Raw genomic sequence first — 52,991 nt, 5'->3', positions numbered from 1 at the left:
TGCTCGCGAAGGCGTCGGGTCAGTCGCCATTGATGTGGCTGACACACCGCTTTCGCGAGCAAGCCCGCTCCCACAGTTGTTTTTGGGGTGGTCTCAGGATTTGCTTACGCCACAGATCCCCTTGTGGGAGCGAGCTTGCTCGCGATGGCGGAGTGTCAGTTAATGATAATGTCGACTGACCCGACGCCTTCGCGAGCAGGCTCGTCCCCACAAAATCGCTTTCCTTTCAGGCATCAAGGAGATTCAGTTTGTCCTCTCCCATCCCGGTCACCATCCTCAGCGGCTTCCTCGGCGCCGGCAAGACCACGCTGTTGCGCCATCTGCTCAAGGCCGAGCACGGCCTGAAAATCGCCGTGATCGAGAACGAATTCAGCGATGCCGGTATCGACACCCAACTGTTGGGCGACGAGCCGGTGCAAGTCATGACCCTGGCCAACGGCTGCGTGTGCTGCACCATTCATACCGACCTGACCAAAGCCCTGTACCTGTTGCTCGAGCGGCTGGACAGCGGCGAGATTGCCTTCGACCGCCTGGTGATCGAGTGCACCGGCCTGGCCGACCCGGCCCCGGTGGCACAGACTTTCTTCATCGACGAGGACCTGCGCGAGCGCTACATCCTCGACGGGATCCTGACCCTGGTGGACGCGGCTCACGCCGACATCCACCTGACCCAGGCCATCGCCCAGGCCCAGGTCGGGTTTGCCGACCGCCTGCTCCTGAGCAAGACCGACCTGGTGGACGCCGCCCAGGTCCAGGCCCTTGGCGAGCGCCTGACGCGCATCAACCGACGGGCACCGATCAGGGTGGTTGAACACGGCCAGATCGACCTGGCCGAGTTGCTCGACATTCGCGGCTTCAATCTCAATGCGGACCTGGGCGCAGGGTTCAGCCTGCGCCCGGTGGGTAAGGCAACCCCGGGCGATCGCATCAGCAGCCTGGTGCTGCGCACCGACAAGGCCCTGGATATCGACAAACTCAGCGAGTTCATGAACCAGTTGCTGGAAGAGCACGGCAAGCAATTGCTGCGCTACAAAGGCGTGCTGAACATCGCCGGCGAACCCCGCCGGCTGGTGTTCCAAGGCGTGCTCAAGCTGTACGGTTTCGATTGGGACACTGAATGGGCCCCCGGCGAAGCCCGGGAAAGCGTGATCGTGTTCATCGCCGACGAACTGCCCGAAGAGAAGATCCGCGCTGGCTTCGAAGCCGCGCTACTTTGACGATCCCGCGCCGGCGACCAGCAGCAGTTTTTGCTCCAGATGGTCCAGGTGCTCGTCCATCAGCCGCACCGCTTCATTGACGTTGCGGCCTTCCACCGCGTCGACGATCGCCAGGTGTTCCTGCCAGGCGCAATGCCTGCGGGACTTGACCTCGTGGCGTGCCAGGGCCAACGAGGTCAAGGGCACCAGGCTACCGAGGAATTGCATCAACGGCGCGTTGCCGGCCATGGCGGCCAGGTGCAGGTGAAACTCGCCGGACAGGCGTATCGCCGGGCCACGCTCGCCGCGGTCCAGGCACTGGCGCTCGTGCTCCACCAGATCGCGCAGGTGTTGCACGTCCTTGGCCAGCGGTGCCTTGCAGGCCAGGCGCACCAGGGTCTGCTCGGCCAGGCGGCGAGCATGGAGGATCTGCCGCGTCTGCTCCAGGTCCGGCGCGGCGACTTGTGGCCGGTGGTTGGGCCGCAATATCACCACTTGCTGATGGGACAGGCGCGCCAGGACACGGCGAATGATGCTGCGGCTGACACCGAACACGTCCCCCAGGCTTTCCTCGGTGAAACGGCTGGCCGGGGCAATGCGTTGCTCGAGGATGGCGTCGAAGATCCGCGGGTAGATATCGTCCACCGACGGTTTGCCGATCTGGCCGGGCAGGGGCAGGGTGGCGAGTACATTGCGGTTGTGTCGATGGGAAACGAGAGTGTTCATGGCGGTCTCCGCAGGCCCAGGTTCAAGTGCCGAGGTTGTCGTCCGGAATATTCAATTCGATGCCCATGCGCTGGCCTTCCCGGAGAATATGCCGACGCATTTCGGCGCTGGCCTGGGCGCTGTTCTTGCCACGAATGGCGCGGACCACGGCTTCGTTCTCTTCCAGGCGTTCGGCCAGGTGCTCGGGCGAGTTGCGCAACACATCGGCGCTTTGCTTGAGGGCGTTGCTGGTCTGCTGGACCACGTTCTGGAAGATCGGGTTGGACGTCAGGGCAAACAGTTCTTCATGGAAAGCGATGTAGGCGTTGGCGCAGGCGTCGCTGTCGTTGGCTTCCAGGGCTTCGCGCATGTCCATGAGGGTCAGGCGCAACTGGCCGACATCCTTGCTGCTGATGGACTGGGCCACCAGGCCGACGATGAAGGGTTCCAGGGTGTAGCGCAGTTGCAGCAGGTCTTCCAGGCTCGCGCCGGCCATGGCACTGCCTTCGCTGACGGCATCGCCGGGATTGGCCTCCAGCACCACGACGCCTTTGCCGGGCATCGAGCGCACCAGGCCCAGGGTTTCCAGGACAATCACCGCTTCACGCAGGCTTGGCCGGCTGATGCCCAGTTGCTCGGCCAACTCGCGCTGGCCGGGCAGCATGTCGCCCGAGCGCCACTGGCCTCGGGCGAGGGCGGCGCGGAGTTTCTCCACCACGGAATTGACGACGGTCGATGAGCTGATCACATGTGACTCCTTGGAAATCAATCAGGCGATACCGGCCCTCGGGCCTGCATCGCCGTCTTTCAGAATTGCTGGTGATGGGCACTGCCCACCGGTTTTCTGGGTTGGAAGGTATAGCCTTGTTGGCCGGAGAGCACCTTGCGCGCCCGGGGGACGTCGATGTCTTTTTCCCAGCGGGCAATCGCCACGGTCGCCACACAGTTGCCGATCAGATTGGTCAGGGCCCGGCCAATGCCCATGAACCAGTCCACGGCCAACACCAGGACCAGGCCGACCACCGGGATCGCCGGGATCGCGGTCAGCGTCGCCGCCAGGATCACCAGTGCCGAGCCGGGAATTCCGTGGGCGCCCTTGGACGTGATCAGGGATACCAGCAGAATGGTCAACAGATCGCTCAGGGCCAAGGGCGTACCGGTGGCGTTGGCAATAAAGACAATCGCCAGGGTCAGGTAGATGGAAAACCCGTCCAGGTTGAATGAGTAACCGGTTGGAATCACCAGGCCCACGGTGGAACTGCCGATCCCCAGGTGTTCGAGCTTGCGCATGATCTGGGGCAGCACGGCATCGGACGAAGCGGTGCCGAGTACGATCAGCAGCTCTTCGCGCAGGTACTTGAGAAACGGCAGCATCGGCAGGCCCGACGCACGCATCACCAGACCAAGGATCAGCGTGACGAAGGCGATGCAGGTCAGGTAGAACAGGCCGACGAGGCTGCCCAGGTGTTGCAGCGAGTCCAGGCCATATTTGCTGGTGGTGAAGGCAATGGCCCCGAACACACCGATAGGGGCCAGGCGCACGATCATGCCCATGATGCGGAAGATCACATGGCTGAGTTCGTTGATCAGCCGCGAGATGCCGGAAGCCGCATCGCCCACCAGGTTCAGCGCGCTGCCGAACAGCACTGAAAACAGCAGGACTTGCAGAATGTTGTTTTCAGCGAAGGCACCGATCACCGAGGTTGGGATCAGGTTCATCAGGAACTGGGGGGTGGTGACCATGTGCTGGCCGCGTTGGGCGATGTCGTTCACATCCGCGCTGGAGAGCTGCTCCAGGTGGATGTTCGCGCCGCTGCCAATGCCTGTGCTGAAAGCGAGGACCAGGCCGATGACCAGGGCGATGGTGGTGAGGACTTCGAAGTAGATGACCGACTTGAGGCCGATACGCCCGACCTTCTTGAGATCACCGGCGCCGGAGATGCCGCTGACCACCACGCAGAAAACGATCAGGCCGATGAGCATCTTGATCAGCTTGATGAAGCCGTCGCCGAGGGGTTTGAGCTGTGCGGAGTATTCGGGAAGGGTAAGCCCGCAGACGATGCCGAGCACCAGTCCGAGGACAACTTGTAGAAAGATCGACCGCGAGCACCATTTGAGCATGGGAGGGATTCCTGGTTCGGTGTCCTTGTTCGCCAGGGTGGCTGGCGTCGGGACTTCATTATTGTGGTCTTACCGGTTTGTCCAGTGCAGGCGCAGTCTAGGCGCTGTTTTCGCGGGTATGCAAGTCCGATAATGAGGATTTGGCTTTACCGGTCTTACCAGTTGCGGTGAAAGCCCTGAGCTTGAGCCTTTTCTCGGCCGGAAAAAAATATCGCCAGATGCCTAAGCGAGTCCGCTAAGGAGAGAGCCCAGGACTGTGGCGAGGGAGCACGCTCCCTCGCCACAGGGGGATAGATGGGGTGTTCCTGCCTTGCATTAAATGTTCTACGGGTATTTTTCTCCGAGGATGCTCAGAATGAACGTCACCTTTGACTGTTCTTCCGTCTCGGCAAGATAGAGATAAGGCGAGCCCCGTAGCCTCAATCCCCCCACATGTTTTCTATTGGCTGTCATGAGCGAAATACGGCTGTGACCGGGTTTGATGGTTTTCGGCGTGAGGACATTCTGTTGGAAGTCGATAAGAGTAAAAAGTGTCGGCTTTTTAGTATTGGGATCCTGTGCGCCAAGTACTTCAAACCAACTTTTACTGAGCAGTTTGTTGTAGTGCTCGCCGGCGTTTTTCATGGTCAGCAGATAGCCACCCGCCGTATGCCGGAAATGCAGTCGCAAGGGCTCGCCACGCGTCCTCGGATCTTCGGCGCGCATGCCAAGCAGGTGTGAGTGGTCCTGGGTTTGGGGTTTGCCGGTATAAAACCCACCGCTGAAAGAACTGACGGTCGCCATCGCGGGTTTGCCATGCAGCCTTTCCAGTAGGTTGACGTGAGCGCTAAACATATCAAGTGTTGCATGAAAGGAATGTTCACTGTCCATGTGAATATTGACTCCTGTAAGGGTTAATCAAGTTTGGGGTGGGGCGAGCTGGATCTTATTGAGTTATTAGTCGCTTGTGGGATTGCCTGTATTGCAGGACGTTAAATGTTGGCTGGCGTTAGTTGTCTGGTCATATGTTTTGCATGCCAATAAAAAAGGCCCGCATCTTTCGATGCGGGCCTTCTTGGCTACGTGTGGGCGAGCTGATTAAGCGCCGTATACCGGCAGCTTCTTGCAGATAGCCTTGACCTTCTCACGCACGGCGTCGATGACCGCTTCGTTGTTCAGGTCCGCCAGGATGTCGCAGATCCAGCCGGCCAGTTCCTTGCACTCGGCTTCCTTGAAGCCGCGAGTGGTCACGGCCGGGGTGCCGAAGCGCAGGCCCGAAGTGACGAACGGGGAGCGTGGGTCGTTGGGTACCGAGTTCTTGTTCACGGTGATGAACGCCTTGCCCAGCGCCGCGTCAGCGTCTTTGCCGGAGATGTCCTGCTTGATCAGCGAGAGCAGGAACAGGTGGTTTTCAGTACCGCCGGACACCACGTCGAAGCCGCGTTCGATGAACACGCCGGCCATGGCCTTGGCGTTTTTCACCACTTGTTGCTGGTAAGCCTTGAACTCAGGTTGCAGCGCTTCCTTGAAGCAGATCGCCTTGGCTGCGATCACGTGCTCCAGCGGGCCACCCTGGGCGCCCGGGAAGACGGCGGAGTTCAGCTTCTTCTCGATGTCGGCATTGGCGCGCGCCAGGATCAGGCCGCCACGTGGACCGCGCAGGGTCTTGTGGGTGGTGGTGGTGACCACGTCGGCGAACGGCACCGGGTTCGGGTACACGCCTGCGGCGACCAGGCCGGCCACGTGGGCCATGTCGACGAACAGGTAGGCACCGACCTTGTCGGCGATTGCGCGGAAACGCGGGAAGTCGAGGATCTGCGAGTAGGCGGAGAAACCGGCCACGATCATTTTCGGCTTGTGCTCGAGGGCCAGGCGCTCGACTTCGTCGTAGTCGATCAGGCCATTGCCGTCGATGCCGTACTGGATGGCGTTGTACAGCTTGCCGGAGGAGGAAACGCTGGCGCCGTGGGTCAGGTGACCGCCGTGGGCCAGGCTCATGCCCAGGATGGTGTCACCGGCCGACAGCAGCGCCAGGTACACGGCGGCGTTGGCTTGGGAACCTGCGTGCGGCTGGACGTTGGCGTAATCGGCGCCGAACAGTTCCTTGGCGCGGTCGATAGCCAGTTGCTCGACCACGTCGACGTACTCGCAACCACCGTAGTAGCGCTTGCCCGGGTAACCTTCGGCGTACTTGTTGGTCAGTACCGAGCCTTGAGCTTCCATCACCGCGGGGCTGGTGTAGTTTTCCGAAGCGATCAGCTCAATGTGCTCTTCCTGGCGCTGAGCTTCTTGCTCCATGGCGGCAAAGAGATCGGCGTCGTACTTGGCAATAGTCAAATCACGGCTGAACATGGCGGTCCTCAAGGATCGGGGCAGAAAAGGGGGGCATTCTACCTCAACCGGTTTTGGAAGGCATATGAAAGGGCGTCATGTCGCGGACGAATGGGATTCACGCAAGAGGGGCGTTGCCTGTACTGGCCTCATCGCGGGCAAGCCTTGCTCCCACAGAAACCCACATTCCCCTGTGGGAGCAAGGCTTGCCCGCGAGAGGCCGGCCCAGATAGTACAAGGCCTCAATCGAGCATGAACAACGCATCATTGCTGAACTGCGCTTCGAACCGATTGGCCGGCATCGGCCGGCCGAACAGGTAGCCCTGGACTTCGTCGCAGCCGTGCTCGCGCAGGAAATCCAACTGCTCGTGGGTCTCGACGCCCTCGGCGATCACCGCCAGGTTGAGGCTGTGGGCCATGGCGATGATTGCCCGGGCGATCTGCGCATCCTGTTCGCCGGACGGCAGGCCGTCGACGAAGGTGCGGTCGATCTTCAGTACGTCGATGGGGAATTGCTTGAGGTAGTTGAGCGATGAATAACCGGTGCCGAAGTCATCGACGGCGATACTCAGGCCCAGGTTTTTCAGCCCGGCGAGGATCTGCATCGCCTCGCTGACTTCGCGCATCAGGATACTTTCCGTCAGTTCCAGCTCCAGGCAGGCCGGTGGCAGGCCGGTGCTGCGCAGGATATTGGCGATGCGCGTGCCCAACTGGCCGTCGGAGAACTGCCGGGCCGAAATGTTGACCGAGACCTTCGGCACCCGGACCTTGGCCTGGTGCCAGGTCCTGAGTTGCCGGCAGGCTTCGGTGATGACCCAGTCGCCGACGTCCACCACCAGCCCGAGCTCTTCGAGTACCGGGATGAAATCCCCCGGCGGCACCAACCCACGTCGCGGATGGCGCCAGCGCAGCAGGGCCTCGGCGCCGGTCAATCGTTTGCCATCGCCGCTGAACTGCGGCTGGTAATACAGCACGAACTCGTTCTGCTCCAAGGCGTGGCGCAGGTCGCTTTCCAGTTCCAGGCGCTCCAGGGCGCTGGCGTTCATGTCGGCCTGGTAGAACTGGAAGTTGTTCTTGCCACGCTCCTTGGCGTGATACATGGCTGTGTCGGCGTTCTTCATCAACTGGCTCAGTTCGTTGCCGTCCTGGGGGCTCAGGGCGATACCGATACTGGCGGTGACGAAAAACTCGCGGCCTTCGAGCACGAATGGCCGGACCAGGCTGGCGAGGATCTGCTCGGCCACAGTGATGGCCCGGTTCAGCGCCATTTCACGGCTGGCGCGTGGTTGCAGCAGCAGGGTGAACTCGTCGCCGCCCATGCGCGCCACGGTGTCGTCGTCGGCGACGCAGCCGAGCAGGCGCGTGGCCATCTCCTTGAGCATCCGGTCGCCGGCGGCGTGGCCCAGGGAGTCGTTGATCGGCTTGAAGCGGTCGAGGTCGAGGAACATGAGCACGACCCAGGTCTTCTGCCGCTCGGCCGATTGCAGCGCAGTGTGCAGGCGATCCTGGAACAGCGTGCGGTTGGGCAGGTGGGTCAGGGCGTCGTAATAGGCCAGGCGATGGATGCGCTGCTCGCTGGCCTTGCGTTCGCTGATGTCGCTGAAGAAGCACACATAGCTGGCCAAGTCGCCTTCGTCGTCCAGCACGGCGGTAATGCCGACCCAGGCCGGGTAGTGTTCGCCATTGCGGCGCTTGAGCCAGACTTCGCCTTCCCAGGTGCTGTGCTGTTGCAACTGCTTGAGCACGTAGCGCAAGTGGGCTTCCTGTTGCTCGTCCACGGTCAGCATGTTGGGCAACTGGTCCAGCACTTGCGACACGGCATAACCGCTGACGCGACTGAAGGCTTCGTTGGCCTGGACAATGTAGCCGGCCGGGTCGGTGATCAGGATCGCCGAGGTCGAGTGCTCGAAGACCGTGGCGGCCATGCGCAGGTCTTTTTCGGCGCGACGCTGCTGGCTAATGTCGCGGCCAACGCCGAGTACGCCTTCGAACGCGCCGTGTTCATCCCACACCAACACCAGTCGCAGCTCGATGGGGATCTTGCGTCCATCGGCGCGCAGGCAGTCGAACAGGAACAGCTGGGTCTGCATCTGGTTGCGCAGCTCGGCCAGTTGATCGGGCTTGTCGAGGGCCTTGCTGACGCGGTCCATCAGGCTGTAGATGCCAGTCAGTTGTTGCGGATTGGCGATGATCGATTGCCAGCCGTTCTGGAAAATCCAGTCGGCGGTGTAGCCCAGCACCGCTTGCACCGACGGGCTGACATAGTTGAGCGAAAGCTTGTTGTCGGTGGAGAAAATCACGTCGCTGATGCTTTCGGCGAGCATCCGGTAGCGTTGCTCGCTGTCGCGCAGCGATTCGCTGGCCGCGATCTGCTCTGTGACGTCCTTGGCCACGCCGATGATCCGAGTCACCTGGTTATGCCGGTCCCGGGCCAATGCCTGTTCGCGAATGTCGAAACAGCGCCATTTGCCATTGCGATGGCGAAAGCGCAATTGGCATTGCAACAGTTGCGTGTACCCGCCCCGCCGTTGTTCCTGGCGCAGGTTGTGGTAGTGATCGGCGTCGTCGCTGTGCAGCAGGATTTCCCAGAAGTACTCGCCCATCTGGTGCAGTTCGGTGCGATCGTAGCCCAGGGTCTGGCCCAGGTGATGGTTGCTGAAGATCATCCGCTGGCTGATGACATCCTGCACGTAGAGATGATCCGGAACGGTGCGCACCACATCGGACCAGAAACCTTCGCGTTCGAGCAGCGATAGCTCGATCAGCTTGCGGCTGGTGATATCGCTGATGCTCAGGATGACCGCGCTATAGTCGGGCTGTTTTTCCGGCAGGCGCAGCACCAGCCACAGGTGCTGGTCGCGGCCATGGGCGTCCTGGAGCTTGATCTCCAGTTCCAGTTGCTTGTGTTGGTCGAGCAGCGCTTCGAGCAGTTTCGAGCCGATGGGGTTGTTGTCTGGCGTGCCCTTGCCGACCAGCAACTGCCACGCCTGAGCACAGGAGTCGACGTTGAGCAGTTTCAACGCCATCTGGTTGACTTCGGTGACGTGAACTTCCTGGCGCAATTGCTCGAGTTGGTGAGCGGTTCGTAGCCAGGCGCGCAGTTGATCGCCATTGTGCAGGCCGACCCGCTCAAAAAAGGCCTTGAGCCCCGACAGGTCCAGCACGCACAGGGCCACGCCGGTGCCTTCGAAAATATCCTGGTAACGCCGCCGACCTTCGTGCAACTGTCGCTGGCGCCGGCGCATGTTCAAGAGCGCGATCACCGGCAACAACGAAAACGCCAGGCCCAGCAGGCACTTGCCGATGAAGGCCGGCAGCAGTTGCTCGATCACCTGGCGACGGTCGAACAGCCCCCGCAGTTGCCAGTCGCTGCTGCTCAGTGGCACGGTCAGTACCGTATTTTCCAGGTCATCCGGCGACAGGTGGGTAGGGGTGCTCGAGGGCAGGCTCTCGTCGCGGCTGACGATCTGCTGGTTGAGGCGGTTTTCCACCAGCCACAGCGGGCGCAGCCCCACATCGGCCTGTTTGGTCAAGGTAGCGAAAAAGTTCGGGGTCAGGCGCAGGGCCCAGTAGCCACGGCTGCTGCCGCTGGCCTGGTGCAACAACAGATGCACCACGGAGCCGTCTTCGGCATTGCTGAAATAATGGGCCTGGGCCCGGCTGCGTCGCACCAGTTCACCCAGGTAGTCGGCGTCATGGCTGTCGGCGTCGCTGTCACTGAGCACCCGGCCGGAAGGGCTCAGCAGTGCCAGGCTGCGCAATTCGGGTAACGATTGCTGGAGTTTACGAACCAGGGCCTGCTGTTCGTCGGCACTTTGTGGCTGTTCGACGATCGGTAGCAGGTTGAGGGCGATTTGCGCGTTCAGGGCCATGTTCAGGCTGACTTGCGCGGCAAGATCGGCGGTGTAGTCGATGGTGTACTGGCGCTGTTGCTGTTGGGTTTCACGCAGTTGGTCGAGCAGTTGCCAGAACAGCAAGCCGAGCAACAGCAGCACCAGGGTGGCCAGCGCGCCCTTCAGTGTCCCGCGCAGGGGCGAGCCGGGCACGACAGCGGGTGCGCGAGGGGACAGGGGCGGAGTGACGTTGGACAAGCTGTAATCCTGCGGTTTGCTGGACTGGCGCGACGTGCACTATAAGCCGGACGCCCAAAGGGCGGCTAGCATGCCTTGACTTGTGGCAAAGTGCCAGCCCCTGGCGGCTGGACCTTGACCGACGGTTGAGGTAGCTTTGCCGGTCAAACAAGAGCGTTCCAGCTCCAGATTCCCAGGCTCTATCCGCCCGCAGGCATTGATGACCGTCAAGTGCCGGCGCCGCGCATGGCCTGGCTCGTTCTTTTCACCTGTCACTGACGCTAGGTTCACCATGGCTCAATACGTCTTCACCATGCATCGGCTGAGCAAAGTTGTTCCGCCGAAGCGGGAAATCCTGAAAAACATTTCATTGTCGTTCTTCCCCGGGGCCAAGATCGGCGTACTGGGTCTCAACGGCTCGGGTAAGTCCACGCTGCTGAAAATCATGGCCGGCGTCGATAACGAATTCGACGGTGAAGCCCGTCCGATGCCGGACCTGAACATCGGCTACCTGCCCCAGGAACCGCAGCTGGACCCGAGCAAGACCGTGCGTGAAGTGGTCGAGGAAGCGGTCAGCGTGATCAAGGACGCCCAGGCGCGCCTCGACGAGGTCTATGCCGCCTACGCCGACCCGGATGCCGACTTCGACAAGCTGGCCGCCGAACAGGCCAAGCTCGAAGCGATCCTGCAGGCCAGCGACGGCCACAACCTGGATCGCCAACTGGAAGTTGCCGCCGATGCACTGCGCCTGCCGGCCTGGGACGCGAAGGTCGAACACCTCTCCGGTGGTGAAAAGCGCCGCGTGGCCTTGTGCCGCCTGCTGCTGTCGGCCCCGGACATGCTGCTGCTCGACGAACCGACCAACCACTTGGACGCCGATTCCGTCGCCTGGCTCGAACACTTCCTGCATGACTTCCCAGGCACCGTGGTTGCGATCACGCACGACCGTTACTTCCTGGACAACGTCGCCGGCTGGATCCTGGAACTCGACCGCGGCGCAGGCATTCCGTACGAGGGCAACTATTCGGGCTGGCTGGAAGCCAAGTCCGACCGTCTGGCCCAGGAATCCAAGCAGCAGTCGGCCCATGAAAAAGCCATGAAGGAAGAACTGGAGTGGGTGCGCAAAGGCGCCAAGGCCCGCCAGTCCAAATCCAAGGCACGTCTGCAACGCTTCGAGGAAATGCAGTCCCAGGAATTCCAGAAGCGCAGCGAAACCAACGAGATCTACATCCCGGCCGGTCCGCGCCTGGGCGACAAGGTCATCGAGTTCAAGAACGTCACCAAGGGTTATGGCGATCGCGTGCTGATCGACAACCTGTCGTTCTCCATGCCAAAAGGCGCCATCGTCGGTGTGATCGGTGGTAACGGCGCGGGTAAATCCACGCTGTTCCGCATGTTGATGGGCAAGGAAACGCCGGATTCGGGCAGCATCGAAATCGGTGAAACCGTGCAACTGGCTTGCGTCGACCAGAGCCGCGAGGACCTGGACGGCAGCAAGACCGTGTTCCAGCAGATCTCCGACGGTTCCGACCAGATCCGCATCGGCAGCTATGAAATCCCGTCGCGCACTTACGTCGGTCGCTTCAACTTCAAGGGTGGCGACCAGCAGAAGTTCGTCAAGGATCTGTCCGGCGGTGAGCGCGGTCGCTTGCACCTGGCGTTGACCTTGAAAGAGGGCGGCAACGTCCTGCTGCTCGACGAACCGTCCAACGACCTCGACGTCGAAACCCTGCGTTCCCTGGAAGAAGCCTTGCTGGACTTCCCGGGCGCCGCCATTGTGATCTCCCACGATCGGTGGTTCCTCGACCGCGTGGCGACCCACATCCTGGCGTACGAAGACGACTCCCAAGCGGTATTCTTCGAAGGCAACTACACCGAGTACGAAGCCGATCGCAAGAAACGCCTCGGCGAGGCGGCCGCCCAGCCGCATCGTGTACGGCACAAGAAACTGGCCTGATAGGGATCGGAAATGTGGGAGCGAGCTTGCTCGCGATGGCGGCGGGGCAGCGACATTGACGTTGACTGATCCACCGCTATCGCGAGCGAGCTCGCTCCCACAGTTTTAGCCTACGTCTGCAGCGCGAAATCGAGCGAGAGTACGTTGGGGATCGTTGGATCGATCTCATACAGCAAGGCATAACCTGCCCCGGTAATGCCAGTCAGCAGGCTGACGTCGGGAACCCGATCGCTGTCGAGAAAGGGGCCTTCGAAAAACTGCCGGGCGACCTCGCCAAGCGCCTGTTTGACCCTGCTGATGCCCTCGGGATTATCGGCGTGACGATACCAGTCATACAGGCAGATCAGATTGCCGAAATCGCCATGGCACAGGTTATAGCCATCGCCCAAGCCGTGCTGCCAGAGATTGTTCTCGCAGCGCTGGATGTCGTCGAGCACCGTCTGCCGGGTGGTTTCGTCCAAGGCCTCGCCCATCGACTTCAAGAGTTGTCGCCTGGCGATGAGGATGCCGCCGTCTCCGTGACACCACTTGGTTGCATGGTCGACAGGGCCCAGGTCTCTCAGGTCCAGCCAGAAACCCTCCCGACTCAAGCGATTTTCACCCTCCAGTATCTGGATGGCCAAGGGCACCAACGCCACATCGCCGGTCACATCATAGGCTTTGCACAAGGCCTGGATGACGCCGGAGAGACCATGGGACAGGCCCGTTAAAATGACGGAGCGATCATCGCGTCGCAGAAGTTGGCCTTCTTCGATCAGTATCTGGTCCTTTATGTAACCCACCATGCGCCGAATGGCCGGCAGCACATCCGCTTGCGCGGATAACCCATGGATATTGGCCAACAGCGTCACCGCGCCGCAACAGCCGCCCAGGAAGTCGAAATCGTAGTCTTCAGGGGGTACATCAATCAGTTGGGTCAGCAGGCTGGCAATTTTCTCATCGTGTTTCGGATCGCCGGTGATTTGGCGACGATTGATGAGCAGATAGAGATAAGAGCCCAGGCCATGATAGGCACTGACGGTCAGGTCGGCTTTGAAAAAGCCAAAATGCTGCTCCAGTGAGGCCAGTACCTGATCCATGAGCGACAGCAAGTGTGGTTTGCCGCTTACCTTGAACAGGCTCAGATAAAACAACCCAATCCCGGCGATACCGGAGTACAGCCCGTGATCCATGGGTGAAGGGTATTTTCCATGAGTCGTTGGGTGCGTATGAAAAGCCAACCAACTGACGTCCGTTGCCGTTCCCGTGATCGCAAGCGCTTCGAGGCGGGAACTGATGCCGAGTATTGTGTCGAGTCGATCCGCTTGGGGCGCTTTTTTTAGGGGGGTACGTGATGACGGCTGTCCATTTGACTCTGGATACAAACACATTTCGAGCAGTGTGAGTTGTAATGCCCTGTCGGCTGCGGACAGATTGGCTATTTTCTGTAAGCAGCTTTTTATCGGGGGTTGTACTTTCGTCATGTCTATTGTTTCACCTTGTGCGCTCATCAAAGCGTTGGAGTTGAGCGGCATGGTGAAACACGGAATGCTGGATCTTTGCAGGTCGGCTATTTCATAACGCGGGATGCCCTTTGCTCGATAGGGCTCTTTCAAGTCTTTCCACAGGGTTGCAAGCAGAAGCTCCCGGTCCAACATGTTTTTCATGAAGCGAGGATGGCGGCTCAGTCCGATAAAGTCCGCATAACGTTGAGAGTTTTTGAGCAAAACACGGGTTGATAATTCGCCTGCGGATTGCTCAAGCATCTGCATGATCGTGTGCCGATGCGTCATCAACTCGCCATAAGCATATTCAAAGCCGTGGACAAGTTCGGCTTTATGAGTTTCATGCCCCTTGCGTTCACCTTGCAAAAGCGGCAAATGCTTTTGCTGCAGAAGGTGTTCGAACTCGACTTTACGTAAATGGTAAAAGCCATCTTCGAAAACCAGGGAGTGGCGGGTGGAAATGAACAGCGCTTGCCGAGTCAGCCCGCTCTGGTCGTTATTGGACTTTTGTGAAAAGGGTACGAAGCCGCTGGAGCACACCGACTGCTGGATCAATTTGAAGGTGTTGGACAGTGCGCTATCGAGAGGCAGTTCGAGTAGCAGGTCGCTGGTGGACGCAGTGAACAAGCACTCAAGATCGATCATGACAGGGCTGCTGCCACACGCAATGATGTTCTCGTAATGGAAGTCGATGCCGTTGAGTGCATGAATGACAGCGATCTGTGCGCCCATCTTTTTATAGAACAGCGCCACGTCCGCTGCGCTGTCACAAGGCGTGTTGTCGATTTTTTCTACCCAGCTATGCCGTTCGCGGCTGAGAATCCTTGGCGCGCGGATAGAAAAACAATCCGCGCCTGTCCACTCACGTAATTGTCCCAGCAGGCGATTGAAAAAAACTGCTTCACGGCTTGCCCGTGGTTTGTAGACCAAGGAGGTTGTGCGGAATTTAACCTGGCAGACCGTTTCACCGCGACCGTGAGGGTCACCCAGACCGAACTCGATAGCGTCGATTTTTCGGGATGGAATTGAGAATGCCATCTCCAGCGCGTCAACATCGCCAGCGAAGTCCAGTATGACCGCATAAAGATAGTTGAGGGTGTCTTCCAGTAAATCAAAAAGCAGTGTTGCCAGCACAGGATAGGAATCGAAAAATTCAAACAGCGGCAACGTGCGCAACTGTTCGCTGAACCCGTCCAGGTCAATCTCGTCGCCGTCCGCAATTCGCGTATTCAGATAGTGGACCAGGCTTTGTTCCGATGTGCGTCCGACACGGGCCAAGACATAGTGCTCAAGGCTTGCCAGCAGGGCGGCTTCATCAATGTGCAGTGACGCTTTGGCGTAGCGCCCATCCGCCTTGAACGTATCGATGAAATAAAGAAAAAAGCGGTAGCCAAACCAATAAAAATTGTCTTTGCCGCTCGCGGTCTTTTTCCTGCCGACGTGAAGGCTGTCAAGGCGAGCAAGCTTTTCCTTCAAGGCCCTCAAGACGGTTTCGCCGTCGTCAGGCTGGCGCTGTGGGTTACCGGGTGCCTTGGCATACGACGCCAGTTGTTCCCGGTTCAACCCGAAATGATCCAGCAAGGCCTGATCATCAGCATGCAGGCGGGTCAGGTTGTTTAAAAAAAGGGCGATGTCGCCGTCGGAAGTGAATCTGTACTGACCTCGCTGATTCAACTTCAAAGCGTTAACAAGCATGCCGTCGATCCTGAAATGGATAGAGCAGGCGTTGCCTGCTCTATGGTTATGGGTGTTGCCTGTTTGGACGATCAGTGGAAGGGCTTAGCAGCCGAGTGTCGAGCATTCGAGATTGGTGCACGTGCCAAAGGTGTTGCATTCCATTGTCGTTGCCAGTATCGAGCCCATGTTTTTGGTCGGCGCTTGATAAGCGTCGAAGTCGCTATAGAAGTCACCGGACATGTTCAGGATCTGTTCGCTCATGGTGTTTTCCTCATCAGTTATCAAACATCAAGTACAGTCAGTTGGGTGCGAGCAAGCGCATCCGAACGGTAGGATGTTGATGATGTTGTTTTATAGGTGGGGTTAGGGAGTATCAAAGACCTGTTGTGCAGGCCTGTTTTGATGGAAAAGGATTTAGCATAAAAGAGCGCTGCAGTTTATGGTGCCGCATTCGACAATAGTCAGTGCTGCTGACTCGGAGCCGAGATCAGTGATCTGTTGGTAGAACTTGAAGTCGCTGTCGAAGTCACCTGACATTGCCAGTATCTGCTCGCTCATTAGTGCATCTCCTTTCTGTTTTTACAGTGCGCCGATTACGGCGCGGGAAAAACAGTAGCATGGTCCTTATTTGACGCAAACTTGTTGTTATGACCTCATGTTGCAGTTACATATGGCTACAGGCAAGTAACAGATTGTTGTCGGGTCTTGATGTTAGGGGTTTTAATCATGATTAAAGAAACCGGCAACATCATGGGAGGTCTATCGTCACGACCTCGATGGCGAGATCTCCCAGCGGTCGCTTCCATGTCACTTCATCCCCAACCTTCGCCCCCAGCAACGCCCGACCCAGCGGCGAACCCCAGTTGATCAAGCCACTGGCCGCATCGGCCTGGTCTTCACCGACTAACTGCACCCGTTGCTCATGATCCTGTTCATCGACAAAGGTCACCCAATGCCCGATCCGCACTTGATCGGACGACATCGGTGCAACGACCTGGGCGCTTTGCAGGCGCTGCTTGAAATAGCGCAGATCCCGTTCAAGGTCGGCGATCCGTTGTTTGTCCGCCAGCTCTCCTCGGGTCGCCTGCTGGCTGTGCAGGGCCTGCAACTCGGCGAACCGCGCCTGGAGCAGGGCAAGCCCGGTGGGCGTGACGTAATTGGGTTGCCCACTGACCTGACGTTCGACCGGCTGGTCGGCCTGGGCAGCGGCGTTGTCTTCGTTGACGAAAGCGCGGCTCATGGTGTTCTCCTCTATTGGAGTTTGGTCCATGGTCGCAGGCTTTTGGTTTCGACGAATGTCCATGCGCGACTCACGGCGAGCGATAAGCCCGGGCGGCGTCCCGGTCCTTTTCTTGTTGCCAGGCACGTTCGTGGTCATCCCAATGACGATCGCGGTAGGCATTGCGCTCCTCGCTTTCGCGCATCGCCTGGCACTGCCGGAAACCATCGCTCCAGCCTTCGGCGTAGCGCGGATCCTTGAGGTACCGTGGCACGTCTTTCCTGAACTGGCCGGTAATCACCCCCGCCGCTTGCCGACCACTGCTGCAACCGTCGTCGTAGCCGTCGGCGAACGCCGGTGGATAACCCCGGGCGATCAGGTCTTCATGAGTGGTTTCACAGCCACTGAGCAACATCAACATACCCAGTACCACTGCCGCGCGCCTCATTTGAGCCTTCCTGCCGTATCCACTTATACGAGAAGTTTAGAAGCGAATTCGTCAGGCCGATGTGAAAGCCCTGTGATTAATCCGTTCGTCTCTGTGCGCGTGCAGAGCGGTCCCGGTCAATAGTGATACCACTTCACCTCGAGCATCACCTCGTTCTCCGGCGAAGCCAGGTGGCTGAACTCCCGCTGGGCACTCAAGCGCAGGCCGAGGTTGCGGGACAGTTCCCACTGCTGGTTGAGGCTCAGGCTACGACGCACTTCGCCGTTGACGAAATAGTCGCCCTTGGCTTCCAGGCTCAAGTTGCCCAGCGGGTTTTTCCACAGCACGCCACTGTTGAAGCCGGCGGCCGGGGCGATGAGCTGGGCGAAATCGTTGTTGTGCTCGACCCGCACCGTGCCCAGGGCAAAGCCCAACACATCTTCGCCCAGCGCCCAGGTGCCACCGGCCCCGCCGTTGACGTGGCTGACCAAGGTTTCATCGTCGTGTTTGCCCGGCACCCGCTCCAGGCCGCCGGTCACCTGCCAGGACAGCGGTTGCAGCAGCTCGTTGCGTGGGGTCAAGGAGCGAATGGTCGCCAGATCCAGTTGCTGCACCTGCCAGTCATTGCCTTCGTACTGGCGCAGTTTCAATTGCAGGATTTCGATCTGTGCCCCCAGCGGGAAACTTTCGGCATTGTCGTTGAGGTCGTGATAGGCCATGCGCAAGCCGTATTCACCGAACGCCCGGTCGCCCCGCGTGCCGAGGCCGGCCTGCCAGGTGCGGGATTCATGGCCATCCTCGGGCAGGCCCGGTTGCGGGATGTCGAGTTCCGGTGCGGGGTTCTGGTTGATCGCCCGCAACAGCTCGAAGCTGCGCTGGGCCCGTTGCGGATCGCGTTCCTGGCCGTTGGCGCGATAGCGTTCCAGGCGATACGCCGCGTCGATGATCAGTGCCTGGCGTTCGCGGGGCAGCGCCTTGAATGCCGGTGCTTGCAGTTGCTGCTGATCGGCGCTGACGTTCAGCACCCACTGTTGTTCGTCATCGCTGAGCGGTTCGGCGCGGCTGAGCAGTTCCCGTTCGCGGGACGGCCGATACTGGATGCTTTCCACCAGGCCGGCTTCTTTCACCGCCTTGACGGTGTCGGTGGGAATCGCCGTCAGCGGGAATTGTTCGGTCAGGCGCAGGCTGGGACGGGCCACTTGCAGTAATTCGAGCAGGCGATAGGAACAGTTTTCGTCGAAAAAGAAATAGTCGAACTGGATCTGCTTGAGTTCCCAGACGTGCTCGACCATGCGCTCGGTTTCCGCCTGGCTCAGGTTGAGGCGGTATTCCCATAGGTCGCGGTTCTCCAGGCTACGGTACTCGGAGAGTTTTTCCTGGTACGGCACCAGGGCGAACAGGCCGGGATAGCCCCCCATCAGGCCCTTCCAGGCATAGAGGATGCTGTTGTCCGAGCCTTCGATGTAGGCGCCAAAGTTGATCGCGTAGCTGAGCAGGGCGGTCTTGTCGCTTTGCACATCGGCCTGGTCGATGCGCAACAGGGTGTGGCCGAACATCGAGGACGGACTGTTGAGGTACGCGGCGGGGAAAATCATCACCGCACTGTGGGGCGACACGTCCTTGAACCACTGGGTGAAGTCGCTGCAGTTGACCGCCGGCAGGTCTGTCAGGCTGAGCTGCGCCTTCAGCCAGCGGGTGCGCGCCGGGTACACGCACTGGGCATGTTGCTGGCCGGCGCTGGCCGGGCCATACAGGGCTTGCAGCGTGGCGGTCAGTTCACGGTCAGGGTGTTCGTTGCCATCGGGGGCGAGGAAGAATTTTTTGTCGCTGATATAGCTGCGCCAGCCACCCAATTTGGCGGTTTCGTAGTGGCCCAGGGAGATCCAGAAGAGGTCATTAGCCAGTTGCTGCAAACGTTGAGGGTCGATATGAGGCGCGGCGGACAGCGGGGCGCACACACAGAGCGCCAGCCAGGCAAGGCGTTTGAGCATAGTTGGCTACTTGGAAAGTCGAAAAAATAAAGACCGATGGGGCCCCAAAAAGAAAACCCGCTCCCCGAGAGGAGCGAGTGCTGCCGAGCTTAAGCTTGAGTGGCGTACTTGGCCAGGCGAGGGTCGCTTTTCAGTACGGCCAGGGTGTTGGTATGCACATCTTCTGCGGTCACGTCAGCCTTGCTGAAGATCTGCTGGAAGTGCTCGTGGGTAACGGCGGAGAAGTGTGCGCGATCTTCCGGCGCCACGCCCAGTACCACGGCATAGGTGGTCAGCGCTTCGCCCTGACCCTTGGCCATGTCTTCGGACAGCTCGTTCATCATGCCATTCATGGCCAGCCAGGACTTGCCACCGTAGGTCAGTGCCGCGTTGGTCGAGCAGCCGTTGGTGCCGGAGGTCATGCCGAAGGTGGCGTTACCGGAAGTGCCGTTGGTGGTGGATGCCAGGAAGTGTGCCGGAGTGCCACGCTGACCTTCGAACAGCATGTTGCCCCAGCCGCAATCCGGGCCGCCCGGCGCCTGAGCCATGGCGTTGAGGGATACAGCGGTGAAGAGAGTACCGAGAAGAATCCGTTTCATAGCTATGTTCTCTTTATGTGCATACCAATGGACAGGGTCTGGCCCCTACAGCTGCCAGTGGGCCGGTTATTGTTCCAGCCGCGCACTTTGGAGTTTAGGCACGATCCCAGGGTTCCGTGACATTTTGCAAAAACATTACTGGGGATCCTCTGTTTACGGGGCCCCGCCCGGGGTTTTCCCATTGACTATGCTTTGGTCTGAGGCGCTCCTTGCCAGTCAGGTGCAGGCAGCGCCAGAATGCCGCTATCTGCCCCGCCTGATGTAAGGAAGCCCGATGCCTGATCCTGTTGCTGCCAGCTTGCGTCTAGCGCCCGAAGCGCTGACCCGTCCGTTTTCCGCTGAACAGTTCAGCTTCTCTACCACCAATGATCTGGAGCCCTTTCGCGGTGTGCTTGGCCAGGAACGTGCGGTCGAAGCCTTGCAGTTCGGCGTGGCCATGCCGCGCCCCGGTTACAACGTATTTGTCATGGGCGAGCCCGGCACCGGCCGGTTTTCCTTCGTCAAACGCTACCTCAAGGCCGAAGGCAAGCGCCTGCAGACCCCGGCGGACTGGGTCTACGTCAATAATTTCGATGAGCCCCGCGAACCCCGTGCCCTGGAGCTGCCGTCCGGCACGGCCGGTGCGTTCATCGGTGACATCAACGGCTTGATCGACAACCTGCTGGCGACCTTTCCGGCGGTGTTCGAGCATCCGTCCTACCAGCAGAAAAAAAGCGCCATCGACCGCGCTTTCAACCAGCGCTACGACCGGGCCCTGGATGTGATCGAGCGCCTGGCGCTGGAGAAGGATGTCGCGCTGTACCGTGACAGCAGCAACATCGCCTTCACGCCGATGAGCGAAGGCAAGGCCCTGGACGAGGCGGAATTCGCCCAGTTGCCGGAGGCCGAGCGCGAGCGTTTCCACGAGGACATCTCCGGCCTGGAAGAGCGCTTGAACGAAGAGCTCGCCAGCCTGCCGCAATGGAAGCGCGAGTCCAGCAACCAGTTGCGCCAGCTCAACGAAGAAACCATCACCCTGGCCCTGCAACCGCTGCTGGCGCCGCTGTCGGAAAAGTACGCGGAGAACGCCGCGGTCTGTGGCTACCTGCAAGCGATGCAGGTCTATCTGCTCAAGACCGTGGTCGAGCAACTGGTGGACGACAGCAAGAGCGACGCCATCGCCCGCAAGCTGCTGGAAGAGCAGTACGCGCCAAGCCTGGTGGTCGGGCATCCGTCCAGCGGTGGCGCGCCGGTGGTGTTCGAGCCGCACCCGACCTACGACAACCTGTTCGGCCGGATTGAATACAGCACCGACCAGGGCGCGCTCTACACCACGTACCGACAGCTGCGTCCGGGTGCCTTGCACCGGGCCAATGGCGGTTTCCTGATCCTTGAAGCGGAAAAAATGCTTGGCGAGCCGTTCGTATGGGATGCGCTCAAGCGCGCCCTGCAATCGCGCAAGCTGAAGATGGAGTCACCCCTGGGGGAGCTGGGACGGTTGGCCACGGTGACCCTGACGCCGCAGCACATCCCGTTGCAGGTCAAGGTCGTGATCATCGGCGCCCGTCAGCTCTATTACGCCTTGCAGGACCTGGATCCGGACTTCCAGGAAATGTTTCGCGTGTTGGTGGATTTCGACGAAGACATCCCGATGGGCGACGAGAGCCTGGAGCAGTTCGCCCAGTTGCTCAAGACCCGCACTTCGGAAGAAGGCATGGCGCCGCTGACCGCCGATGCGGTGGCGCGCCTGGCGACCTACAGTGCCCGGCTGGCCGAGCACCAGGGGCGCTTGTCGGCGCGCATCGGCGACCTGTTCCAACTGGTCAGCGAGGCGGACTTCATCCGCCAGCTGGCCGGTGACGAGATGACCGATGCCGGCCATATCGAACGTGCCCTCAAGGCCAAGGCCACCCGTACCGGACGCGTCTCGGCGCGGATCCTCGACGACATGTTGGCGGGGATCATCCTGATCGACACCGCGGGCGCGGCCGTGGGCAAATGCAACGGGCTGACGGTGCTGGAGGTCGGCGATTCGGCGTTTGGCGTGCCGGCGCGGATTTCCGCCACGGTGTACCCGGGCGGTAGCGGCATCGTCGACATCGAGCGGGAGGTCAACCTTGGCCAACCGATCCACTCCAAGGGCGTGATGATCCTCACCGGTTACCTGGGCAGCCGTTATGCCCAGGAATTCCCGCTGGCGATCTCGGCCAGCATCGCCCTGGAGCAATCCTACGGTTACGTGGACGGCGACAGCGCGTCCCTGGGCGAGGCGTGTACGCTGATCTCGGCCCTGTCGAAGACGCCGCTGAAGCAGTGCTTCGCCATCACCGGCTCGATCAACCAGTTCGGTGAAGTGCAGGCGGTGGGTGGGGTCAACGAGAAGATCGAAGGCTTCTTCCGCCTCTGCGAAGCCCGAGGGTTGACCGGTGAGCAGGGGGCGATCATTCCCCAGGCCAACGTCGCGACGCTGATGCTCGACGAGAAAGTGCTGGCCGCCGTGCGCGCCGGGCAGTTCCACGTCTATGCGGTGCGTCAGGCCGACGAAGCCTTGAGCCTGCTGGTGGGCGAGCCTGCCGGTGAGCCGGATGAAAACGGCGAGTTCCCGGAGGGCAGCGTCAACGCCAGGGTGGTGGAGCGGCTGCGGGTGATCGCGGAAATGATCAGCGAAGACGACATCAAGGAAGCGGAAAAGGAACTGGCGCAGCAGGCCTTGGCGGAGGCCAAGCCGGCTTGATGTTCTCTTGATCGCCGATAAGCCCTGTGGGAGCGGGCTTGTGGGAGCAAAGCTTGCTCGCGATAGCATTTGTCCAGTCAGCAGAAGTGTTGCATGTGGCAACCTCATCGCGAGCAAGCTTTGCTCCCACAGGCTTGCTCTCACAATCAATGTTTTGTGGATTAAGTTTCAAAAGTGACGCCACTTTGGCGTCAATATTCACACTATGACCGCTCGGCGTATTCCGGTCTCGAAAACCCGTGGGGCCGGAACTTTTCTTCTATCCTCAGCTCAAGGATAACGAGAGTCATCATTGGATCGAAACAGCCTCTTCCCGAGACTGAATACCGGATCTACCGAGGGGCGCCGCCATGTCGCGCAACCTTTGCCTCACTCGTCAATGCCTGGGCCTTGTCACCCGTATCGAATGCGCCATCCGCCCCCTGGCGGGAGATACCGGTATGTGGACCTTGCTCTTCGCCGCCGGAATGGCTGGCGAACAACCCTCCGCCATCAAGGCCCAGGGGCCATTTCCCGGCCCGACTGCCGCCGAATCCATCCTCGATACCATTGTGCAGAGCCTGACCTTGCACGGCTATGAGCTGGCCGACGACCCGCAGATCTGGTCCTTGCACATGCAGGCCCAACTGCGTGAAATCAATGGAGGCCGTTGTCGCAATGTCGGCGGCTTCGAGTTTCGTCCGCTGCATTGAAGGCCATCGCCGCACGGGCACTCGCAGAAAAATTTTGACACAAGAGCAGGGACCAGGGATGGCCCCGGCATTTGTGGGGCAGGTCGTGGCTGATATACTCGCCGCGATTTTTCAGCCCAGGTGTGAGACTCAATGGAACGCTTTATCGAAAATGCAATGTACGCCTCCCGTTGGCTGCTGGCGCCGATCTATTTCGGGCTGTCCCTGGGCTTGCTGGCCTTGGCGCTGAAATTCTTCCAGGAAGTCTTTCACATCATCCCCAATGTGTTCGCCATGGCCGAGTCCGAGCTGATCCTGGTGCTGCTGTCGCTGATCGACATGGCGCTGGTGGGCGGCCTGCTGGTGATGGTGATGATTTCCGGCTACGAGAACTTCGTTTCACAATTGGACATCGACTCCGACAAGGAAAAGCTCAACTGGCTGGGCACCATGGACTCTTCATCGCTGAAGATGAAAGTCGCTGCCTCGATCGTGGCCATTTCCTCCATCCACCTGCTGCGCATTTTCATGGACGCCAAGAACGTCGATCCCGAGCACCTGATGTGGTACGTGATCATCCACATGACCTTCGTGGTCTCGGCCTTTGCCATGGGGTACCTGGACAAACTGACCAAGCACTGAGGCCCGTTCCTCGCGCTGGCGCAACGCCCGCCTGGCGAACTGCAGGCGGGCGTTGTCGTTTCTGGCGGATTGCTTTGACGTGAGGGCTCGTCACCCGCCGTGGCATCTGTGCTAGTCTGCTCGCCCTTTTGGTTCCGGGCGCTCCGGGAGGCGCTGTGTCACGCACGGCAACTCTCGAGCCGTCCGCACAGCGGAGCAGCATCATGTCCGAAGTTAACCTGTCCACCGACGAAACCCGCGTCAGCTACGGCATTGGCCGTCAGTTGGGCGACCAACTGCGCGACAACCCGCCACCGGGTGTCAGCCTGGATGCCATCCTGGCCGGCCTGACCGACGCGTTCGCCGGCAAGCCAAGCCGCGTGGGCCAGGACGAGATGTCCGCCAGCTTCAAGGTCATTCGTGAAATCATGCAAGCCGAAGCAGCCGCCAAGGCTGAAGCCGCTGCGGGTGAAGGCCGTGCGTTCCTGGCGGAAAACGCCAAGCGTGAAGGCATCACCACCCTGGCTTCCGGCCTGCAGTTCGAAGTGCTGACCCAGGGTGAAGGCGCCAAGCCGACCCGTGAAGACCAGGTGCGTACCCACTACCACGGCACCCTGATCGACGGCACTGTGTTCGACAGCTCCTACGATCGTGGCCAGCCAGCCGAATTCCCGGTAGGCGGCGTGATCCCAGGCTGGACCGAAGCGCTGCAACTGATGAATGCCGGCAGCAAATGGCGCCTGTACGTGCCGAGCGAACTGGCTTACGGCGCTCAAGGCGTTGGCAGCATCCCGCCGCACAGCGTGCTGGTGTTCGACGTCGAGTTGCTGGACGTGCTGTAAGACCCTGTCCGGTTTTACCGCCGGACAAAAAACTGTGGGAGCGAGCTTGCTCGCGAAAGCGGACAGTCAGTCGACATGCTCGTTGCTGACACACCGCCATCGCGAGCAAGCTCGCTCCCACAGGTTATTTTTGCTCATCCGTGAAACCTGCCGCTGAAATCACCCGTAGGGCGCAACGCCCGGGCATAGCAGAACAGGAACAGATTGCGCACCAGCTCCTTGAGCACCAGCGGCTCACTGGAATTGAGGCTGTTGAGGTCCAGGTCTCCTTGGTCCTGCAGCTCGTTCAAGGCTTCTTCTTCAAGCACCGCACAGACTTCCCCGGTTTCCCGATGCAGGATCCTGAGGTAGGGGTGTGGGCGGTCCAGCCAGGCATCGATCAAATAAGTCATGGTTCTCATCTCCTTGATGGGTTCGATGAGAATAATTCTTATTCGCTAAATAGCAAGTCTCTATTGGCGTTGCGATTGTTTTTCTGACGATGGGTTGTGCCAGCTCAAGGCGGTTGGCACTTGGCTAAGGCCCGAGAAATGGGGCTGAAGCGGGGAGGGTGCAGCTCCATCCCACACGCGGGGCATGGGATGGAATACAGCCGAATCAGACTTTTCTGACGAACTCGGATTTGAGTTTCATCGGGCCGATGCCGTCGATCTTGCAATCGATATCGTGGTCGCCTTCGCACAGGCGGATGTTCTTGACCTTGGTGCCGACCTTGACCACCAGCGAGGTGCCCTTGACCTTGAGGTCCTTGATCACGGTGATGGTGTCGCCGTCCTGCAAGACATTGCCGACCGAATCTTTCTTCACGGTGTCGTCGGACGCCGCTTCAGCTTCGCCGCTGGCGGACCATTCGTGGGCACACTCCGGGCAGACCAGCTGGGTGCCGTCTTCGTAGGTGTATTCGGAATTGCATTTCGGGCAGGGAGGCAACGTGCTCACTAAGGTTCCTTGGGTATCAGGAGGGCAAAAGGGCGCACATTATATAGGGTTTTAGGCCGCAAAGGGCAGGGCGGTGAAATCCCCCTGTGGGAGCGAGCTTGCTCGCTCCCACAGGTTTTCATGCAATCAGTGGGTACGAGCCACCGCAAATTCGCTCAGTTCCACCAGGGCATCGCGGTATTCGCTGGGCGGCAGGGCGTCGAGGCATTTGATCGCGCGGGCGACGTAGTCCCGGGCCAGTTTCGCGGTGTACTCCAGCGAGCCGGAGGCTTCGACCGCGATACGGATGCTTTCCAGGTCTTCGATCCCGCCTTTCTGGATCGCCTGGCGTACCAGCGCCGCCTGCTCTGGCGTGCCTTCGCGCATGGTGTAGATCAGCGGCAGGGTCGGCTTGCCTTCGGCCAGGTCGTCACCGACGTTCTTGCCCAGGGTCTCGGCGTCGCCCTTGTAGTCGAGCAGGTCGTCCACCAACTGGAAGGCCACGCCCAGGTGGTCGCCAAAGGTGCGCAACGCTTCGCTCTGCTCGGTACTGGCACCGGCCAGGGCAGCGGCGCTGTGGGTCGAGGCTTCGAAGAGCATCGCGGTCTTGCCGCGGATGACTTCCATGTAGGTCTCTTCCGTGGTGCTGGCATCGCGTACCTTGGACAACTGCAGCACTTCGCCTTCGGCGATGATGCGCGTGGCCTGGGACAGGATCTTCATCACCGGCATCGAGCCCAGCTCGACCATCATTTCGAACGAGCGCGAATACAGGAAGTCGCCCACCAGCACGCTCGGGGCGTTGCCCCACATGGCGTTGGCGGTCGAACGGCCACGGCGCATGCCCGACATGTCGACCACGTCGTCGTGCAGCAGGGTCGCGGTGTGCAGGAATTCGATGGTAGCGGCCAGCAGGCGCATGTCGTCGCCTTCGCGACCCAGGGCCTTGCCGCACAGCAGCACCAATAAAGGACGCAGGCGTTTACCACCCGCCGAAGTGATGTAGTCGCCGATTTTCGATACCAGAGGCACGCGGGAAGTCAGCTGCTTCTTGATGATGCCGTCGACGGCGCTAAAATCGTCCGCCACCGCGCGGTAGAAAGCTTGGGGTTGCATCAGCGACAGGTGCTCCAGAAGGGTTGCGCGGCATGCTAGGACCCACGTCCGCAGGTGTCAAGGCGCGATAGACGGCTACTTGCAAGGCTCTCGTGGCTTGCGTACAATCGCGCACCCTGAACTTCCTGGGCAGCACCTGCCTTACGCAATTGCATCCGGGCCTTCCAGCCCATGCAGCCATGCCAGCCAATACCTCTTCTTATAAAGCGCTGGGTGAGCAGGATTATCGGAGAAATACCATGTCGTACGCAGTAATTGTTACTGGTGGCAAGCAATACAAGGTCGCCCCAGGTGAATACCTGAAGATCGAAAAACTGGAAATCGCTACCGGCGAATCCGTGACTTTTGATCGCGTTCTGTTGGTCGCCAATGGCGATGACGTGAATATCGGCGCTCCAGTCGTTGCTGGCGCTACCGTTGTGGCTGAAGTGATCTCCCAAGGTCGTCACGATAAAGTCCGCATCATCAAGTTCCGTCGTCGTAAGCACCACATGAAGCGCATGGGCCACCGCCAGTGGTACACCGAGATCAAAATCACCGGTATTCAGGCTTAATTTCAGCCTAATTCCTCACTAGGAGAATTGAACTCATGGCACACAAAAAAGCTGGTGGTAGTACCCGTAACGGTCGCGACTCAGAAGCCAAACGCCTTGGCGTGAAGATGTATGGCGGCCAGGCTATCAAAGCAGGCAACATCATCGTGCGTCAGCGCGGCACCCAATTCCACGCTGGCTACGGCGTGGGCATGGGTAAAGATCACACCCTCTTCGCTAAAGTCGAAGGTGTGATCAAGTTCGAAGTAAAAGGCGCCTTCGGTCGTCGTTACGTAAGCGTTATCGCAGCTTAATTGCGAGACCGCTGGAAAAGCCCTGTCTTGCGACGGGGCTTTTTCGTTTGTGGGGTGAGTCTCTTGCAAAACTGTTTGTATGGGCTGTCGGCGCTGCGGTTGGGGCGTGTCATCAGGTCGCTGCGCTCATTTTTGCAAGAGTCTTATGTCTTGTTTTTTTGGCTCGTCCGTATGGCGAGAGGCGTGTGTCATGAAGTTTGTTGATGAAGTATCGATTCGAGTGAAGGCCGGCGACGGCGGCAATGGTTGCATGAGTTTCCGTCGGGAAAAATTCATTGAAAACGGTGGCCCGAACGGCGGTGATGGGGGGGACGGCGGCTCGATCTACATGCTCGCCGACGAAAACCTCAACACCCTGGTGGACTACCGTTACACCCGGCACTTCGATGCCGAGCGTGGCTCCAACGGCGGCAGCACCGACTGCACCGGCAAGAAGGGCGAAGACCTGATCCTGCGCGTGCCAGTCGGCACCACGGTGATCGATTCGGCCACCCAGGAAGTGATTGGCGACCTGACCAAGGCTGGCCAGCGTCTGCTGGTCGCCCATGGCGGCTGGCACGGCCTGGGCAACACCCGTTTCAAGTCCAGCACCAACCGTGCGCCGCGCCAGACCACGCCAGGCAAGCCCGGCGAGCAGCGTGATCTGAAGCTGGAAATGAAAGTGTTGGCCGACGTGGGCCTGCTGGGCCTGCCGAACGCCGGTAAAAGTACTTTCATTCGCTCGGTGTCGGCGGCCAAGCCGAAAGTGGCCGATTACCCGTTCACCACCCTGGTGCCGAACCTGGGCGTGGTCAGCGTCGACCGTTGGAAGAGTTTCGTGATCGCCGACATTCCAGGGCTGATCGAAGGGGCTTCCGAGGGCGCGGGCCTGGGGATTCGTTTCCTCAAGCACTTGTCCCGTACCCGTCTGTTGCTGCACCTCGTCGACATGGCGCCGCTGGATGAAACCGATGCCGCCGATGCTGCCGAAGTCATCGTCAACGAGCTGACCAAGTTCAGTCCGGCCCTGGCCGAGCGTGATCGTTGGCTGGTGCTGAACAAGTGCGACCAGATCCTCGAAGAAGAGCACGAAGAGCGGGTCAAGGAAATCGTCGACCGCCTGGAGTGGGAAGGTCCGGTCTATGTGATCTCGGCCATCGCCAAAGAAGGCACCGAGCGCCTGTGCCACGACATCATGCGTTACCTGGAAGATCGCGCCGACCGCCTGGCCAACGATCCGGCCTACAAGGAAGAACTGGCCGAGCTCGACCAGCGTATCGAAGACGAGGCCCGTGCCCAGTTGCAGGCGCTGGACGACCAGCGCGCCCTGCGTCGCAGTGGCGTCAAGTCGGTTCATGACATCGGTGACGACGATTGGGACGAAGAAGATGTGGATGACGAAGACGGTCCGGAAATCATCTACGTTCGCGACTGATCTTGTGGTGATACCACTCAGTTGAGCCAGAACCTGTGGGAGCGAGCTTGCTCGCGAAAGCGGTCTGTCAGTTGGCATAGTTGTTAGCTGGCACGCCGCTATCGCGAGCAAGCTCGCTCCCACTGGTTCAAGTGTTTCAGCGCAGTGTTATCATCGCCGGCAAGCCGGTTCCCAAGGCGCCGCTCATTCGAGCGGCGTTTTGGTATCTGTAAAACGCAAATACGAATAATCCCATGGGCGGCGCTGGGTCGCGCCGTTCGCTGGCAAAGGTTGAAGATGATGCGGAGCAAGGTGACGGGTGCGCGGCGCTGGGTCGTGAAGATCGGTAGCGCACTGCTGACGGCGGATGGCAAGGGGCTGGATCGCCAGGCAATGGCGGTGTGGGTCGAGCAGATGGTGGCCCTGCATGAGGCTGGCGTCGAGTTGGTGTTGGTCTCTTCGGGGGCTGTGGCAGCCGGTATGAGCCGTTTGGGCTGGACGTCGCGACCCAGCGCGATGCATGAACTGCAGGCGGCCGCCGCCATTGGCCAGATGGGCCTGGTGCAGGCTTGGGAGTCGAGCTTTGCCGAGCACGGTCGCCATACGGCGCAGATTCTGCTGACCCATGACGACCTGTCCGACCGCAAGCGCTACCTCAATGCCCGCAGTACCTTGCGGGCGCTGGTGGAGCTGAAGGTCATCCCGGTGATCAACGAGAACGACACGGTGGTCACCGACGAGATCCGTTTCGGCGATAACGACACCCTGGCCGCGCTGGTGGCGAACCTGGTGGAGGCGGACCTGTTGGTGATCCTCACGGATCGCGACGGCATGTTCGACGCCGATCCGCGCAATAACCCCGATGCCAAGCTGATCTACGAAGCCCGTGCCGACGACCCGGCGCTGGACGCGGTGGCGGGCGGCACGGGCGGTGCGCTGGGGCGCGGCGGCATGCAGACCAAGCTGCGTGCGGCGCGTCTGGCGGCGCGCTCCGGGGCTCACACTATCATTGTCGGCGGTCGGCTGGAGCGGGTGCTGGATCGTCTGAAGGCGGGCGAGCGCATCGGCACTTTGCTGTCCCCTGAGCGCGGCATGCTGGCGGCGCGCAAGCAATGGCTGGCCGGGCACCTGCAAACCCGTGGCACCCTGGTGCTGGATGCGGGCGCCGTGACGGCGTTGTCCCAGGGCAACAAAAGCCTGCTGCCGGTGGGTGTGAAGCTGGTCCAGGGCAGTTTCCGTCGCGGCGAAATGGTCGTGTGCGTGGCGCCGGACGGTCGCGAGATCGCCCGTGGCCTGGCCAACTACAGCGCCCTGGAAGCGCAGAAAATCATCGGTCAATCGTCTGATGCGATTGTCGGTCTGTTGGGTTACATGGCGGAGCCTGAGCTGGTCCACCGTGACAACCTGATCCTCGTCTAAGGAAAAATCATGGGTTTGGCAAAAGGATTGATCGGCTTGCTGCTGGCGGTGCCGCTGTTGGCGTCGGCCGAGGAAATTGGCCAGGTGTCGACGGTGTTCAAGTTTGTCGGGCCGAACGACCGGATTGTGGTCGAGGCATTCGATGATCCCAAGGTGGATGGCGTGACCTGTTACCTGTCGCGGGCCAAGACCGGCGGTGTGAAGGGTGGCCTGGGCCTTGCCGAGGATCGCGCCGAAGCGTCCATCGCCTGTCGCCAGGTCGGGCCCATCAACTTCAAGGGTGAGCTCAAGGATGGCGAGGAAGTGTTCAAGGAGCGTACTTCCCTGGTGTTCAAGACCATGCAAGTGGTGCGCTTTCTCGACAAGAAGCGCAATACGCTGGTGTACCTGGTCTACAGCGACCGCGTGATCGAGGGCAGCCCGCAGAATGCGGTGACGGCTATCCCGATCTTGCCGTGGGCTCGTACTCAATAGTTCGGGCACGCTCATTGTGAGTTGTGTGGGAGCAAGGCTTGCCCGCGATGCAGGCGCCTCGGTCTATCTTAATGCTGAGGCGATGCTGTCGCGGGCAAGCCTTGCTCCCACAGGGGGCTGCCCCCACATTGTTTGTGCGGTGCCTGTTAAATCCCGGGCAATAAAAAACCGACCCTGAGGTCGGTTTTTTAATGAGCGTGTCGCTTAGGCAGCAGCGGCAACGTTCAGGGCCTTTACGTGGCCATTCAGGCGGCTCTTATGGCGAGCAGCCTTGTTCTTGTGGATGATGCCTTTATCGGCCATACGGTCGATAACTGGCACAGCCAGAACGTAAGCAGCTTGAGCTTTTTCAGCGTCTTTTGCGTCGATGGCCTTGACTACGTTCTTGATGTAGGTACGGACCATGGAACGCAGGCTGGCGTTGTGGCTGCGACGCTTCTCAGCCTGTTTTGCACGTTTTTTGGCGGAAGGTGTGTTGGCCACCGTCGAGCTCCTCGAAAGACTTTTTGGGAAATAGCAAACAAAATAGGCCGCGAATCATGCCGATGAGTTGAAGTCTTGTCAAGGGCGGGTGACGCGTTCCGCTGAATGGCAGGTGCTGCGCACCGAAGGATTTCTTTCCGGCGTGCGACCTGTAAACTCGCGGGCTTTGGCTCTGCACTGTTTAGCGGCGCGGAGTATCGCACAAGTGGGCGCGTTGTTCGCCTGCTGTTTATCGACAGGCAAAAACTCTTTTCATGAATCTGCTCAAATCGTTGGCCGCTGTCAGCTCTATCACGATGCTTTCCCGCATCCTGGGGTTCGTTCGCGATACGCTGATCGCACGGATATTCGGCGCCGGGATGGCGACGGACGCCTTCTTCATCGCCTTCAAGCTGCCCAACCTGCTGCGGCGGATCTTCGCCGAGGGGGCGTTCTCCCAGGCCTTCGTGCCGATCCTGGCGGAATATAAAAGCCAGAAAGGCGATGAGGCAACCCGCACATTCATTGCCTACGTCACCGGCCTGCTGACCTTGGTGCTGGCGCTGGTCACGGCCGCCGGCATGCTCGCCGCGCCCTGGGTGATCTGGGCCACGGCGCCGGGCTTCACCGACACCCCGGAAAAATTCCAGCTCACCGCGGACCTGCTGCGGGTGACCTTTCCTTATATATTGCTGATTTCCCTGTCGTCCCTGGCCGGGGCGATCCTCAATACCTGGAACCGCTTTTCCGTGCCGGCCTTTGTGCCGACCCTGCTCAACGTCAGCATGATCGTCTTCGCCGTGTTCCTGACGCCGTACTTCGACCCACCGGTGATGGCCCTGGGCTGGGCGGTGCTGGTGGGTGGCCTGGCGCAACTGCTCTATCAACTGCCGCATCTGAAAAAGATCGGCATGCTGGTGCTGCCGCGGCTGAACCTGCGCGACAGCGGCGTGTGGCGGGTGATGAAGCAGATGCTGCCGGCGATCCTGGGGGTGTCGGTGAGCCAGATTTCCCTGATCATCAACACCATCTTTGCCTCGTTCCTGGTGGCCGGCTCGGTGTCGTGGATGTACTACGCCGACCGCCTGATGGAGTTGCCGTCCGGCGTGCTGGGCGTGGCCCTGGGCACGATCCTGCTGCCCACCCTGGCCAAGACCTACGCCAGCCAGGACCGCCACGAATACTCGCGAATTCTCGATTGGGGCCTGCGCCTGTGCTTTGTGCTGGTGCTGCCATGTTCCCTGGCGCTGGGGATCCTGGCCGAGCCGTTGACCGTCTCGTTGTTCCAGTACGGCCAGTTCAATGCGTTCGACGCCTTGATGACCCAGCGTGCGCTGATCGCTTACTCGGTGGGCTTGCTCGGGATCATCGTGATCAAGGTGCTGGCACCAGGGTTCTACGCCCAGCAGAACATCCGCACGCCGGTGAAGATCGCCATTTTCACCCTGGTGATGACCCAGTTGTTCAACCTGTTGCTGATCGGTCCGTTGGCTCATGCCGGCCTGGCCCTGGCGATCAGTGCCGGCGCTTGCCTCAACGCCGGGCTGCTGTTTTATCAACTGCGCAAGCAAAAGATGTATCAGCCACAGCCGGGCTGGGGCAAGTTCGGCCTCAAGCTGCTGGTGGCCGTGGCCGTGATGTCGGCGGTCCTGCTGGGGGCGATGCATTTCATGCCGGCCTGGGGCGAGGGGCAGATGCTCGCGCGTTTCCTGCGTCTGGGTGTGCTGGTGGTTGCCGGTGTGGTGGCGTATTTCGGCATGTTGCTGCTGATGGGGTTCCGCCTGCGCGACTTCAATCGCAAGGCCTTGAGCTGAGGGCGAGCCCTCGATAATCCCGGGCCGGGCAGTGGTTTTGTCGGTTCGATCACTTTGGCGTGCGGTGTTGCCTGTCGTCGGCCGCCGGGTGTGGTTATAATCGGCCACTTTATGAGCAAGAAGCGCGTTATGCAGCTGGTTCGAGGCCTCCACAACCTGCGCCCCCAGCATCGGGGCTGTGTCGCCACTATTGGCAACTTTGACGGTGTTCACCGTGGCCACCAGGCTATCCTGGCGCGACTGCGCGAGCGTGCGCTGGAGTTGGGCGTGCCCAGCTGCGTGGTGATTTTCGAGCCGCAGCCCCGGGAGTTTTTCGCCCCGGACACCGCCCCGGCCCGTCTGGCCCGGTTGCGGGACAAACTGCAACTGCTGGCCGCCGAAGGTGTCGACCGGGTCCTGTGCCTGGCCTTCAACCAGCGCCTGAGCAAGCTCAGTGCCGCCGAATTCGTCGATACCATCCTGGTTGGCGGTCTCGATGTGAAGCATCTGGAAGTCGGCGATGATTTCCGTTTCGGCTGTGATCGGTCCGGGGATTTCGATTACCTGCAACAGGCCGGTATCGCCCAGGGTTTCACCGTCGAAGCGGCGCAGACCGTCGAGATGGATGGCTTGCGCGTCAGCAGCACCCAGGTCCGCAATGCCCTGGCGGCGGCCGACTTCGAATTGGCCGAGCGCTTGCTCGGCCGGCCGTACCGGATTGCCGGGCGGATCCTGCACGGGCAGAAGTTGGCGCGCCAATTGGGCACGCCGACGGCCAACGTGCAGCTCAAGCGTCGTCGTGTGCCGCTGACCGGGGTGTTCCTGGTGAGTGTCGAGATCGACGGCAAGACCTGGCCCGGCGTCGCCAACATCGGCGTGCGCCCCACGGTCCAGGGCGATGGCAAGGCCCATCTTGAAGTACATGTTCTGGATTTTGCCGGCGATCTGTATGACCGGCGTTTGACGGTGGTTTTCCACCATAAGCTGCGTGAAGAGCAGCGTTTTGCCTCTCTGGAGGCGCTCAAGACGGCGATCCATGCAGATATCGCCGCCGCCCGTGCCCTTGTCGCAACCAGCGCCAATCGCTAATGAAGAGCCTTAAATGACCGACTATAAAGCCACGCTAAACCTTCCGGACACCGCCTTCCCAATGAAGGCCGGCCTGCCTCAGCGCGAACCACAGATTCTGCAGCGTTGGGACAGCATTGGCCTGTACGGAAAGTTGCGCGAAATTGGCAAGGATCGTCCGAAGTTCGTCCTGCACGACGGCCCTCCGTACGCCAACGGCACCATCCACATCGGTCACGCGCTGAACAAGATTCTCAAGGACATGATCATCCGCTCCAAGACCCTGTCGGGTTTTGATGCGCCGTATGTCCCGGGCTGGGACTGCCATGGCCTGCCGATCGAGCACAAGGTCGAAGTGACCCACGGCAAGAACCTGGGCGCGGACAAGACCCGCGAGCTGTGCCGTGCCTACGCCACCGAGCAGATCGAAGGGCAGAAGTCCGAATTCATTCGCCTCGGCGTGCTGGGCGACTTTGCCAACCCGTACAAGACCATGGACTTCAAGAACGAAGCCGGCGAAATCCGTGCCCTGGCGAAAATCGTCGAGGGTGGTTTCGTGTTCAAGGGCCTCAAGCCAGTGAACTGGTGCTTCGATTGCGGTTCGGCCCTGGCCGAGGCGGAAGTCGAGTACGAGAACAAGAAGTCCTCGACCATCGACGTCGCGTTCCCGATCGCCGATGAAGACAAGCTCGCCACCGCGTTCGGCCTGGGCAAGCTGGCCAAGCCGGCGTCGATCGTGATCTGGACCACCACCCCGTGGACCATCCCGGCCAACCAGGCGCTGAACGTCCACCCGGAATTCACCTACGCCCTGGTCGACGTTGGCGACAAGCTGCTGGTGCTGGCCGAAGAACTGGTCGAAGCCTGCCTGGCCCGCTACAACCTCGAAGGTTCGGTGGTCGCCACCGCCCCGGGTTCGGCGCTGGAACTGATCAATTTCCGTCATCCGTTCTATGACCGCCTGTCGCCGGTGTACCTGGCCGACTACGTGGAACTGGGCGCAGGCACTGGCGTGGTTCACTCCGCGCCAGCCTATGGCGTCGACGACTTCGTGACCTGCAAGAAGTACGGCATGGTCAACGACGACATCCTCAACCCGGTGCAGAGCAATGGCGTGTACGCGTCGTCGCTGGAGTTCTTCGGCGGCCAGTTCATCTGGAAAGCCAACCCGGCCATCGTCGATAAGCTGAGCGAAGTTGGCGCGCTGCTGCACACCACCGTCATCGAACACAGCTACATGCACTGCTGGCGCCACAAGACCCCGCTGATCTACCGCGCCACCGCGCAGTGGTTCATCGGCATGGACAAGCAGCCCACCAGCGGCGACACCCTGCGCCAGCGTTCGCTCAAGGCCATCGAAGAGACCCAGTTCGTACCGGCCTGGGGCCAGGCGCGCCTGCACTCGATGATCGCCAATCGTCCGGACTGGTGCATCTCCCGCCAGCGCAACTGGGGCGTGCCGATCCCGTTCTTCCTGAACAAGGAAAGCGGCGAGTTGCACCCGCGCACCGTCGAATTGATGGAAGTCGTGGCCAAGCGCGTCGAAGCCGAAGGCATCGAAGCCTGGTTCAAGCTCGATGCCGCTGAGCTGTTGGGTGACGAAGCACCGCTGTACGACAAGATCAGCGACACCCTGGACGTCTGGTTCGACTCCGGCACCACCCATTGGCACGTGCTGCGCGGTTCGCACCCGATGGGCCACGAGAGCGGCCCGCGCGCCGACCTGTACCTGGAAGGCTCCGACCAGCACCGTGGCTGGTTCCACTCGTCGCTGCTGACCGGTTGCGCCATCGACAACCACGCGCCGTATCGCGAGCTGCTGACCCACGGCTTCACCGTCGACGAGTCCGGCCGCAAGATGTCCAAGTCCCTGGGCAACGTGATCGCGCCGCAGAAGGTCAACGACACCCTGGGCGCCGACATCATGCGCCTGTGGGTGGCCTCCACCGACTATTCCGGCGAGATGGCCGTTTCCGAGCAGATCCTGCAGCGCAGCGCGGACGCCTACCGGCGGATCCGTAACACCGCTCGCTTCCTGCTTTCCAACCTGACCGGCTTCAACCCGGCCACCGACCTGCTGCCGGCCGAAGAAATGCTCGCGCTGGACCGTTGGGCCGTGGACCGTACCCTGTTGCTGCAACGCGAATTGCAGGAGCACTACGGCGAATACCGCTTCTGGAACGTCTACTCCAAGATCCACAACTTCTGCGTGCAGGAGCTCGGTGGTTTCTACCTCGACATCATCAAGGACCGCCAGTACACCACCGGCGCCAACAGCAAGGCGCGCCGTTCGTGCCAGACCGCGCTGTTCCACATCAGCGAGGCCCTGGTGCGCTGGATCGCGCCGATCCTGGCGTTCACCGCCGATGAGCTGTGGCAATACCTGCCGGGCGAGCGCAACGAGTCGGTGATGCTCAACACTTGGTACGAAGGCCTGACCGAACTGCCGCAAGGCTTCGAGCTGGACCGTGCGTATTGGGACCGCGTCATGGCGGTCAAGGCTGCGGTCAACAAGGAAATGGAGATCCAGCGGGCGGCCAAGGCCGTCGGCGGCAACCTGCAGGCCGAAGTCACCCTCTACGCCGAAGAGGCCCTGGGCGCCGACCTGGCCAAGTTGGGCAACGAACTGCGCTTCGTGCTGATCACCTCCACCGCCAGCGTTGCACCTTTCGTGCAGGCCCCGGCCGATGCGGTGACCACCGAAGTCAGCGGCCTGAAGCTGAAAATCGTCAAGTCGAACCACACCAAGTGCGCCCGCTGCTGGCACTGCCGCGAAGACGTCGGCGTGAACCCGGAGCATCCGGAAATCTGCGGTCGTTGCGTCGACAACATCAGCGGTGCTGGCGAGGTTCGCCACTATGCCTAATGTGGCGCCTAACGCAGCGGGCCGTTTCGGACGGCTGGGCTGGCTCTGGTTGAGCGTGCTGGTACTGGTCATCGACCAGGCCAGCAAGTTCTACTTTGAAAGCTCGTTGACCCTGTACCAGCAGATCGTGATCATCCCGGATTACTTCAGCTGGACCCTGGCCTACAACACCGGGGCGGCGTTCAGTTTCCTGGCCGACAGTTCCGGCTGGCAGCGCTGGCTGTTCGCCCTGATTGCCGTCGTGGTCAGTGCCGTGCTGGTGGTCTGGCTCAAGCGCCTGGGGCGCAATGAGACCTGGCTGGCCGTGGCGCTGGCCTTGGTGCTGGGTGGTGCGTTGGGCAATCTCTATGACCGCATCGCCCTGGGCCACGTCATCGATTTCATCCTGGTGCATTGGCAGAACCGCTGGTATTTCCCGGCGTTCAACTTTGCCGACAGTGCCATCAGCGTGGGCGCCGTGATGCTCGCCCTGGACATGTTCAAGAGCAAGAAAACCGGAGAAGCCGTCCATGACTGAGCAGCGTATCGCTCAAAACACCGAAGTGAAGCTTCACTTCGCCCTGCACCTGGAAAACGGCGACACCGTCGACAGCACCTTCGACAAGGCCCCGGCGGTGTTCAAGGTCGGTGACGGCAACCTGCTGCCAGGCTTCGAAGCGGCGATCCTCGGTTTCAAGGCCGGCGACAAGCGCACCGTGGTCGTGCCACCGGAAAACGCCTTTGGTCAGCCCAACCCGCAAAACGTGCAGACCATGCCACGCTCCCAGTTCCAGGACATGGAGCTGTCCGAGGGCCTGCTGGTGATCTTCAACGACGCGGCCAATACCGAGCTGCCGGGTGTGGTGAAGGCGTTCGATGACGCCCAGGTGACCGTGGACTTCAACCATCCGCTGGCGGGCAAGACCTTGAACTTCGAAGTGGAAATCCTCGACGTCAAGGCGCTCTGAAATTTAACGGCAATGACCGCCCCCACATTACCTGTGGGAGCGAGCCTGCTCGCGATAGCTGAGCCACAGCCACCGTCGAGTTGACTGATCCACCGCATCGCGAGCAGGCTCGCTCCCACAGACACGAGGCACAGCATGCAAATCAAACTCGCCAACCCCCGTGGCTTCTGCGCCGGTGTGGACCGGGCGATAGAAATCGTCAACCGCGCCCTGGAAGTCTTCGGGCCGCCGATCTACGTGCGCCACGAAGTGGTCCACAACAAATTCGTCGTCGAAGACCTGCGCAGCCGCGGAGCCATTTTCGTCGAGGAACTGGACCAGGTGCCGGACGACGTCATCGTGATCTTCAGTGCCCACGGGGTTTCCCAGGCCGTGCGCAGCGAAGCCGCCGGCCGGGGCCTGAAGGTGTTCGACGCGACGTGCCCATTGGTGACCAAGGTGCATATCGAAGTGGCGCGCTACAGCCGTGACGGTCGCGAGTGCATCCTGATCGGCCATGAAGGCCACCCGGAAGTCGAAGGCACCATGGGCCAATACGATGCCAGCAACGGCGGTGCGATCTACCTGGTCGAAGACGAGGATGACGTTGCGGCCTTGCAAGTACGCAACCCCGATAGCCTGGCTTTCGTGACCCAGACGACCCTGTCCATGGACGACACCAGCCGGGTGATCGACGCCCTGCGCGCGCGCTTTCCGGCCATCGGCGGCCCGCGCAAGGATGACATCTGCTACGCCACCCAGAACCGTCAGGATGCGGTCAAGCAACTGGCCAATGAATGCGATGTGGTGCTGGTGGTCGGCAGCCCGAACAGTTCCAACTCCAACCGCTTGCGCGAGCTGGCCGAGCGCATGTCCACGCCCGCTTACCTGATCGACGGTGCCGAGGACATGCAACGCAGCTGGTTCGAGGGCATCGAGCGTATCGGCATCACCGCCGGTGCTTCCGCCCCGGAAGTCCTGGTGCGTGGCGTGATCCAGCAATTGCAGGCTTGGGGCGCCACCGGTGCCGATGAACTGGCCGGTCGCGAGGAGAACATCACGTTCTCGATGCCGAAAGAGCTGCGCGTGCGCTCCCTGCTTTAAGTCCTTTTTCGCACAGCGCCTGTTTGGCTTCGACGCTTTCCAGGCGCACGCGACCGGAAGGCGCCAGTATCACTTGATGATGGCTGACCGGCCCGCGTTTGGCGCAGACATGCAGCGTGCCTGCCTGGAATGCGCCACTGGAGTGCAGGGCTTCCCCTTGGCTGCCGAACCTCACCCGGCGTTTGACCGGCTGGTTGCCGACCACCCGGGCGCTGGCGCTGCGCTCCATCAGCACGGTCTTCTCCTTATCGTCCAGGGTGATGCGCCAGCCCCGGCCCCAATCGTTGTCTATCCCCCTGAGCACGACCGTCCGGTTGCGCGTGATGGCCTCGCTGCGCGCACTGCGTAACCCGCTGATCAGCAACTGCGCAGTGTCCTTGCGCTCGATGGACTCGATCAGTTCTTTGTAGCCCGCGTTGGCCCACGGCAGAACAATTGCGGCAATTGCCAGTCCCATGAGCAGTTCGATCAGGCTGAAGCCCTGTTGGTACATGACATCTCCTCCCTGGAGAATGTGAAGCGGTGCGATAGTGCAAGCTCTCAATGTGGCAGCAAGCATGCTGTGGCGAGGGAGCTTGCCCCCGCTGGGCTGCGCAGCAGCCCCAAAATAGCGGTCGCTACGCGCCCGAGCGGGAGCAAGCTCCCTCGCCACAGGCGGTGGTTTGTTCTAGCGTGTAGAAGCAGGTATAGCCGACGGCAACGGAGGGCACCGATGGATCTTCGTACAAAAGGTTTCACGCTGATCGAGGTGCTGGTGGCCCTTGGCGTACTGCTGATCCTGATTACCATGGCGGTGCCGTCATTCACCGGCTCGCTGCAGAGCACCAAGGCCGACACTGAGGTTGACGACTTGCGCCGGGCGCTGAACTTTGCCCGGCTGGAGGCGATCGACCGTGGCATCACCACGCGCATCCGCCCCACGGCCGAGGGCAGCGTCTGGAGCGGCGAACTGACGGTGTATGACAGTACTGGCACGCCGGCCAATGTATTGCGGGTTGTTCCAGCGATGAGCAGTGGCGCGACTCTGACGCTAACCTCAACGGTGAACAACATCGATTTCAACAACCTCGGCGGGTTATCGGCACCGGCCACGCCGGTGAGTTTCAATTATGTACGAGGGGCGCAGAGCAGGACGCTGAGTGTCTGCCTTAATGGAAGAATCGTATCGGGTGGAAGTTGCGGATGAAGGATTGCAGTAAAAGGGCACAGGAGGGCATGACGCTGATCGAGGTGCTGGTGGCGGTGCTGATTCTCGGTGTTGGCTTGCTGGGGGCGGCGATGATCCAGCTCAACGCGCTCAAGTACACCGACAGTTCGCGCATGACGAGCCAGGCCAGCTTCATTGCCTACGACCTGCTGGACCGCATTCGCGCCAACTCCGGTGCCGACTACACCGTCACACCGCCCAGCTCGCCGAACCTCAACGTGGCCCGGGACCAGGACCTCTACGATTTCAAGACCAACATCATCGCCTTCGGCGGTGCCACGGCCACCGGTACCATTGCCCTGAACCAGCGGGTCTACACCATCACCATTGCCTGGGACGACGCCCGGGCCGCCAACACCACCAACGCGGCCGAGGCGCGGCGCAGCTTCGTGCTGACCAGCCGGGTCGCTGTCGATCCGCCGGGGACGCCGCCATGAACAGGCGTTGCCGGGGATTCGGCCTGATTGAATTGATGATTGCCCTGGTGCTCAGCCTGATCGTCATCCTGGGTGTCGTGCAGATTTTCATCGCCGCCAAGAACACCTACATCAGCCAAAGTGCGGCGGCGGTGATGCAGGAGGACGCCCGGTTCGTCCTGAGTAAAATGGTCCAGGAGATTCGCATGGTGGGCATGTTCGGTTGCCTGGGGACCATTACCGATGCTTCCACGGCCAATGACTTCAATGCCAGCCAGATCACCCCGATCCGCTGGGATAACGCCAACCGCAGATTGACCCTGGTTACCGCCGACGTAGGGAGTGGCGGTAGCGCTCCAACCTGGACCGTCGTCTCCGATTGCCGCACCTCGGCGACGGCCTATACCAACGCACGGCTACCGGCGGCGGGGCAGTTGGCCTTCCCGATCCGCCGACTGATCTACAGCTTCAACAACAACCAATTGCTGCTGGGCAGCGGCGCCGGTAACCCGACCTTGTCGGTGCTGGTGGACAACGTGCGAGCGTTCGACGTGACGTTCGGCGTGGCCGGTAGCGCGACGGACATCGCGGCGTCGAGCTATACCAGCAATCCGGCGGACCCGGCACTGATCCGCAGCGTGCGCCTGACCCTGACACTTTTTGATCCGAGGAACGCAGTGCGCGAGCAGACCTTCAACGTGGTTGCCGCCTTGCGCAACCGGTTGCTATGAAGGAGATGACTTCGATGGGGCAGGCGCACCGCCAGCGGGGCATGGCATTGCTGGTCAGCCTGGTTTTCCTGTTGCTGCTGACGCTGATCGGTCTGTCATCGATGCAGAGCGCCACCCTCCAGGAAAAAATGACCAGCAGCGTCATGCAGCGCAACCAATCGTTCCAGGTGGCCGAGGCGGCGCTGAGGGTGGGGGAAAGCGCGGTGCAGGTCGAAACCTATTCATTGCCGGTGTGTACCACCACGACCCAGTGCGCGCCGCCGGCCGAGTCGGCGACGCTGACGGGGGCAGGGCGCAATTCGTCGTCGGGGGTGCTCTGGGTTGCCGCCGCCGGTGGGTTTTATGGTGTGCAGAACATCGGCACGACGCTCACGGCGGTCAACGTGCCGGTCAATACGTCGGCGACGCTGTACCGGATCACGGCGGTGGCGGTGGTGGGGAATAACCAGCGCAGCGTGGTGGAGAGCATTTATGCGAAGTACTGAGGTGCGCGCTAGTTGGAGGCAGGTGCTGTGGGGGGCGTTGCTCAGCCTTTACCTGGCGGCGCCGGCCTATGCGTTCACGCCTTCGGATTCGCCGTTGCTGAGTGCGGCGGCCGTCACGCCGAACGTGATGCTGCTGATCGATGATTCGGGGAGCATGAACAACATTATCTGGGCGGCGGGGTTTGATCCCAATGTCTCGCGGCCGGCGGTTCTCAATTGCAATTCCAGCAACAGCTGCTTCGGTGGAACATCTCTCGATCCAGACGATGGCAACGTCTTGCTGGCAAGTCTGTTCCGTGGTGGTTGCTCCAATGGCTGGTATGGCTTTTACCGGGGCGTCCTGTCACGTGTTTGCCTGCGATTGCCAGACCCGGTGGGTGACGGCAACACGCGCTATACCACCAAATACCTGGCGTACCTGTTGACCCTCGCCAATGGCTCGAACCGGGACTTCACCACCGGCTCCATCCCCACCGACTACCGTATCAACGTGGCGCGGGACGTTTCCAACGACTTGGTCGCCAGCAACCGCGCCCTACGTATCGGCCTTGCTACCTTCAACCCGCCGAACAGCAGTAACTCCGGCCCCGGGGGATATATCGCGCGCGCCATCAGCGATCTGTCACCGGTCAGCGGCAGCGTGACCCAGACCCAAGCCAACAGCAACTACAACGCGCTGATCAACGCCATCAACGGCCTGGGTGCGGTGGCCAATACCCCGTTGGCCGAGAGCTACTACGAGGTCACCCGCTACTTCAGGGGCATGGCGCCGTACCACAACAGCACGCCTGCCACCTACACCAGCCCGATCCAGTACCGTTGCCAGAAGAATTTCGGCGTGGTGATCACCGACGGCTTGCCCACCTATGACCGGACGTTTCCCACCAACGACTCGCTGGGCTTGGCCCGGTTGCCGAATTGGGATGGCATCAATAACGATGGCGATGATCTCAATGGTGATGGCGAGGGCGACACGCTGTACCTGGACGACATCGCCAAGTTCGCCTTCGACATCGACATGCGCTCCACCGGCACCGACGCCACCGGCAAGAGCTGGAACGCCACGGATTTTCCCCGGCAATACCTCAATACCTATACCGTAGGTTTTACCGCCGCCAACCCGATGTTGTCAGACGCCGCCCGCTATGGTGCCGGCAAGTATTACCAGGCGACCGACAGCGAAGGCCTGAACTCGGCGTTGGCCTCTGCCCTGAGCGACATCACTTCCAAGGCTGGCTCCGGGGGCGGCGGCACCACCAACGCCGCCACATTGTCGAGCACCTCCAGCTACTACCAGACCACGTATGACCCCAAGGACTGGCGCGGCACCATCCGGGCGTTTGGCTTTACCTCGGCGGGCACGGTCAACACAGCCGCGGTGCAATGGACCACCGATACCGCCATCGTGCCCGGCGCCACCGCTCCGATCTATCAGTCCTGGAACACCGCGACCAACGTGCCGGTGACCCTGGCCTACGGCAACTTTTCGCCGGCCCAGCAAACCAGCCTCAGCCAGAACCTGCCCACGGGGATCACCGGCAATGACCTGGTGGAGTGGAGCAAGGGCGTCAATAAAACCGGCCTGAAGGTGCGCAGCGCGTTGCTGGGGGACATCATCAACTCGCCGTTGGTGCTGGCATCGCCCAATGACCAGACCGCTGCGGACCTGCTCAACGACACCAGCTATAGCACCTACCTGGCGACCAAGGCGACGAACATGAGCGCCAGCCTGGTGGTGAACGGCAACGATGGTTTTTTCAGTGTCATCAACAGTGCAAACGGCACGCGGCGTTACGCCTACATGCCTTCGAACGTGCTGCCCTCGTTGCAGGACATCGCCGACACCAGCTACATCAACGGCGTGAGCCACAAGTTCCTGGTGGATGGACAGGTCGGTGTATACGACGTGCAATCGGGGAGCGCCTGGAAGACCGTGGCCCTGGGCGGCACGGGTGCCGGCGGCAAGACGTTTTTCGCGGTGCAGTTGTTCGATGCGGCGGCGGGCAACGCGTTTCGGGCGCTGTGGGAAATCAGCGCGCCAACCGTTGCCAACACCGCCAACGCCTTCAATGACCTGGGCTACGCCTACGCACGCCCCGAAGTCGCGCGCCTGGCGGACGGTCGCTGGGCGGCGTTCATCGCCAACGGCTATGGCAGCACCAGCGGCGTGGCGGCGTTGTACGTCGTGGATATCCGTGACGGTTCGCTGATCCGCAAAATCGTCATCAACAGCAGTGAGACCGATAACGGCCTGTCGTCAGTCAAGTTGCGGGTCAACTCCCAGAATGTGGTGCAGGCCGCGTATGGTGGTGACTTGAAGGGGCGGATGTGGAAGTTCGACCTCAGCGGCACCTCGCCCACCGCATGGGGCCTGGCGTTCGCCGGCCAGCCGTTGTTCACCGCCCCCGGCGGCGCGACCCAGCCGATCACCGTGCAGCCTCTGCTGGCAGACAATCCCCAGGGCGGCACCCAGGTTTTTTTCGGTACCGGTAAGTTCAACGAAGCGGCAGACAAGCTGAACAAGGATCTGCAAGCGTTCTATTCGATCTGGGACGCCACTGGCGGCGGGGGGCAAATCACCGTCTCGAGCCTGCAGGCCCAGTCGATCACTGGGGTGTTTTCAGGCAGCACCGGGCAGTTCGTGACCACCAGCCAGACCGACGTGACGTACCCTGCGAAGAAGGGCTGGTACCTGCCTTTGGTGTACAACAATGTGCTGACTGGGGAGCGGGTCATCAACCCGGCCAACCTGGTGCTCGGGCGCGTGATCTTTACCACTGCCGCCGTAGACACCACCGACCCTTGCGCCAGCTTCGGTACCGGCAAACTGATCGAATTGGATGCATTCAACGGTAAGATGCTCAACTATGCGGTACTCGATACCAACAACGATGGTTCGCTCACCAGCCTCGATACGATTTCCGCCGGCGTGGTGTTCACCGGCGGTATTCCGACCCTGAGCGCCGTCGTCAGCGCCAATGGGGCCACCAATATGATCGTGAACGATTCCAGTGGCGGTATCACTGACCTGCTGGGCAAAACCGTCGGCGGCAGCCGCCGCATCATGTGGCGGCAAATACAATGAGGGCAAGGCATGCGCAGATCCAACCGGGGTTTCACCTTGATCGAAATCATGATCGTGATCGCGATCATCGGTATTGTGATCACCGTCGGCTATCCGAGCCTGACCGAATACATGAAGAAGGGCCGACGCACTGAAATTGCCGGGCTCTTATCCGAGCAGGCGCAGATTCTCGAGCGCTACTACTCGAAGAACAACGTCTACACCAATGCAACCGGGCTGAGCAGCGGCAACGATTTCTACACCATTACCCAGACGCTGGCGGACCAGAGTTTCACCCTGACCGCCGTACGCAAGAGCGGTTCGTCCATGGCCACGGACAAGTGCGGTGATTTCACCCTCAACAATACCGGCGTACGCAGCATGCTCAACGCCACTGCGGGGCTGACCACCAAGGATTGTTGGGGGCGCTGAGTTTCTTTCATCCGGGCGCGCTTTTGCGCCCTTTGTTTTAGTGAGTCGAATCAGAACATGACCAGGCAACAGCAAGTGGTGATCGTCGGTGGCGGAGTCATTGGCCTGCTGACGGCGTTCAATCTGGCGTCCGAAGGGCAACGTGTGGTGCTGCTGGACCGCTCCAATGTCGGCCAGGAATCGTCCTGGGCCGGCGGCGGCATCGTTTCGCCGTTGTACCCGTGGCGCTACAGCCCGGCGGTCACGGCGCTGGCCCATTGGTCGCAGGATTTTTATCCACAGCTGGGTGAGCGTTTGTTCGCGGCCACCGGGATCGATCCTCAAGTGCACGTGACCGGGCTGTATTGGCTGGACCTGGACGACCAGGACGAAGCGCTGGCCTGGGCCGAGCGGGAAGGGCGCCCGCTGCGGGCTGTGGATATCTCGACGGTCCACGACGCCGTGCCGGTGCTGGGTGCGGGTTTTTCCCGGGCGATCTACATGGCTGGCGTGGCCAACGTGCGTAACCCTCGGCTGGTGAAATCCCTCAAGGCGGCGTTGCAGGCGTTGCCCAATGTCACGCTTCATGAACATTGCGAGGTCAGCGGGTTCATCCGCGATGGCGGGCGTGTCGTGGGGGTGGACAGTTCGGCGGGACCGATGCGTGGCGATCAGGTGGTGCTGGCGGCGGGAGCCTGGAGTGGTGAACTGCTCAAGACGCTGGGGCTGAAGTTGCCGGTCGAGCCGGTCAAGGGCCAGATGATTCTGTACAAATGCGCGTCGGACTTTTTGTCGAGTATGGTGCTGGCCAAGGGGCGTTATGCGATCCCGCGTCGTGATGGGCACATTCTGGTTGGCAGTACGCTGGAGCGTGAAGGTTTCGACAAGACCCCGACCGAGGTTGCGTTGGAGAGCCTGAAGACTTCGGCGCAGCAACTGATTCCGGCGCTGGCGGGTGCAGAGGTGGTGGGGCATTGGGCCGGGTTGCGGCCTGGCTCGCCTGAAGGTGTTCCCTATATCGGCGAGGTGCCGGGGGTTGCTGGGTTGTGGTTGAACTGTGGGCATTATCGTAATGGACTGGTGTTGGCGCCGGCGTCGTGTCAGTTGTTTACGGATCTGATGTTGGGGCGTGAGCCGGTGATCGATCCTGTGCCGTATGCGCCGGCTGGGCGCTTGTAAGGTCCGGCTTTGGCTTGGGAGTTTTAGTGACGAGGCGGCCTTAAAGCCGGCCGGGGTTTTGTTGGCCGAGTACATATCCATTCCTGCGGTAACGGCCACTTAGGGTTCCGCCCTGACGGCGGCTCACTTTTGAGAAGCGCAAAAGTAAGCAAAACGCTTTAGCCCCACCACTCGGCACCTCGCCTAGGCTCGGCATGCCCGAACGCAGGCATTGCTCCGTGGGCCGCCGCGAAGGGCCATCCATGGCCCAGCGCGGCTATCCCGGCATCCATGCCGGGATGCCCACTCCACAATGCCTGCGTTCGGCCAGCGTGGTTAACGGGGCGCCCCAGATCAAGATCAAGATCAAGATCAAAAGCGAGGCGGCCTGACAGCCGGCCTGGCTCTCCCGCTCGTACACCTGTCAGATCTGTGGGAGCAAAGCTTGCTCGCGAAGACGGCGGTACATCCAACGCTGATGCAAGCTGATCCACCGCCATCGCGAGCAAGCTTTGCTCCCACAGGGATTTGCAGTGGCCGCAAATCTGTAGATCGTTCCCGATCCCGTGTGGGAGCGAGCTTGCTCGCGAAGGCGATGGTACATCCAACGCTGATGCAAGCTGATCCACCGCCATCGCGAGCAAGCTTTGCTCCCAGAGGGATTTGCAGTGGCCGCAAATCTGTAGATCGTTCCCGATCCAGTGTGGGAGCGAGCTTGCTCGCGAAGGCGATGGTACATCCAACGCTGATGCAAGCTGATCCACCGCCATCGCGAGCAAGCTTTGCTCCCAGAGGGATTTGCAGTGGCCGAAAATCTGTAGATCGTCACCGACCCAATGTGTGCGAGCTTGCTCGCGAAGGCGATGGCACAGTCGATGAATATGTTGAATGCTCCGGCCTCTTCGCGAGCAAGCCCGCTCCCACAGGAGAAACGCGATCACCCAGAACCAGGTCGGCTATCAGGCCGCCTCGCGGTGGACGTTGATCTCGGAGCCCCGTTAACCACGATGGCCGAACGCAGGTATTGCGTAGTGGGCATCCCGGCATGGATGCCGGGATAGCCGCGCTGGGCCATGGATGGCCCTTCGCGGCGGGCCCACGGAGTAATGCCGGAGTGAGGGCACACCGAGCCAAAGCGAGGTGCCAAGTGGTGGGGGGCATGTAGCGTTTTGCTTACTTTTGCGCTTCTCAAAAGTGAGCCGCCGTAAGGGCGGAACCGCCAGCGGCCGTAACCGCAGAAACGGATATACACACCACCCTCACAGTCAACCAGGCTTTTGTGGGAATGGTCGGACAAAAATTTGATTCAAAAAGAATTTTCCGACGAGTTCTGGCGGTTGCCGGGTGGGAAGAACTCTGGCTAACCTTTCCCGGTCGCTGCCAATTCAGCGTCCGGGCGTCGCGGCCCGAAAAACTTGGTAATCCATTCCCTCTTTGGAGTACCGCAATGAGTGACAAACCCCTACCACCTTCAGAAACCAATAACGCTTCTCCTGACTCCAGCCTTAACCCAAAAGGGCTTGATGAAGCCGCCAAACGCGCCCTCGACTATTACCTTGGCCCAAAGCCCGAAGCCAAAAAGAAACCCACCTCAAACCAGCTATTCACCGTCGTGGACGGCATCGACACCGAATGTCTCCTCGCCAACCTCAGCGAAACCCTGGCCTCCGCCAACGCAACGATCAGCGACCTGGCCTTCGAACTTGAAGGCTCGCGACGGCATGTTGCCTTGGGGGTACAGCAGTTGATTGAGCTGAGCGAATTATTGGCCAATCGTGTGCTGGACGAGCGGGTACCCGTGCCGGAGGGCTAGAGAGCTGTGGCGAGGGCGCTTGCTCCCGCTGGGTTGCGCAGCAGCCCCAAAAGCAGCGCCTCGATCAACCTGATACACCAAGGTGTCAGGTCGGGGGCCGCTTCGCAGCCCAGCGGGAGCAAGCGCCCTCGCCACAGGTTAAGTAGGGGCTTGAGGACCGCGCTTTAATCCAGCCCCAACTTCTTCAACCGATACCGCATCGACCGAAACGACAACTTCAGCCGTTGCGCCGCAGCCGTGCGGTTCCAGCGGGTTTCCTCCAGGGCTTGGAGGATGAGTTTACGTTCGACGTCTTCGAGGTAGTCTTCCAAGTTGTCGACCTGCATCAAGTCGGGGTTGCCCGCCTCAGAGCTGGCATTGCCCTCGGCCAGGCGCAGGTCGTCGGCTTCGATCAGCTGTTGTTCGCACAGGGTGTAGGCCCGTTCGAGCATGTTCTCCAGCTCCCGCACATTGCCCGGGAAACGGTAGTTTTGCAGGGCTTCCAGGGCTTGTGGATGTAGCTTGGCCGCCGGGCTGCCGGTGCTGCTGGCCAGCCGCTGAAGCATGTGATTGGCCAGCGGTTCGATGTCTTCGCGGCGTTCGCGCAAGGGCGGGACGCGCAATTCGATGACATTCAGCCGGTAATACAGATCCTGACGAAAGCGCCCGGCGGCCACTTCGCCGTCCAGGTCCTTGTGGGTGGCACAGAGGATTCGCACATCCACCACTTCTTCCTGCTGGCCGCCCACGGCGCGCACGGCCTTTTCCTGGATGGCTCGCAACAGCTTGACCTGCATCGCCAGGGGCAGGTCAGCCACTTCATCGAGGAACAAGGTCCCGCCATGGGCAGCCTGGAACAGTCCGGGCTTGTCTTCGATGGCGCCGCTGAAGCTGCCTTTGCGGTGGCCAAAGAACTCGCTTTCCATCAGTTCCGTGGGAATCGCCCCACAGTTGACCGGCACAAAGCTCTGGTTGGCACGGGGGCCTTGTTCGTGGATCAGCCGGGCGACCAGTTCCTTGCCACAGCCTGATTCTCCACTGATGTACACCGGTGCCTGGCTGCGGGCGAGTTTTTCGATCTGTTTGCGCACGTTGCGCATTGGCGGTGAGTCGCCCAGCAGGCAGCGCTCGATGGTGTTGGTCGGTGTGGCGCCCGGCTGCAGGCGCAGGGCACTGGTGACCAGTTCCCGCAGCCGGCCCAAGTCGACCGGTTTGGTCAGGAAATCGAAAGCGCCGGCCTTGAGAGCGTCGATGGCGGTTTCCAGGCTGCCATAGGCGGTGATCATCGCTACGGGAAGCTGTGGATAACGTTGCTGGATGTGCTGCACCAGTTCCAGGCCGGTGCCATCGGGCAGGCGCATGTCGGTCAGGCACAGGTCGAAGGCATCCCCCGTCAGCAGGGTTTGGGCCTCGGCAAGGTTCTTGGCGCTGCGGGTGTCGAGTTTCATCCGGCCCAGGGTGATGTCCAGGAGTTCGCGGATGTCCGGTTCGTCATCGACGATCAGGATTCGTTGCCGTGAGCGATTATTCAAAGCTGTTTCCGTCCGTGAGCAAAGGTGATGCGAAAGCAACCGCCGCCTTGGCGTGGTTTGAAGTCTAGGCGGGCTTGATTGCTTTCGCACAGCTCACGGGACAGATAGAGCCCAAGGCCGGTGCCCTGGCTACTGGTGGTAAAGAAGGGTTCGAACAAATGCGCCTGCTGCTCGGGCGTTACACCGGGGCCGTTGTCGATGATGTCCAGTGTCGACAGCTGGCTGTGGGGGTCGATGAACAGTTTCAACCAGGCCTCGGCCTGTTCATGGACCATTGCGCTGTGGCGCCAGGCGTTGCGCAGCAGGTTGTCGAGTACCTGGGTGAGCTGGTCGGGGTCCATCAGCGTGGTGTAGTCCCCCGGGTCGATGCTCAGGTGCAATTGCTGGTGTTCGGCCATGCTTTCGCGAGCCTGCCGGACGAATTGGTCGAGCCAGGTGCGCAGGTCGAGGCGCTGGGGTGTGGTTTGTTGGCGGCGAGACAGCTGTAGAACATTTTCAATGACGCGATTCATTCGTTGGGAGTGATCTTGAATAATCTGCGTCAGACGCCGATCCGCGTCGTTCAGTTCCTCGGATTCGCGCAGCAATTGCGCCGCGTGACTGATAGCGCCCAAGGGGTTGCGGATTTCATGGGCGATACCGGCGGTGAGGCGCCCGAGGGACGCGAGTTTCAACTGCTGGGCCTGCTGGGCAACCTGGGCCAGGTCTTCAAGGAACACCAGGATCTGCTGCTGATCGTGATGCCCCAGGGCGATGAAACTCGGTTGCAGGGTCAGGCCCGTGCCGGTAACGGTCAGGCTGGAAGGGCGCAGGCTGGGGTTGTTTCGCCACAATTGCAGGCGTTCGACCAGAGCAGTGGAGTAATCGTCGAGCGGCTGGCCGACCAGATCGTGCATGCCCAGCAGGTTCAGCGCGCTCTCGTTGGCCAGCTGCACCCGGCGCTCACGGTCAAGCACCAGGATGCCAGTGCGCATGCGTTGCAGGATCAGGGCGTTGAGCGCTTCCAGGCCGATCACTTCGCTGGCCCGTTGCTCGGCCAGGGTTTCGCTGGCTTCCAAGCGTCGGGTCAGGCCTTGCACCAGCAGCGCGGCGGCAAAGCACAGTGCCCCGAGGGTGCCGGCCTGCAAATAACTGCTGGGGCGGTTCGAGTCGCTCAAGCCAAGAAAGAAGCTCGAACCGACGATGCCGAGGGTGGCAACGGCCGCGATCAACAGGCCGATCCGGCCTCGCAGCAGCGTGTTGCCGATGGCCACCGAGACAATGAGCAGGTTGCCGATGGCACTGGGCACGCCGCCGGCGGCGAAAAACAGCCACGAAAGCAACAGCACGTCGGTGAGGGCCAGGCCGAACAGCCGGGCAGGGCGACGCGTGTTCTCAAGGAACACCACCAGCAGGATGTTCAGCACCAGGTACAACCAACTGCCGCTGCGCAGCAGGTCGTCGTTGGCGAACTCCAGCAGGCGGTTGTCCATGTTGCTGGAGATCAGCAGCACCAGGGTGATGCCGATACTCAGGCGGTACAGGTGATAGAGGCGCAGCAGGCGCTGCGTCTGTTTGACGCGTGGGCTTGAGGCCTCAGCGCTCACGATTGCCCGGGCCTTGCTCGAGGTGAGCCTGGCTGCAATACCATTGTTGTTCGAGGGCCAGCGCCCGGTCACGGGGCAGGTGTACGCCGCAGTGGGCGCAGCGCACCATGGGCGGTGCGTCCTGTTCCTGGGTGGAGCGCGATGCGCGAGGGCCGCTTTTCACCCCGCGAAAGATCCATATGGCGGCGGCAACGACAGCGAACAAGATCAATAAACGAAGCATGATAGGCGGCTTTCTGGCGAGTGATCAGGCAGTTTAGCCAAGGACTGGAACGGCGCACAGCGCAATAAAACCCAGGCACAAAAAAGGGAGACCGCTGGGTCTCCCTTTTTACTGATGCCTTGGCCTCAGTCGAACACGCCGAAGGTCATGTAGCTGAACCAGGAACGGTCGCTGGACTCGTTCTCGGGCTCTTCTTCTTCGATCACGTCGCCATTTTCATCCTTGGGCTTGAGTTCGTTCGGGATGGCTTCCTTGGCATCCTGGAACTGACGCTGTACGTCCTGGTTGGCGCGGGTTTCGCCCGGCGGAAGCGGTGGACGGGACTCGATCAGGCCCAGGGTCGCCTTGCTCAGCCACGAGCGGTTGTCCGCTTCGTCGACCCGTGGGGTGAACTGGCCATCGACCAGCGACGGGTGATCCGGGTAGTTCAACTTGAGGGTTTCCAGGCTGGTGGCCGCCAGGTCGTCCAGGTGCAGGCGCTGGTAGGCTTCGGTCATCACCGCCAGGCCATCACCCACCGAAGGGGTTTCCTGGAAGTTTTCCACCACGTAGCGGCCACGGTTGGCGGCGGCGACGTAGGCCTGACGGGTCAGGTAGTAGTCGGCCACGTGGATTTCGTAGGAGGCCAGCAGGTTGCGCAGGTAGATCATGCGCTGCTTGGCGTCCGGCGAGTAGCGGCTGTTGGGGAAGCGGCTGGTCAGCTGGGCGAACTCGTTGTAGGAGTCGCGCGCGGCGCCCGGGTCACGCTTGGTCATGTCCAGCGGCAGGAAGCGCGCCAGCAGGCCGACGTCCTGGTCGAAGGAGGTCAGGCCCTTGAGGTAATAGGCGTAATCGACGTTCGGGTGCTGCGGGTGCAGACGAATGAAGCGCTCGGCGGCGGATTTGGCGGCTTCCGGCTCGGCGTTCTTGTAGTTGGCGTAGATCAGCTCCAATTGGGCCTGATCGGCGTAGCGCCCGAACGGATACCGCGACTCCAGCGCCTTCAGCTTGGCGGTGGCGCTGGTATAGCTGTTGTTATCCAGGTCGTTCTGCGCCTGTTGGTACAGTTCGACTTCGCTCAGGTTTTCGTCTACGACTTCCTTCGACGAGCAAGCAGCAGTCAATGCGAGGATGGCGATCAGCAGCAGGTGTTTCACTTGCATGGCGGCTTGCGTCCCTATGACGGCCGCTGTCTTGGGCGGGGCCGTCCTGTTATGATGAGCGCCCCGTTGAAAGCCTCGGGGCAAAAGACGCCGTATTTAACCACAAGCGCGCAGCCGAAACCAAAGGCTGTGCCGACGCCCAGTCCGAGCATGTCCGATAAAATAGAACTTCGCGCAGAGGTGCCGTCCGAATTGGGCGGCCAACGCCTCGATCAAGTCGCCGCACAACTCTTTGCCGAGCACTCTCGCTCGCGCCTTTCCGCCTGGATCAAGGAC

49 protein-coding genes (1 of these 49 cut by a window edge) are annotated in these 52,991 nt (G+C 60.9%); 27 read left to right on the top strand and 22 right to left on the bottom strand.

Features of this window, described 5'->3' with window-relative positions; all coding sequences use genetic code 11:
• The first annotated feature begins 248 nt into the window (after window positions 1-248).
• Window positions 249-1,217, top strand: a complete 969-nt coding sequence (gene yjiA / locus IB266_RS28300; protein WP_072411862.1) for a GTPase — start codon at window positions 249-251, stop codon at window positions 1,215-1,217.
• On the opposite strand, the gene IB266_RS28295 is transcribed toward yjiA, so the two are convergent.
• The 6 genes from IB266_RS28295 to IB266_RS28270 form a co-directional block, all read right to left on the bottom strand.
• On the bottom strand, window positions 1,209-1,922 hold the full coding sequence (locus tag IB266_RS28295; RefSeq protein ID WP_192263835.1) for a GntR family transcriptional regulator: 714 nt from the start codon (window positions 1,920-1,922) through the stop codon (window positions 1,209-1,211). The genes yjiA and IB266_RS28295 overlap by 9 nt on opposite strands.
• Before the next feature lie 22 nt (window positions 1,923-1,944).
• A complete protein-coding gene (locus tag IB266_RS28290; protein ID WP_060740540.1) occupies window positions 1,945-2,649 on the bottom strand; it encodes a FadR/GntR family transcriptional regulator in 705 nt (234 codons plus the stop codon).
• A 59-nt stretch (window positions 2,650-2,708) separates the two neighbouring features.
• Window positions 2,709-4,022, bottom strand: a complete 1,314-nt coding sequence (locus tag IB266_RS28285) for a C4-dicarboxylate transporter DctA (RefSeq protein WP_192263832.1) — start codon at window positions 4,020-4,022, stop codon at window positions 2,709-2,711.
• A 324-nt stretch (window positions 4,023-4,346) separates the two neighbouring features.
• Complete coding sequence (locus tag IB266_RS28280) at window positions 4,347-4,892, bottom strand: hypothetical protein (RefSeq protein WP_060740542.1); 546 nt, start codon at window positions 4,890-4,892, stop codon at window positions 4,347-4,349.
• A 207-nt stretch (window positions 4,893-5,099) separates the two neighbouring features.
• Complete coding sequence (gene glyA / locus IB266_RS28275; protein WP_060740543.1) at window positions 5,100-6,353, bottom strand: serine hydroxymethyltransferase; 1,254 nt, start codon at window positions 6,351-6,353, stop codon at window positions 5,100-5,102.
• A gap of 221 nt (window positions 6,354-6,574) precedes the next feature.
• Window positions 6,575-10,423: a bifunctional diguanylate cyclase/phosphodiesterase gene (locus IB266_RS28270; protein WP_192263827.1), complete on the bottom strand. Its 3,849-nt coding sequence runs from the start codon at window positions 10,421-10,423 to the stop codon at window positions 6,575-6,577.
• A 271-nt stretch (window positions 10,424-10,694) separates the two neighbouring features.
• Here IB266_RS28270 and ettA point away from each other — a divergent pair, with 271 nt between their 5' ends.
• Entirely contained in the window at window positions 10,695-12,359 is a 1,665-nt protein-coding gene (gene ettA / locus IB266_RS28265; RefSeq protein WP_192263824.1) for an energy-dependent translational throttle protein EttA, read from the top strand.
• Between the two features lie 110 nt (window positions 12,360-12,469).
• Here the strand turns inward: ettA and lanM are convergent, their stop codons facing one another.
• The 7 genes from lanM to IB266_RS28230 form a co-directional block, all read right to left on the bottom strand.
• Window positions 12,470-15,538 (bottom strand): type 2 lanthipeptide synthetase LanM, encoded by a 3,069-nt coding sequence (gene lanM / locus IB266_RS28260; RefSeq protein ID WP_192263821.1) that lies wholly within the window; start codon window positions 15,536-15,538, stop codon window positions 12,470-12,472.
• Between the two features lie 84 nt (window positions 15,539-15,622).
• Window positions 15,623-15,781, bottom strand: a complete 159-nt coding sequence (locus IB266_RS28255) for a hypothetical protein (protein WP_170842353.1) — start codon at window positions 15,779-15,781, stop codon at window positions 15,623-15,625.
• Window positions 15,782-15,934: 153 nt separating this feature from the next.
• Window positions 15,935-16,078, bottom strand: coding sequence for a hypothetical protein (locus tag IB266_RS28250; protein ID WP_192263819.1), 144 nt, complete (start codon window positions 16,076-16,078; stop codon window positions 15,935-15,937).
• A 190-nt stretch (window positions 16,079-16,268) separates the two neighbouring features.
• A complete protein-coding gene (locus tag IB266_RS28245; RefSeq protein ID WP_192263815.1) occupies window positions 16,269-16,760 on the bottom strand; it encodes a GreA/GreB family elongation factor in 492 nt (163 codons plus the stop codon).
• Between the two features lie 70 nt (window positions 16,761-16,830).
• On the bottom strand, window positions 16,831-17,187 hold the full coding sequence (locus IB266_RS28240) for a hypothetical protein (RefSeq protein WP_192263812.1): 357 nt from the start codon (window positions 17,185-17,187) through the stop codon (window positions 16,831-16,833).
• 116 nt (window positions 17,188-17,303) lie between these two features.
• Window positions 17,304-19,157, bottom strand: coding sequence for a DUF4105 domain-containing protein (locus IB266_RS28235; RefSeq protein WP_192263809.1), 1,854 nt, complete (start codon window positions 19,155-19,157; stop codon window positions 17,304-17,306).
• Between the two features lie 89 nt (window positions 19,158-19,246).
• Entirely contained in the window at window positions 19,247-19,735 is a 489-nt protein-coding gene (locus tag IB266_RS28230; RefSeq protein WP_057451579.1) for a DUF3015 domain-containing protein, read from the bottom strand.
• Between the two features lie 274 nt (window positions 19,736-20,009).
• On the opposite strand from IB266_RS28230, the gene IB266_RS28225 reads away from it, so the two are divergent.
• From IB266_RS28225 to IB266_RS28210, 4 genes are all read left to right on the top strand, one after another.
• The gene (locus IB266_RS28225; RefSeq protein WP_192263805.1) at window positions 20,010-22,448 is read left to right on the top strand and encodes a Lon protease family protein; all 2,439 of its coding nucleotides are present in this window, start codon (window positions 20,010-20,012) and stop codon (window positions 22,446-22,448) included.
• Between the two features lie 350 nt (window positions 22,449-22,798).
• Window positions 22,799-23,140, top strand: a complete 342-nt coding sequence (locus IB266_RS28220; RefSeq protein ID WP_013694243.1) for a hypothetical protein — start codon at window positions 22,799-22,801, stop codon at window positions 23,138-23,140.
• Window positions 23,141-23,272: 132 nt separating this feature from the next.
• A complete protein-coding gene (locus IB266_RS28215) occupies window positions 23,273-23,761 on the top strand; it encodes a TIGR00645 family protein (RefSeq protein WP_047230159.1) in 489 nt (162 codons plus the stop codon).
• A 203-nt stretch (window positions 23,762-23,964) separates the two neighbouring features.
• Window positions 23,965-24,582: an FKBP-type peptidyl-prolyl cis-trans isomerase gene (locus IB266_RS28210; RefSeq protein WP_003205746.1), complete on the top strand. Its 618-nt coding sequence runs from the start codon at window positions 23,965-23,967 to the stop codon at window positions 24,580-24,582.
• Window positions 24,583-24,716: 134 nt separating this feature from the next.
• Here IB266_RS28210 and IB266_RS28205 read toward each other — a convergent pair whose 3' ends face one another.
• From IB266_RS28205 to IB266_RS28195, 3 genes are all read right to left on the bottom strand, one after another.
• Entirely contained in the window at window positions 24,717-24,974 is a 258-nt protein-coding gene (locus IB266_RS28205) for a hypothetical protein (protein WP_003205743.1), read from the bottom strand.
• Between the two features lie 205 nt (window positions 24,975-25,179).
• A complete protein-coding gene (locus IB266_RS28200) occupies window positions 25,180-25,521 on the bottom strand; it encodes a zinc ribbon domain-containing protein YjdM (RefSeq protein ID WP_192263802.1) in 342 nt (113 codons plus the stop codon).
• Between the two features lie 126 nt (window positions 25,522-25,647).
• Window positions 25,648-26,616 carry a polyprenyl synthetase family protein gene (locus IB266_RS28195; protein ID WP_192263799.1) on the bottom strand — a complete coding sequence of 323 codons (969 nt, stop codon included), beginning with the start codon at window positions 26,614-26,616 and terminating at the stop codon, window positions 25,648-25,650.
• A 239-nt stretch (window positions 26,617-26,855) separates the two neighbouring features.
• On the opposite strand from IB266_RS28195, the gene rplU reads away from it, so the two are divergent.
• The 5 genes from rplU to IB266_RS28170 all read left to right on the top strand — a co-directional run bounded on the left by rplU (window position 26,856) and on the right by IB266_RS28170 (window position 30,749).
• Window positions 26,856-27,170, top strand: coding sequence for a 50S ribosomal protein L21 (gene rplU / locus IB266_RS28190; RefSeq protein WP_003176051.1), 315 nt, complete (start codon window positions 26,856-26,858; stop codon window positions 27,168-27,170).
• Window positions 27,171-27,205: 35 nt separating this feature from the next.
• On the top strand, window positions 27,206-27,463 hold the full coding sequence (rpmA, locus tag IB266_RS28185; protein WP_003205738.1) for a 50S ribosomal protein L27: 258 nt from the start codon (window positions 27,206-27,208) through the stop codon (window positions 27,461-27,463).
• Between the two features lie 190 nt (window positions 27,464-27,653).
• Window positions 27,654-28,877 carry an Obg family GTPase CgtA gene (cgtA, locus tag IB266_RS28180; RefSeq protein WP_060740551.1) on the top strand — a complete coding sequence of 408 codons (1,224 nt, stop codon included), beginning with the start codon at window positions 27,654-27,656 and terminating at the stop codon, window positions 28,875-28,877.
• A gap of 279 nt (window positions 28,878-29,156) precedes the next feature.
• The gene (gene proB / locus IB266_RS28175; RefSeq protein WP_072411890.1) at window positions 29,157-30,275 is read left to right on the top strand and encodes a glutamate 5-kinase; all 1,119 of its coding nucleotides are present in this window, start codon (window positions 29,157-29,159) and stop codon (window positions 30,273-30,275) included.
• A 9-nt stretch (window positions 30,276-30,284) separates the two neighbouring features.
• Window positions 30,285-30,749, top strand: a complete 465-nt coding sequence (locus tag IB266_RS28170) for a CreA family protein (RefSeq protein WP_192263796.1) — start codon at window positions 30,285-30,287, stop codon at window positions 30,747-30,749.
• Window positions 30,750-30,953: 204 nt separating this feature from the next.
• On the opposite strand, the gene rpsT is transcribed toward IB266_RS28170, so the two are convergent.
• Window positions 30,954-31,232 carry a 30S ribosomal protein S20 gene (rpsT, locus tag IB266_RS28165; protein ID WP_003185593.1) on the bottom strand — a complete coding sequence of 93 codons (279 nt, stop codon included), beginning with the start codon at window positions 31,230-31,232 and terminating at the stop codon, window positions 30,954-30,956.
• A 254-nt stretch (window positions 31,233-31,486) separates the two neighbouring features.
• Here rpsT and murJ point away from each other — a divergent pair, with 254 nt between their 5' ends.
• The 6 genes from murJ to ispH all read left to right on the top strand — a co-directional run bounded on the left by murJ (window position 31,487) and on the right by ispH (window position 38,968).
• Complete coding sequence (gene murJ, locus IB266_RS28160; RefSeq protein WP_072411894.1) at window positions 31,487-33,025, top strand: murein biosynthesis integral membrane protein MurJ; 1,539 nt, start codon at window positions 31,487-31,489, stop codon at window positions 33,023-33,025.
• A 129-nt stretch (window positions 33,026-33,154) separates the two neighbouring features.
• Window positions 33,155-34,093 carry a bifunctional riboflavin kinase/FAD synthetase gene (ribF, locus tag IB266_RS28155; protein ID WP_083564563.1) on the top strand — a complete coding sequence of 313 codons (939 nt, stop codon included), beginning with the start codon at window positions 33,155-33,157 and terminating at the stop codon, window positions 34,091-34,093.
• A gap of 13 nt (window positions 34,094-34,106) precedes the next feature.
• A complete protein-coding gene (gene ileS, locus IB266_RS28150) occupies window positions 34,107-36,938 on the top strand; it encodes an isoleucine--tRNA ligase (protein WP_192263793.1) in 2,832 nt (943 codons plus the stop codon).
• Window positions 36,931-37,455 (top strand): signal peptidase II, encoded by a 525-nt coding sequence (lspA, locus tag IB266_RS28145; protein WP_092172460.1) that lies wholly within the window; start codon window positions 36,931-36,933, stop codon window positions 37,453-37,455. The genes ileS and lspA overlap by 8 nt, the downstream gene beginning before the upstream one ends.
• The gene (fkpB, locus tag IB266_RS28140) at window positions 37,448-37,885 is read left to right on the top strand and encodes an FKBP-type peptidyl-prolyl cis-trans isomerase (protein ID WP_192263790.1); all 438 of its coding nucleotides are present in this window, start codon (window positions 37,448-37,450) and stop codon (window positions 37,883-37,885) included. The genes lspA and fkpB overlap by 8 nt, the downstream gene beginning before the upstream one ends.
• Before the next feature lie 135 nt (window positions 37,886-38,020).
• A complete protein-coding gene (ispH, locus tag IB266_RS28135) occupies window positions 38,021-38,968 on the top strand; it encodes a 4-hydroxy-3-methylbut-2-enyl diphosphate reductase (protein WP_060740559.1) in 948 nt (315 codons plus the stop codon).
• Here ispH and IB266_RS28130 read toward each other — a convergent pair.
• A complete protein-coding gene (locus IB266_RS28130; protein WP_192263787.1) occupies window positions 38,922-39,461 on the bottom strand; it encodes a GspH/FimT family pseudopilin in 540 nt (179 codons plus the stop codon). The genes ispH and IB266_RS28130 overlap by 47 nt on opposite strands.
• A 219-nt stretch (window positions 39,462-39,680) precedes the next feature.
• On the opposite strand from IB266_RS28130, the gene IB266_RS28125 reads away from it, so the two are divergent.
• From IB266_RS28125 to IB266_RS28085, 9 genes are all read left to right on the top strand, one after another.
• Window positions 39,681-40,154, top strand: coding sequence for a GspH/FimT family pseudopilin (locus IB266_RS28125; protein ID WP_192263784.1), 474 nt, complete (start codon window positions 39,681-39,683; stop codon window positions 40,152-40,154).
• Window positions 40,151-40,612 carry a type IV pilus modification protein PilV gene (pilV, locus tag IB266_RS28120; protein ID WP_060740562.1) on the top strand — a complete coding sequence of 154 codons (462 nt, stop codon included), beginning with the start codon at window positions 40,151-40,153 and terminating at the stop codon, window positions 40,610-40,612. The genes IB266_RS28125 and pilV overlap by 4 nt, the downstream gene beginning before the upstream one ends.
• Complete coding sequence (locus tag IB266_RS28115; protein ID WP_192263781.1) at window positions 40,609-41,322, top strand: PilW family protein; 714 nt, start codon at window positions 40,609-40,611, stop codon at window positions 41,320-41,322. Before pilV ends, IB266_RS28115 begins: the two co-directional genes overlap by 4 nt.
• 14 nt (window positions 41,323-41,336) lie before the next feature.
• Window positions 41,337-41,807, top strand: coding sequence for a PilX N-terminal domain-containing pilus assembly protein (locus tag IB266_RS28110; RefSeq protein ID WP_192263778.1), 471 nt, complete (start codon window positions 41,337-41,339; stop codon window positions 41,805-41,807).
• Window positions 41,794-44,892 (top strand): pilus assembly protein, encoded by a 3,099-nt coding sequence (locus IB266_RS28105; RefSeq protein ID WP_192263774.1) that lies wholly within the window; start codon window positions 41,794-41,796, stop codon window positions 44,890-44,892. The genes IB266_RS28110 and IB266_RS28105 overlap by 14 nt, the downstream gene beginning before the upstream one ends.
• Before the next feature lie 9 nt (window positions 44,893-44,901).
• A complete protein-coding gene (locus IB266_RS28100; protein ID WP_092172437.1) occupies window positions 44,902-45,303 on the top strand; it encodes a type IV pilin protein in 402 nt (133 codons plus the stop codon).
• A 57-nt stretch (window positions 45,304-45,360) separates the two neighbouring features.
• On the top strand, window positions 45,361-46,461 hold the full coding sequence (gene thiO, locus IB266_RS28095; RefSeq protein ID WP_192263771.1) for a glycine oxidase ThiO: 1,101 nt from the start codon (window positions 45,361-45,363) through the stop codon (window positions 46,459-46,461).
• A 194-nt stretch (window positions 46,462-46,655) separates the two neighbouring features.
• Window positions 46,656-46,832: a hypothetical protein gene (locus tag IB266_RS28090; protein ID WP_192263840.1), complete on the top strand. Its 177-nt coding sequence runs from the start codon at window positions 46,656-46,658 to the stop codon at window positions 46,830-46,832.
• Window positions 46,833-47,887: 1,055 nt separating this feature from the next.
• On the top strand, window positions 47,888-48,253 hold the full coding sequence (locus tag IB266_RS28085) for a DUF6124 family protein (protein ID WP_192263768.1): 366 nt from the start codon (window positions 47,888-47,890) through the stop codon (window positions 48,251-48,253).
• 164 nt (window positions 48,254-48,417) lie between these two features.
• Here IB266_RS28085 and IB266_RS28080 read toward each other — a convergent pair whose 3' ends face one another.
• From IB266_RS28080 to IB266_RS28065, 4 genes are all read right to left on the bottom strand, one after another.
• The gene (locus tag IB266_RS28080; protein ID WP_192263765.1) at window positions 48,418-49,764 is read right to left on the bottom strand and encodes a sigma-54-dependent transcriptional regulator; all 1,347 of its coding nucleotides are present in this window, start codon (window positions 49,762-49,764) and stop codon (window positions 48,418-48,420) included.
• A complete protein-coding gene (locus IB266_RS28075) occupies window positions 49,761-51,350 on the bottom strand; it encodes a two-component system sensor histidine kinase NtrB (protein ID WP_192263762.1) in 1,590 nt (529 codons plus the stop codon). Before IB266_RS28075 ends, IB266_RS28080 begins: the two co-directional genes overlap by 4 nt.
• Entirely contained in the window at window positions 51,340-51,573 is a 234-nt protein-coding gene (locus IB266_RS28070; protein ID WP_192263759.1) for a PP0621 family protein, read from the bottom strand. Before IB266_RS28070 ends, IB266_RS28075 begins: the two co-directional genes overlap by 11 nt.
• 125 nt (window positions 51,574-51,698) lie before the next feature.
• Complete coding sequence (locus IB266_RS28065; protein WP_046065043.1) at window positions 51,699-52,715, bottom strand: outer membrane protein assembly factor BamD; 1,017 nt, start codon at window positions 52,713-52,715, stop codon at window positions 51,699-51,701.
• Between the two features lie 150 nt (window positions 52,716-52,865).
• Here IB266_RS28065 and rluD point away from each other — a divergent pair, with 150 nt between their 5' ends.
• On the top strand, window positions 52,866-52,991 hold the 5' portion of the coding sequence (gene rluD, locus IB266_RS28060; protein WP_192263756.1) for a 23S rRNA pseudouridine(1911/1915/1917) synthase RluD. 837 nt of this gene lie beyond the right edge of the window; only the first 126 of its 963 coding nucleotides appear in the window; its start codon is at window positions 52,866-52,868; the stop codon falls past the right edge of the window.

Source organism: Pseudomonas sp. Pdm06 (genome assembly GCF_014851795.1).
Classification (GTDB): domain Bacteria; phylum Pseudomonadota; class Gammaproteobacteria; order Pseudomonadales; family Pseudomonadaceae; genus Aquipseudomonas; species Aquipseudomonas fluorescens_AA.
The sequence above is the reverse complement of the archived record's forward strand: the minus strand, read 5'-3'. Positions and strand labels throughout refer to the sequence as shown.

What these genes read in the sequence shown, in the direction of transcription:
- IB266_RS28295 (WP_192263835.1), bottom strand. Translation starts at nt 1,922, where the DNA reads ATGAACACTCTCGTTTCCCATCGACACAACCGCAATGTACTCGCCACC.
- IB266_RS28285 (WP_192263832.1), bottom strand. Translation starts at nt 4,022, where the DNA reads ATGCTCAAATGGTGCTCGCGGTCGATCTTTCTACAAGTTGTCCTCGGA.
- IB266_RS28280 (WP_060740542.1), bottom strand. Translation starts at nt 4,892, where the DNA reads ATGGACAGTGAACATTCCTTTCATGCAACACTTGATATGTTTAGCGCT.
- glyA (WP_060740543.1), bottom strand. Translation starts at nt 6,353, where the DNA reads ATGTTCAGCCGTGATTTGACTATTGCCAAGTACGACGCCGATCTCTTT.
- ettA (WP_192263824.1), top strand. Translation starts at nt 10,695, where the DNA reads ATGGCTCAATACGTCTTCACCATGCATCGGCTGAGCAAAGTTGTTCCG.
- lanM (WP_192263821.1), bottom strand. Translation starts at nt 15,538, where the DNA reads ATGCTTGTTAACGCTTTGAAGTTGAATCAGCGAGGTCAGTACAGATTC.
- IB266_RS28255 (WP_170842353.1), bottom strand. Translation starts at nt 15,781, where the DNA reads ATGAGCGAACAGATCCTGAACATGTCCGGTGACTTCTATAGCGACTTC.
- IB266_RS28250 (WP_192263819.1), bottom strand. Translation starts at nt 16,078, where the DNA reads ATGAGCGAGCAGATACTGGCAATGTCAGGTGACTTCGACAGCGACTTC.
- IB266_RS28245 (WP_192263815.1), bottom strand. Translation starts at nt 16,760, where the DNA reads ATGAGCCGCGCTTTCGTCAACGAAGACAACGCCGCTGCCCAGGCCGAC.
- IB266_RS28240 (WP_192263812.1), bottom strand. Translation starts at nt 17,187, where the DNA reads ATGAGGCGCGCGGCAGTGGTACTGGGTATGTTGATGTTGCTCAGTGGC.
- IB266_RS28235 (WP_192263809.1), bottom strand. Translation starts at nt 19,157, where the DNA reads ATGCTCAAACGCCTTGCCTGGCTGGCGCTCTGTGTGTGCGCCCCGCTG.
- IB266_RS28230 (WP_057451579.1), bottom strand. Translation starts at nt 19,735, where the DNA reads ATGAAACGGATTCTTCTCGGTACTCTCTTCACCGCTGTATCCCTCAAC.
- IB266_RS28225 (WP_192263805.1), top strand. Translation starts at nt 20,010, where the DNA reads ATGCCTGATCCTGTTGCTGCCAGCTTGCGTCTAGCGCCCGAAGCGCTG.
- IB266_RS28220 (WP_013694243.1), top strand. Translation starts at nt 22,799, where the DNA reads ATGTCGCGCAACCTTTGCCTCACTCGTCAATGCCTGGGCCTTGTCACC.
- IB266_RS28215 (WP_047230159.1), top strand. Translation starts at nt 23,273, where the DNA reads ATGGAACGCTTTATCGAAAATGCAATGTACGCCTCCCGTTGGCTGCTG.
- IB266_RS28210 (WP_003205746.1), top strand. Translation starts at nt 23,965, where the DNA reads ATGTCCGAAGTTAACCTGTCCACCGACGAAACCCGCGTCAGCTACGGC.
- IB266_RS28205 (WP_003205743.1), bottom strand. Translation starts at nt 24,974, where the DNA reads ATGACTTATTTGATCGATGCCTGGCTGGACCGCCCACACCCCTACCTC.
- IB266_RS28195 (WP_192263799.1), bottom strand. Translation starts at nt 26,616, where the DNA reads ATGCAACCCCAAGCTTTCTACCGCGCGGTGGCGGACGATTTTAGCGCC.
- rplU (WP_003176051.1), top strand. Translation starts at nt 26,856, where the DNA reads ATGTCGTACGCAGTAATTGTTACTGGTGGCAAGCAATACAAGGTCGCC.
- rpmA (WP_003205738.1), top strand. Translation starts at nt 27,206, where the DNA reads ATGGCACACAAAAAAGCTGGTGGTAGTACCCGTAACGGTCGCGACTCA.
- cgtA (WP_060740551.1), top strand. Translation starts at nt 27,654, where the DNA reads ATGAAGTTTGTTGATGAAGTATCGATTCGAGTGAAGGCCGGCGACGGC.
- proB (WP_072411890.1), top strand. Translation starts at nt 29,157, where the DNA reads ATGCGGAGCAAGGTGACGGGTGCGCGGCGCTGGGTCGTGAAGATCGGT.
- IB266_RS28170 (WP_192263796.1), top strand. Translation starts at nt 30,285, where the DNA reads ATGGGTTTGGCAAAAGGATTGATCGGCTTGCTGCTGGCGGTGCCGCTG.
- murJ (WP_072411894.1), top strand. Translation starts at nt 31,487, where the DNA reads ATGAATCTGCTCAAATCGTTGGCCGCTGTCAGCTCTATCACGATGCTT.
- ribF (WP_083564563.1), top strand. Translation starts at nt 33,155, where the DNA reads ATGCAGCTGGTTCGAGGCCTCCACAACCTGCGCCCCCAGCATCGGGGC.
- ileS (WP_192263793.1), top strand. Translation starts at nt 34,107, where the DNA reads ATGACCGACTATAAAGCCACGCTAAACCTTCCGGACACCGCCTTCCCA.
- lspA (WP_092172460.1), top strand. Translation starts at nt 36,931, where the DNA reads ATGCCTAATGTGGCGCCTAACGCAGCGGGCCGTTTCGGACGGCTGGGC.
- fkpB (WP_192263790.1), top strand. Translation starts at nt 37,448, where the DNA reads ATGACTGAGCAGCGTATCGCTCAAAACACCGAAGTGAAGCTTCACTTC.
- ispH (WP_060740559.1), top strand. Translation starts at nt 38,021, where the DNA reads ATGCAAATCAAACTCGCCAACCCCCGTGGCTTCTGCGCCGGTGTGGAC.
- IB266_RS28130 (WP_192263787.1), bottom strand. Translation starts at nt 39,461, where the DNA reads ATGTACCAACAGGGCTTCAGCCTGATCGAACTGCTCATGGGACTGGCA.
- IB266_RS28125 (WP_192263784.1), top strand. Translation starts at nt 39,681, where the DNA reads ATGGATCTTCGTACAAAAGGTTTCACGCTGATCGAGGTGCTGGTGGCC.
- pilV (WP_060740562.1), top strand. Translation starts at nt 40,151, where the DNA reads ATGAAGGATTGCAGTAAAAGGGCACAGGAGGGCATGACGCTGATCGAG.
- IB266_RS28115 (WP_192263781.1), top strand. Translation starts at nt 40,609, where the DNA reads ATGAACAGGCGTTGCCGGGGATTCGGCCTGATTGAATTGATGATTGCC.
- IB266_RS28110 (WP_192263778.1), top strand. Translation starts at nt 41,337, where the DNA reads ATGGGGCAGGCGCACCGCCAGCGGGGCATGGCATTGCTGGTCAGCCTG.
- IB266_RS28105 (WP_192263774.1), top strand. Translation starts at nt 41,794, where the DNA reads ATGCGAAGTACTGAGGTGCGCGCTAGTTGGAGGCAGGTGCTGTGGGGG.
- IB266_RS28100 (WP_092172437.1), top strand. Translation starts at nt 44,902, where the DNA reads ATGCGCAGATCCAACCGGGGTTTCACCTTGATCGAAATCATGATCGTG.
- thiO (WP_192263771.1), top strand. Translation starts at nt 45,361, where the DNA reads ATGACCAGGCAACAGCAAGTGGTGATCGTCGGTGGCGGAGTCATTGGC.
- IB266_RS28090 (WP_192263840.1), top strand. Translation starts at nt 46,656, where the DNA reads ATGCCCGAACGCAGGCATTGCTCCGTGGGCCGCCGCGAAGGGCCATCC.
- IB266_RS28085 (WP_192263768.1), top strand. Translation starts at nt 47,888, where the DNA reads ATGAGTGACAAACCCCTACCACCTTCAGAAACCAATAACGCTTCTCCT.
- IB266_RS28070 (WP_192263759.1), bottom strand. Translation starts at nt 51,573, where the DNA reads ATGCTTCGTTTATTGATCTTGTTCGCTGTCGTTGCCGCCGCCATATGG.
- IB266_RS28065 (WP_046065043.1), bottom strand. Translation starts at nt 52,715, where the DNA reads ATGCAAGTGAAACACCTGCTGCTGATCGCCATCCTCGCATTGACTGCT.